General features: G+C 66.1%; 51 protein-coding genes (2 of these 51 only partly in view). 17 read left to right on the forward strand and 34 right to left on the reverse strand.

The window, feature by feature from the left end; all coding sequences use genetic code 11:
- A protein-coding gene (locus tag ACFFJK_RS17680) for a DUF4142 domain-containing protein (RefSeq protein WP_379680871.1) crosses the window boundary here: on the reverse strand, positions 1-143 show its 5' portion. It extends 697 nt beyond the left edge of the window; the window shows 143 of its 840 coding nt (coding positions 1-143); its start codon is at positions 141-143; the stop codon falls past the left edge of the window.
- A gap of 256 nt (positions 144-399) precedes the next feature.
- On the opposite strand from ACFFJK_RS17680, the gene ACFFJK_RS17685 reads away from it, so the two are divergent.
- Complete coding sequence (locus ACFFJK_RS17685; protein WP_379680872.1) at positions 400-672, forward strand: hypothetical protein; 273 nt, start codon at positions 400-402, stop codon at positions 670-672.
- Positions 673-833: 161 nt separating this feature from the next.
- Here ACFFJK_RS17685 and ACFFJK_RS17690 read toward each other — a convergent pair whose 3' ends face one another.
- Positions 834-1,301, reverse strand: coding sequence for a GyrI-like domain-containing protein (locus tag ACFFJK_RS17690; RefSeq protein WP_379680874.1), 468 nt, complete (start codon positions 1,299-1,301; stop codon positions 834-836).
- Between the two features lie 278 nt (positions 1,302-1,579).
- Here ACFFJK_RS17690 and ACFFJK_RS17695 point away from each other — a divergent pair, with 278 nt between their 5' ends.
- Positions 1,580-2,203 carry a GIN domain-containing protein gene (locus ACFFJK_RS17695; protein ID WP_379680876.1) on the forward strand — a complete coding sequence of 208 codons (624 nt, stop codon included), beginning with the start codon at positions 1,580-1,582 and terminating at the stop codon, positions 2,201-2,203.
- A 21-nt stretch (positions 2,204-2,224) separates the two neighbouring features.
- Here ACFFJK_RS17695 and ACFFJK_RS17700 read toward each other — a convergent pair whose 3' ends face one another.
- From ACFFJK_RS17700 to ACFFJK_RS17750, 11 genes are all read right to left on the reverse strand, one after another.
- Positions 2,225-2,566, reverse strand: a complete 342-nt coding sequence (locus ACFFJK_RS17700; RefSeq protein ID WP_379680878.1) for a DUF4326 domain-containing protein — start codon at positions 2,564-2,566, stop codon at positions 2,225-2,227.
- A gap of 8 nt (positions 2,567-2,574) precedes the next feature.
- Positions 2,575-3,291: an arsenical resistance protein ArsH gene (arsH, locus tag ACFFJK_RS17705; RefSeq protein WP_379680879.1), complete on the reverse strand. Its 717-nt coding sequence runs from the start codon at positions 3,289-3,291 to the stop codon at positions 2,575-2,577.
- 14 nt (positions 3,292-3,305) lie between these two features.
- Positions 3,306-4,586 carry an arsenic transporter gene (locus ACFFJK_RS17710; RefSeq protein ID WP_379680881.1) on the reverse strand — a complete coding sequence of 427 codons (1,281 nt, stop codon included), beginning with the start codon at positions 4,584-4,586 and terminating at the stop codon, positions 3,306-3,308.
- Positions 4,587-4,602: 16 nt separating this feature from the next.
- Entirely contained in the window at positions 4,603-5,085 is a 483-nt protein-coding gene (locus ACFFJK_RS17715; protein ID WP_379680883.1) for an arsenate reductase ArsC, read from the reverse strand.
- A gap of 21 nt (positions 5,086-5,106) precedes the next feature.
- Positions 5,107-5,436, reverse strand: a complete 330-nt coding sequence (locus ACFFJK_RS17720; protein WP_379681053.1) for an ArsR/SmtB family transcription factor — start codon at positions 5,434-5,436, stop codon at positions 5,107-5,109.
- A 140-nt stretch (positions 5,437-5,576) separates the two neighbouring features.
- Positions 5,577-6,776: a hybrid sensor histidine kinase/response regulator gene (locus tag ACFFJK_RS17725; RefSeq protein ID WP_379680884.1), complete on the reverse strand. Its 1,200-nt coding sequence runs from the start codon at positions 6,774-6,776 to the stop codon at positions 5,577-5,579.
- 48 nt (positions 6,777-6,824) lie between these two features.
- On the reverse strand, positions 6,825-7,763 hold the full coding sequence (locus ACFFJK_RS17730) for a cache domain-containing protein (RefSeq protein WP_379680886.1): 939 nt from the start codon (positions 7,761-7,763) through the stop codon (positions 6,825-6,827).
- Between the two features lie 114 nt (positions 7,764-7,877).
- Positions 7,878-9,092 carry an MFS transporter gene (locus ACFFJK_RS17735; RefSeq protein WP_379680888.1) on the reverse strand — a complete coding sequence of 405 codons (1,215 nt, stop codon included), beginning with the start codon at positions 9,090-9,092 and terminating at the stop codon, positions 7,878-7,880.
- A 104-nt stretch (positions 9,093-9,196) separates the two neighbouring features.
- Positions 9,197-10,459 (reverse strand): DUF2264 domain-containing protein, encoded by a 1,263-nt coding sequence (locus ACFFJK_RS17740; RefSeq protein ID WP_379680889.1) that lies wholly within the window; start codon positions 10,457-10,459, stop codon positions 9,197-9,199.
- A gap of 13 nt (positions 10,460-10,472) precedes the next feature.
- Positions 10,473-11,648 (reverse strand): glycoside hydrolase family 88/105 protein, encoded by a 1,176-nt coding sequence (locus ACFFJK_RS17745; protein WP_379680890.1) that lies wholly within the window; start codon positions 11,646-11,648, stop codon positions 10,473-10,475.
- On the reverse strand, positions 11,630-12,985 hold the full coding sequence (locus ACFFJK_RS17750; protein ID WP_379680892.1) for a BNR repeat-containing protein: 1,356 nt from the start codon (positions 12,983-12,985) through the stop codon (positions 11,630-11,632). Before ACFFJK_RS17750 ends, ACFFJK_RS17745 begins: the two co-directional genes overlap by 19 nt.
- 167 nt (positions 12,986-13,152) lie before the next feature.
- Between ACFFJK_RS17750 and ACFFJK_RS17755 the strand changes: the two genes are divergently transcribed.
- Positions 13,153-15,501 (forward strand): beta-galactosidase, encoded by a 2,349-nt coding sequence (locus tag ACFFJK_RS17755; RefSeq protein WP_379680894.1) that lies wholly within the window; start codon positions 13,153-13,155, stop codon positions 15,499-15,501.
- Positions 15,502-15,507: 6 nt separating this feature from the next.
- Here the strand turns inward: ACFFJK_RS17755 and ACFFJK_RS17760 are convergent, their stop codons facing one another.
- The 5 genes from ACFFJK_RS17760 to ACFFJK_RS17780 form a co-directional block, all read right to left on the reverse strand.
- Positions 15,508-16,287 carry an enoyl-CoA hydratase gene (locus ACFFJK_RS17760; protein ID WP_379680895.1) on the reverse strand — a complete coding sequence of 260 codons (780 nt, stop codon included), beginning with the start codon at positions 16,285-16,287 and terminating at the stop codon, positions 15,508-15,510.
- Between the two features lie 112 nt (positions 16,288-16,399).
- Positions 16,400-17,596, reverse strand: a complete 1,197-nt coding sequence (locus ACFFJK_RS17765; protein WP_379680896.1) for an acetyl-CoA C-acyltransferase — start codon at positions 17,594-17,596, stop codon at positions 16,400-16,402.
- A 38-nt stretch (positions 17,597-17,634) separates the two neighbouring features.
- The gene (locus ACFFJK_RS17770; RefSeq protein WP_379680897.1) at positions 17,635-20,031 is read right to left on the reverse strand and encodes a 3-hydroxyacyl-CoA dehydrogenase/enoyl-CoA hydratase family protein; all 2,397 of its coding nucleotides are present in this window, start codon (positions 20,029-20,031) and stop codon (positions 17,635-17,637) included.
- 128 nt (positions 20,032-20,159) lie between these two features.
- The gene (locus tag ACFFJK_RS17775) at positions 20,160-21,950 is read right to left on the reverse strand and encodes an acyl-CoA dehydrogenase C-terminal domain-containing protein (protein ID WP_379680899.1); all 1,791 of its coding nucleotides are present in this window, start codon (positions 21,948-21,950) and stop codon (positions 20,160-20,162) included.
- 53 nt (positions 21,951-22,003) lie between these two features.
- Complete coding sequence (locus tag ACFFJK_RS17780) at positions 22,004-22,621, reverse strand: TetR/AcrR family transcriptional regulator (RefSeq protein ID WP_379680900.1); 618 nt, start codon at positions 22,619-22,621, stop codon at positions 22,004-22,006.
- Between the two features lie 564 nt (positions 22,622-23,185).
- On the opposite strand from ACFFJK_RS17780, the gene ACFFJK_RS17785 reads away from it, so the two are divergent.
- The 6 genes from ACFFJK_RS17785 (at position 23,186) to ACFFJK_RS17810 (ending at position 31,134) form a co-directional block, all read left to right on the forward strand.
- On the forward strand, positions 23,186-24,310 hold the full coding sequence (locus ACFFJK_RS17785; RefSeq protein WP_379680901.1) for an efflux RND transporter periplasmic adaptor subunit: 1,125 nt from the start codon (positions 23,186-23,188) through the stop codon (positions 24,308-24,310).
- A 45-nt stretch (positions 24,311-24,355) separates the two neighbouring features.
- The gene (locus tag ACFFJK_RS17790; protein ID WP_379680902.1) at positions 24,356-25,120 is read left to right on the forward strand and encodes an ABC transporter ATP-binding protein; all 765 of its coding nucleotides are present in this window, start codon (positions 24,356-24,358) and stop codon (positions 25,118-25,120) included.
- Complete coding sequence (locus ACFFJK_RS17795; RefSeq protein WP_379680903.1) at positions 25,117-27,540, forward strand: ADOP family duplicated permease; 2,424 nt, start codon at positions 25,117-25,119, stop codon at positions 27,538-27,540. The genes ACFFJK_RS17790 and ACFFJK_RS17795 overlap by 4 nt, the downstream gene beginning before the upstream one ends.
- A gap of 61 nt (positions 27,541-27,601) precedes the next feature.
- Positions 27,602-28,999: a sigma-54-dependent transcriptional regulator gene (locus tag ACFFJK_RS17800; protein ID WP_379680905.1), complete on the forward strand. Its 1,398-nt coding sequence runs from the start codon at positions 27,602-27,604 to the stop codon at positions 28,997-28,999.
- Positions 28,983-30,353 (forward strand): sensor histidine kinase, encoded by a 1,371-nt coding sequence (locus tag ACFFJK_RS17805; protein WP_379680906.1) that lies wholly within the window; start codon positions 28,983-28,985, stop codon positions 30,351-30,353. Before ACFFJK_RS17800 ends, ACFFJK_RS17805 begins: the two co-directional genes overlap by 17 nt.
- A 67-nt stretch (positions 30,354-30,420) precedes the next feature.
- Positions 30,421-31,134, forward strand: a complete 714-nt coding sequence (locus ACFFJK_RS17810) for a cupin domain-containing protein (protein WP_379680907.1) — start codon at positions 30,421-30,423, stop codon at positions 31,132-31,134.
- On the opposite strand, the gene ACFFJK_RS17815 is transcribed toward ACFFJK_RS17810, so the two are convergent.
- From ACFFJK_RS17815 to ubiE, 13 genes are all read right to left on the reverse strand, one after another.
- The gene (locus ACFFJK_RS17815; RefSeq protein WP_379680909.1) at positions 31,100-32,344 is read right to left on the reverse strand and encodes a DUF819 family protein; all 1,245 of its coding nucleotides are present in this window, start codon (positions 32,342-32,344) and stop codon (positions 31,100-31,102) included. The genes ACFFJK_RS17810 and ACFFJK_RS17815 overlap by 35 nt on opposite strands.
- A 208-nt stretch (positions 32,345-32,552) precedes the next feature.
- Positions 32,553-32,936 carry an Hsp15 family ribosome-associated heat shock protein gene (locus ACFFJK_RS17820; protein ID WP_379680910.1) on the reverse strand — a complete coding sequence of 128 codons (384 nt, stop codon included), beginning with the start codon at positions 32,934-32,936 and terminating at the stop codon, positions 32,553-32,555.
- Between the two features lie 24 nt (positions 32,937-32,960).
- Positions 32,961-34,121 (reverse strand): cardiolipin synthase ClsB, encoded by a 1,161-nt coding sequence (gene clsB, locus ACFFJK_RS17825; RefSeq protein ID WP_379680911.1) that lies wholly within the window; start codon positions 34,119-34,121, stop codon positions 32,961-32,963.
- A 7-nt stretch (positions 34,122-34,128) separates the two neighbouring features.
- Positions 34,129-34,938: an endonuclease/exonuclease/phosphatase family protein gene (locus tag ACFFJK_RS17830; protein WP_379680913.1), complete on the reverse strand. Its 810-nt coding sequence runs from the start codon at positions 34,936-34,938 to the stop codon at positions 34,129-34,131.
- A gap of 58 nt (positions 34,939-34,996) precedes the next feature.
- Complete coding sequence (nudB, locus tag ACFFJK_RS17835; protein ID WP_379680915.1) at positions 34,997-35,449, reverse strand: dihydroneopterin triphosphate diphosphatase; 453 nt, start codon at positions 35,447-35,449, stop codon at positions 34,997-34,999.
- A 92-nt stretch (positions 35,450-35,541) separates the two neighbouring features.
- The gene (gene aspS / locus ACFFJK_RS17840) at positions 35,542-37,335 is read right to left on the reverse strand and encodes an aspartate--tRNA ligase (protein ID WP_379680916.1); all 1,794 of its coding nucleotides are present in this window, start codon (positions 37,333-37,335) and stop codon (positions 35,542-35,544) included.
- 99 nt (positions 37,336-37,434) lie between these two features.
- Positions 37,435-38,022, reverse strand: coding sequence for a DUF502 domain-containing protein (locus ACFFJK_RS17845; protein WP_379680917.1), 588 nt, complete (start codon positions 38,020-38,022; stop codon positions 37,435-37,437).
- 74 nt (positions 38,023-38,096) lie between these two features.
- Entirely contained in the window at positions 38,097-38,429 is a 333-nt protein-coding gene (locus tag ACFFJK_RS17850) for an FmdB family zinc ribbon protein (RefSeq protein WP_379681055.1), read from the reverse strand.
- Between the two features lie 328 nt (positions 38,430-38,757).
- Positions 38,758-39,390, reverse strand: coding sequence for a methyltransferase (locus ACFFJK_RS17855; protein WP_379680919.1), 633 nt, complete (start codon positions 39,388-39,390; stop codon positions 38,758-38,760).
- Positions 39,380-40,966: a ubiquinone biosynthesis regulatory protein kinase UbiB gene (gene ubiB, locus ACFFJK_RS17860; RefSeq protein WP_379680921.1), complete on the reverse strand. Its 1,587-nt coding sequence runs from the start codon at positions 40,964-40,966 to the stop codon at positions 39,380-39,382. Before ubiB ends, ACFFJK_RS17855 begins: the two co-directional genes overlap by 11 nt.
- On the reverse strand, positions 40,966-41,610 hold the full coding sequence (locus ACFFJK_RS17865; protein WP_379680922.1) for a ubiquinone biosynthesis accessory factor UbiJ: 645 nt from the start codon (positions 41,608-41,610) through the stop codon (positions 40,966-40,968). Before ACFFJK_RS17865 ends, ubiB begins: the two co-directional genes overlap by 1 nt.
- 191 nt (positions 41,611-41,801) lie before the next feature.
- Positions 41,802-42,797, reverse strand: coding sequence for a Tim44 domain-containing protein (locus ACFFJK_RS17870; protein WP_379680924.1), 996 nt, complete (start codon positions 42,795-42,797; stop codon positions 41,802-41,804).
- 20 nt (positions 42,798-42,817) lie between these two features.
- On the reverse strand, positions 42,818-43,552 hold the full coding sequence (gene ubiE, locus ACFFJK_RS17875; RefSeq protein WP_379680925.1) for a bifunctional demethylmenaquinone methyltransferase/2-methoxy-6-polyprenyl-1,4-benzoquinol methylase UbiE: 735 nt from the start codon (positions 43,550-43,552) through the stop codon (positions 42,818-42,820).
- A 176-nt stretch (positions 43,553-43,728) separates the two neighbouring features.
- On the opposite strand from ubiE, the gene ACFFJK_RS17880 reads away from it, so the two are divergent.
- From ACFFJK_RS17880 to ACFFJK_RS17915, 8 genes are all read left to right on the forward strand, one after another.
- Positions 43,729-46,017 carry a hybrid sensor histidine kinase/response regulator gene (locus ACFFJK_RS17880; protein ID WP_379680926.1) on the forward strand — a complete coding sequence of 763 codons (2,289 nt, stop codon included), beginning with the start codon at positions 43,729-43,731 and terminating at the stop codon, positions 46,015-46,017.
- A 301-nt stretch (positions 46,018-46,318) separates the two neighbouring features.
- Entirely contained in the window at positions 46,319-47,608 is a 1,290-nt protein-coding gene (locus ACFFJK_RS17885; RefSeq protein WP_512700285.1) for a sigma-54 dependent transcriptional regulator, read from the forward strand.
- 321 nt (positions 47,609-47,929) lie between these two features.
- Positions 47,930-50,029, forward strand: a complete 2,100-nt coding sequence (locus tag ACFFJK_RS17890; protein WP_379680928.1) for a hypothetical protein — start codon at positions 47,930-47,932, stop codon at positions 50,027-50,029.
- A gap of 61 nt (positions 50,030-50,090) precedes the next feature.
- Positions 50,091-50,483: a hypothetical protein gene (locus ACFFJK_RS17895; RefSeq protein ID WP_379680929.1), complete on the forward strand. Its 393-nt coding sequence runs from the start codon at positions 50,091-50,093 to the stop codon at positions 50,481-50,483.
- Positions 50,484-50,496: 13 nt separating this feature from the next.
- Complete coding sequence (locus ACFFJK_RS17900) at positions 50,497-51,180, forward strand: C39 family peptidase (protein ID WP_379680930.1); 684 nt, start codon at positions 50,497-50,499, stop codon at positions 51,178-51,180.
- Positions 51,181-51,191: 11 nt separating this feature from the next.
- A complete protein-coding gene (locus ACFFJK_RS17905) occupies positions 51,192-51,710 on the forward strand; it encodes a hypothetical protein (RefSeq protein WP_379680931.1) in 519 nt (172 codons plus the stop codon).
- A 37-nt stretch (positions 51,711-51,747) separates the two neighbouring features.
- A complete protein-coding gene (locus ACFFJK_RS17910) occupies positions 51,748-53,178 on the forward strand; it encodes a PspA/IM30 family protein (protein ID WP_379680932.1) in 1,431 nt (476 codons plus the stop codon).
- 194 nt (positions 53,179-53,372) lie between these two features.
- A complete protein-coding gene (locus ACFFJK_RS17915) occupies positions 53,373-53,579 on the forward strand; it encodes a cold-shock protein (RefSeq protein WP_379681056.1) in 207 nt (68 codons plus the stop codon).
- Positions 53,580-53,703: 124 nt separating this feature from the next.
- Here the strand turns inward: ACFFJK_RS17915 and ACFFJK_RS17920 are convergent, their stop codons facing one another.
- The 3 genes in view from ACFFJK_RS17920 to ACFFJK_RS17930 are tightly spaced (each overlapping or abutting the next) and all read right to left on the reverse strand, a layout consistent with a single transcriptional unit that may run on beyond the window.
- Positions 53,704-54,120, reverse strand: a complete 417-nt coding sequence (locus ACFFJK_RS17920) for a gamma-butyrobetaine hydroxylase family protein (protein ID WP_379680933.1) — start codon at positions 54,118-54,120, stop codon at positions 53,704-53,706.
- A complete protein-coding gene (locus tag ACFFJK_RS17925) occupies positions 54,099-54,566 on the reverse strand; it encodes an HIT family protein (RefSeq protein ID WP_379680935.1) in 468 nt (155 codons plus the stop codon). Before ACFFJK_RS17925 ends, ACFFJK_RS17920 begins: the two co-directional genes overlap by 22 nt.
- Positions 54,563-56,662 carry the 3' portion of a DUF3683 domain-containing protein gene (locus tag ACFFJK_RS17930; protein ID WP_379680936.1) on the reverse strand. The gene runs 1,920 nt beyond the window's last position, so 2,100 of the gene's 4,020 nt are visible here — the last part of the coding sequence; the start codon falls outside the window, past its right edge; the stop codon is at positions 54,563-54,565. The genes ACFFJK_RS17925 and ACFFJK_RS17930 overlap by 4 nt, the downstream gene beginning before the upstream one ends.

Consider the following 56,662-nt stretch of genomic DNA (forward strand, 5'->3'; position numbering starts at 1 on the left):
TTGGGGTTGCCGGTGGCGCTCTGGTTGGTCATCGACTGGGCGCTCTGGCCGGAGGTGGTTTGCGCCTGCACGCCGAATGCGCTGAACATGGCGGCCACTGCGGTAACTGCGAGCAATTTCTTGACGACCTGATTCTTCTGCATGATCTTCTCCTGTTGGAATGGTTGGGCTGCCGTTGCGGGCATGCCGCATGGCGTCTCCTGTCATGGTGACATCGCGTCATGTCGAGCAATTCCGAGTGTAGCGCCGGGTTTTACGGAACAGCGCGCGGTAGCCTTACCGCAATTTCCGGTTACTCCATGAGCGCGCCAGGAGGGGGCGCGAGGTCGTCCCGTGCGCTACGTACGGCCGGGCGGCGTATAGTGAAGACACGGGCCAGGGTGGCCGCGCGAGGTCATCATGAAATCCGAAACATCTCCCCACAGCACATGGCATGGATTGCCGCTCAGCCCGGCGCAAAACCGGGAAGTGCTCAACTACATCGGGCGTTGCGAGCGTGCCGGGGCCGACTGGGATACGCCGGAACTGCACGCCATGCTGGACGACATGCTGCATCCTCCCGAACTGGAGCCGGAGGGCGACGACGATATCGCCGGCTGCACCGAGAGCGCACGCTTCACCGCAAGCCACGAGGAGCCGGGCGACACGCTGCCCGAGGATGGGCGGCGGTAAGGCCACCGGCCGCGCACATCGTGACGCGTCGCGTCACTGCGCCGTCACATTCGGCAGGCAGAATGCAGGTGCTCCTTGGGAAGGGACGCTGGCGGCGCGAGCCGCCCTACCGGCGCCGGCGGTCGGGAAATATACCGGCACCAATTCATAGCAGTTGATTGCTACAGCAGCGGGATCAGGATGTCGTAGGCGTTGTCAGGACGGTTGCCGTCGTGCAGCGTCGGCGTGTAGCGGCGATCATAGCGCTCGATGCGCCAGCCCTCCTCGTCCTGCACCATGCCCAGCTGCTCGATGGCGGCAAAACCGGTCAGGTAAGTCGCCTGCACGCGCGTCATCGGCCCGCGGTGCGTCAGCATCGCGTAGCGGCGTTCCGGGATGCGGATACCGATCATGCCCGGCGGCAGGTTGTTCAGGTCGGCGACCTCGGCGGCGACGCACTCGATGTGCACCCCCTCCTTTTCTTGCAGGCGCACGCCGTAGCGCAGCCCGTTGGTCTCGCCCAGTTCGTGCTCGCGTTCGAGGAAAGCGCTCCAGATGTCCGGCATGTCCGCTTCCAGAACCGAAAACGGACCTGCGAGCGGCAGTCCGGCGAGCTTCATTTCAGGCAGGGTAACGGTAGAGATGTGCATGGTATAGGTATGCAAAGGGACGAGGAATTATAGCCTTAACTCTTAGACAATATTGGCATGCACGCAATCGTGCGCGATCATTTGTCGCGATATGTGATCAATTTGATTGCAATACCGTCGAAAGTCGTATTGACGCAGATCAGCGTAAAGACAGGGCCTGCCGTCCTGGCCTTGGCTCGCAACAGCCTGCCCCCCGTTTTTTGCAGTTCGTCGCAAACGGCCCCTGCGGCACAACCTGGCTCCCTACAATGGATTCATACCACTTACCGGAGACCACCATGCAACGCCTGATCCTTGCCGCCGTCCTGTCCGTCGTTTCCTTGTCTGCCCATGCCGATGAGCAGGTGCGCAGTGTTACGCCGTTCAAGGGCATTGCCGTCCACGGTCCGGTCAGCCTCACGGTGGAAGTGGGCAAGTCGTACTCGCTGAAAGTCTACGGCGACCCGCGCTTCATCGACCGCGTCACCAGCGAAGTCGTGAACGGCGAACTGCGCCTGGGCATGAAGGAGGGCAAGCGCAATATCATCGACAACGACGACCACGTAGTCGTCACCCTGCCGGAGCTGCAGACCTTCACTGGCGAGGGTGCCGGCCTGATGCGGCTGAACAAGGTGCGCGGCGAGCGCCTCGACGTCAACTACCGCGGCGCCGGCCGCCTGGTCATCGACGGCCAGGTGCGCGAACTGCGCCTGCGCGCCCAGGGCGTCGGTGAAATCGACACCAGGGCTCTGGTCGCCCAGGAAGCCGACGTCAGCTTCGAAGGCATCGGTTCGGTCAACATCCATGCCAAGGACAAGCTCAACGCCAACGTGAAGGGCATGGGCAATCTGACCTACCATGGCAACCCGCGCGTGGTAAACAAATCGGTGTCGGGCATCGGCAGCGTGGTCGCCGCCAAATAAGCGTCCTGCCGGGTACGGCGTTCAGCGGTTGGCGATGTCGAGCAGTACTTCCGCGTGACAGGGACCGTCGAGCGGGTACCAGCAGGCCAGGTTCTTGCCGCGCAAGGCGGACCGCGCCTCCTCGGCCAGGCGCTGGCCGGCGGGATCTTCCAGCACCCAGCGCCGGTAGGCGGCCACCGCCGCGGCCACGCTGGGCATGGCGATATACGTTCCGCCACCGCGCGTGGTCACCGGTGTGCCCGGCGGCGCCTCGGGCACGACGGAAAAGGGGTTTCCCCAACGGCCGGGGCGCGCCACCGATACCGTGTCAGGCGGCAGCTTCCAGCCTTTCTTCCTGCTCAGTTGGACACGCACGGGTTCCATCGGCACTCCTACAGCTTTGCGATCTGCGCGTCGATCTTGCGCAATGCCCGCTCGCTGCGCTCGCTGTAGCGGTCGGTGAGATAGTCGGTCCGGCCACGCATCAGCAGCGTGAACTTGAACAGCTCTTCCATCACGTCCACCACGCGGTCGTAATAGCTCGATGGCCGCATCCGGCCCTCGTCGTCGAATTCCTTGTATGCCATCGGCACCGACGACTGGTTCGGGATGGTGAACATGCGCATCCAGCGTCCCAGCAGGCGCATCGTGTTGACCACGTTGAAGGATTGCGAGCCGCCACACACCTGCATCAGTGCCAGCGTGCGGCCCTGGCTCGGGCGCAGCGCACCCTGCTCCAGCGGGATCCAGTCGATCTGGTTCTTCATCACCGCGGTGATCGCGCCGTGGCGCTCGGGGCTGCACCATACCTGCCCTTCGGACCACAGGCACAGCTCGCGCAGCTCCACCACCTTCGGGTGGGTCTCGGGCACGCTGCCCACCATCGGCAAGGCCGATGGATCGAAGATCTTCACGTCGGCGCCGAAGTGCTCGAGGATGCGCGCCGCCTCGTAGGTCAGGAAGCGGCTGAACGAGCGCTCGCGCAGCGAGCCGTACAGCAGCAGGATGCGCGGCGGATGACGCATGTCGCCCACCTGCGCCAGCTTGTCCATGCTGGGCAGGTCGAGCTGGTCGGGATGGATGTTGGGCAGGCCGGGAATGGTGGTCATGGTCGTGTCTTTCGTCAGCTCAGGCGCAGCGCCAGCGCCGCAAGCGTAATGAACAGGATCGGCAGCGTCAGCACGATGCCGACACGGAAATAATACCCCCACGAGATCCGCACGCCCTTGCTTGCCAGGACGTGCAGCCACAGCAGCGTGGCCAGGCTGCCGATCGGCGTGATCTTCGGACCGAGGTCGCTGCCGATCACGTTCGCGTAGATCATCGCCTCGCGCACCGCGCCCTGCGCCGAAGTGGCGTCGATCGACAGCGCCCCCACCAGCACCGTCGGCATGTTGTTCATGACCGAGGACAGGACCGCCGTGATGAAGCCGGTGCCCAGGGCAGCCCCCCACACGCCGTGCGCCGCGCACCGGTCCAGCAGCGCGGTCAGGTAGGCCGTCAACCCGGCATTGCGCAGGCCGTACACGACCAGGTACATCCCGAGCGAGAACACCACCACCTGCCAGGGCGCGCCGCGCAGCACCTCGCGCGTCGAGATCCGGTGCCCGCGCGCGGCGACGGCCAGCAGCACCAGCGCGCCGGCGGCGGCCACCGCGCTGATCGGGATGCCGGCGTCGTCGAGCCAGAAGAAGCCCGCCAGCAGCATCGCCAGCACCCACCAGCCGGCAATGAAGGTCGCGCGGTCATGGATCGCCTCGACGGGCCGGCGCAGCTGGGCGAGGTCGTAGCCGGCCGGGATATCCCTGCCGAAGAACCAGACCAGCGCCGCCAGGGTGGCGGCCACCGACACCAGGTTGACCGGCACCATCACGGACGCATAGCGCGCGAAGCCGATGCCGAAATAGTCGGCCGAGACGATGTTCACCAGGTTCGACACCACCAGCGGCAGGCTCGCGGTGTCGGCGATGAAGCCGGCCGCCATCACGAAGGCCAGCGTGGCTTGCGGCGGAAAGCGCAGCGCCGCCAGCATGGCGATGACGATCGGCGTCAGAATCAGCGCGGCGCCGTCATTGGCGAACAGCGCGGCCACCGCGGCGCCGAGCAGCACCAGCAGCACGAACAGGCGGCGCCCGTTGCCGCGCCCCCAGCGCGCCACGTGCAGCGCGGCCCATTCGAAGAAGCCGGCCTTGTCCAGCAGCAGGCTGATGACGATGACGGCGACGAAGGCGCCGGTGGCGTTCCACACGATGCCCCAGACGACAGGGATATCGCCCGGCTGGATGACGCCGGCCAGCAGCGCGACGAGCGCGCCGAGCGAAGCGCTCCAGCCGATGCCGAGGCCGCGCGGCTGCCAGATGACGAGGATGAGGGTGGCCAGGAAGATCAGGAAGGCAAGCAGCACGCGGGATGTCTCCAGCTCAGGCAGGCAGCAGGCGACCGATGTCGTCCAGTGCCGCCTTGAAGCGGGCGTGGTCCTGCGCCAGTTCATCCAACGGCAGCGCGAGGAAGGATTCGATGCGCGCGCGCAGGATGGCGTAAGCCTGCTCGAAGGCTGCCGTGATCTCCTCTTCCGTGCCCTGCACGTGGCTTGGATCGTCCACGCCCCAGTGCGTCCGCAGCACGGGGCCGAGGTAGGCCGGGCAGGTCTCGCCGGCCGCGCTGGCGCAGACCGTGACGACGACGTCCGGCGTCGCCGGCAGATCAAGCCAGGACTTGCTGTGATACCCCTGCGTCGGGATGCCCTTTTGCGCGAGCAGCTGCACGGCGCGGGCGTTCAGGCGGCCGGTCGGCTGGCTGCCGGCGCTGGTCGCCTTCCAGCCCGCCGGCGCCAGGTGGTTGAAGACCGCTTCGCTGATGAGCGAGCGGCAGGAATTGCCGGTGCAGAGAAACAGGATGTTCATGTATCGTGGATTCAAAAAAAATCAGGTGGCGGCGCCGCAAGCGGGCACGCAGTCCGGCGTGCAGGGATTGCCGCCGCAGCAGTTTTCAAGCAGGTAGGCGAGCAGCCCGTTCATCGTGCCGAACCGCGCCGCGTAGATGATGAAGCGGCCTTCCTGGCGCGACGCGATCAGGCCGGCGTGGCTCAGTTCCTTCAGGTGGAAGGACAATGAAGAGGCCGGGATGCCGAGCGCCTCGGCGATCTTGCTGGCTGCCAGTCCGGTGGGGCCGGCCTGCACCAGTAGACGGAAGGTGGCCAGGCGCGATTCCTGGGCCAGGGCAGCCAGCGCGGCGATGGCCGCCCTGGTCTCCATCGGTGCTTCTTTTGTCATTTCCATATCTGTCGAATTATAACCGGCCAGCGGCAACCCTTCGAAGATTATCGAAATAATTTGACAGGATGATGACAAACCGGCAGCGCCGCAGCACGTCGGCGCCGGTCGCTTGCAGACGCTCAGGCGCCGAGCAGCTCCATGAGCTCGTCGAACTTCAGCGGCTTGACGAGGTGCTCGTCGAAGCCGGCAGCAAGCGCATGTTTGCGGTCGGCTTCCTGGCCGTAGCCGGTCAGCGCGATCAGGCGCATGTGCGCAAGCAGCGGCTCGCGCCGCAGCTGCGCGGCGACCTGGTAGCCATCCATGCCCGGCAACCCGATGTCGACGATGGCCAGGTCGGGCCGTTCGCGCCGCGCCAGCGCGATGCCGTCGCCGCCATTGTCCGCTTCCAGCACGCGGTAGCCGCTTGTTGCGAGCTGCGCCGCCAGCATCTGGCGCGCATCGATGTTGTCCTCGATGAGCAGGATGGTCGATGTGGCGCGTGCGCCCTGCCCGCGCGCGGCCGACGCGGGTGCGGCGGCCGCGACCGGCGCCTGGCTGTCCAGCAGCGGCAGTCGCAAGGTGAACGTGCTGCCCCGGCCGCTGCCTTCGCTCTCGGCGCCAATCGTCCCGCCGTGCAGCGCCACCAGGCTGCGCACCAGCGACAGGCCGATACCGAGGCCTCCTTGCGAGCGGTCGAGCGACACCTTGCCCTGCACGAAGATGTCGAACAGCTGCGGCATCAGTTCGGGCGCGATCCCGACCCCGGTGTCGCGTACCGCGAGCACGGCCTCCTCGCCGCTGTTGGCAAGGGTGATGTCGATCGTCCCGCCGGGCGGCGTGTACTTGAGCGCATTGGTCACGAGATTGCCCACCACCTGCTCGATGCGCGTGCGGTCGGCCAGCACCCAGGCCGGCTCCAGCCGGCAGCTCAGCTGGTGCTCGACCTTGCCGGCGATGCGCAGCGCATCGACCGTCGACTCCACCACCGCCGCCAGGTCCACCGGACGCAGGTCCAGCTTCACCTTGCCGCGCGCCAGGCGCGCCAGGTCGAGCAGGTCGTCGACGATGCGCGTCAGGTGCTTGCCCTGGCGGACCAGGATGTCCTGCGCCTGGTGCTTGAGGGCCGGGTTGGCAGGGTCCATGCGCAGCAGCTGGGCGGCGCCGACGATGCCGCTGAGCGGATTGCGCAACTCGTGGCTCAGCATGGCGAGGAACTCGTCGCGGATCCGCACCTGCTGCTCGGCGAGCACGCGCGCGTCCTGCTCGCGTTCCAGCAGCAAGGTCCGTTCGGCCTGCGCCTCGGCCAGCTTGTGCGCGGCCTCGTCGATCGAGCGGTGCAATTCCCTGACCTCGGCAATGCTGGTGGCAGGCGCGGCCGGCAGCCCGCCCTAGCCCAGCATGGTGGCGGCGTTCGCGGCGCCGCGGATCGAGGCCACCAGCCGCCGCGCGAAGAAGACCGCGGCAAGCGCTGCGCACAGCAGCGCCACCAGCATGCCGGCCGCCGCCAGTTTCACCGCGCGCTGTGCGGCGCCTTCGATTTCGGCGGCCGGCACCGAGACCGCGACCAGCCAGCCGGACATCGGCGAGCGGGTGAACGCAAAGTAGGCATCCACGCCGGCGAGCGTCCTGGCCCGGATGATGCCCCGGGTCTTGCCCTGCGCCGCCCGCAGCAGTTCCGGTTTGCCCATCTGGCCGATCCGGCCGGGTTCGCGCGTGCGGGCGATGAAACGGCCATTGCGGTCGATGACGGCAAGCGACCAGCTGGCGGGCGTCGCGCGCTGCGAAATCAGTTCGGTGAAGTACTCCGTGCCGAACACCGAGGCCAGCACGTAGCGCCGCCCGCCTTCCAGCGGCACGGGTATGTTGATGGTGGTGACCGGCACCCGTTGCACGGCGCCGGTGATCAGGCCAGAGACGACGGTCTGCTGGGTCTCGATGACGCGCTGGGTGCGCACGCGCACGTAATCGGGCGGCGGCGGCAAAGGGTCGCCCAGCGGGATCACGGTATTGATGAGCTGCTGGCCGTTCGGGTCGAACAGGATGGTGCGTCCGGTCTTGCCGCGGTCGGCGCTGCGCGCGTGCCGGTAGAAGGCCTGCATGTCCCCGTGCGCCAGGTGCGGCGAATGGGCCAGCACGCGCAGGGCCGCTTCCGCGCTGCTCAGTTCCCGGTCCACCAGCAGCGCCGTCGCGCTGACCGTTTCCTCCAGCGCCTGCAGGGCGGCTTCGCGCTCCGAGCGTAACAGGGTCTGCAGCGCGACGGCCGCAAACAGGGAGATCGGCAGGATGATGGCGCCGACCATGATCAGGAGGTATGCCCGGATCTTCATTCGACAGGATGGTGCGGCAAGGTAAACGGGAACGCAGCGGCATCGATACCGCTGCGATCCTGCATTATGCACGCGAAGCCGGCGGCGCCGGCGCACAATGCTGCCCTCCGGGAACTAAGTGCTTGTCCCGGCGCGTGGCGAATCGACCCGGGGCAGCAGCACGGCCAGGACGCCCAGCAGCGGCAGATACGACGCCATCCGGTACACGGTGTCGATGCCGGCCGTGTCGGCCATCGCCCCCATCGCCGCCGCGCCGATACCGCTGATACCGAACATCAGCCCGAAGAACAGCCCGGCGATCATGCCCACCTTGCCCGGCACCAGCTCCTGCGCGAACACCACGATGGCGGAAAAGGCGGACGACATCACCAGCCCGATGACCACCGACAGCACCGCGGTCCAGAACAAATTCGCGTACGGCAGCATGAGCGCGAACGGCGCCGCGCCCAGGATCGAGAACCAGATGACGCGCTTGCGGCCGATGCGGTCGCCGATCGGGCCGCCCGCGAAGGTGCCGGCAGCCACCGCCGCCAGGAACAGGAACAAATACATCTGCGCCGCTTCCACCGACACCTGGAACTTCTCGATCAGGTAGAAGGTGTAGTAGCTCGACAGGCTGGACATGTAGATGTACTTCGAGAACACCAGCAGCGCCAGCACGCTCAAGGCCCACAGCACGCGCCCGCGCGACAGGCCCGGCCCGGCATGGACGGCGATCTTCCTGGTCACGCTGCGCAGGTGGCCCGCATACCAGCGGCTCACGAAAACCAGCACCGCCACCGCCAGCAGCACCAGCACCGTCAGCCAGGCAATCCGTCCTTGCCCGCTGCCGACGATGATGGCGGCGGCCAGCAGCGGCCCGAAGGCCGAGCCGAGGTTGCCGCCCACCTGGAACAGCGACTGCGCAAAACCGAAGCGCCCGCCCGAGGCCAGCCGCGCCACGCGCGAGGCTTCCGGGTGGAAGGTGGACGAGCCGATGCCGATCAGGCCCGCCGCCAGCAGCAGCATGGCGAAGCTGTGCGCCGTCGCCAGCAGCACCACGCCGCCCAGGGTCACGCACATCCCGAGCGGCAGCAGGAAGGCGATCGGGCGCTTGTCGGTATACAGGCCGATCAGGGGCTGCAGCAGCGAGGCGGTGCACTGGAAGGTCAGCGTGATCAGGCCGATCTGCGTGAAGCTGAGCGCGAATTCGTCCTTCAGCAGCGGGTAGATGGCGGGCAGGACCGCCTGCACGCAGTCGTTCAGCAGGTGGACGAAGGCGACGGAGAACAGGATCTGCATCACCGCGGCTGGTGGTGCAGCGGAGGCTTGCGAAGGTGGCGTGGACATGGAACGGAGCGCAGTGGAAGCCTTGCCAGTGTACTATGCGCGGCCAAAACGCGTGGCCAGCCGGCACTGCGCGACCGGCCCCGGCCGCAGCACCCGGGTGCCTGTCAGTAATTCACCGCGTAGTCCTTCGGGAAGCTGCGGCCGCTGAACGCCTTCTTCTGGGTCCAGTCCTGCGCCGGTGCGGTCCAGAACGCGTCGCCGGCGGGCAGTCCCAGGGCCAGCAGGCCGGTCGAGGCGATGTACATGCTGCCGTTGTTCGAGTACGAATCCCCCAGCCCGGGCTGGTGGCCGCGAAAACCGATGGTCAGGAAGCCGTCCGCCGTGAAGTTGCCGGGCGCATCCCAGATGGCCTTGTGCACCGCATGCAGCGCCGCGCGCACCTGCCCTTCGGGCAGCGAGGCCGGCAACTGCTTGCGCCAGGCCAGCAGCGCCAGCGGCTGGAAGGCGGCGGTACGGTAGGTGAGCGAACGGCCGATCGGCGGGAAGCTGCCGTCCGGTCCGACGAAGCGCTCGAGGTGTTCGCAGTAACGTTGGGCGCGCCTGGTCGCCTGCGCCAGCAGTTCCTGGGGCTTGGCTTGCCAGAACCTTCCTTTCTTTTCAACCAGTACGTCGAGCACTTCCAGCAGCATCGGGTAGATGACGTAGGAGTTGTAATAGTCGAAATGGAAATCCTTGCCGTCCTTGATCCAGCCGTCGCCGGCGTACCACTCGTTGATCTTGCGGATCGCCCCGTTCATGCGCATCGGGTCGTACTCTTCGCCGATCGACAGCAGCCAGGCTTCGTTCATGGCGGCGAACAGCAACCAGTTGGTGTCCGGAGGCTCGACCCGGCGCAGGCCCTTGATTTCCGCAATGATGCGTGTCTTGGTCGCCGCGTCGAGCGGCTCCCACAGGACGGTGGGCGCGCGCAGGAGGGCATTGGTGAAATAGGCGGAATCGACCAGCGCCTGGCCTTGCCCGCGCCATGTCAGGTAGTCAGGGCTGTGCGGATCGACCGCGTTGACATAGCTTTGCAGCGCCATCTCCCGCAGGCGCTGGCGCAAGCGGCCTTCCGGGGTGTCGTCCACCGGCAGGGCCAGCCAGGGCGCGATGCCCGCCATGAGCCGGCCGAAGCACTCGAGGTAGGCAACCGACTGCCTGCGGCCATCCCAGGTCGGGCTGAGCTCGAGCGCAAACTTCTTTTTCAGCTCCCCTTTCGCCATCAGCGTCAGGACCGGCTCGGCCATCCGCTGCAGCAGGCGCAGCATGTAGGCGCGCTCGCCTTGCGCCGCTACGTCCGGCGCGGCGCCAAGAGCCTGGCCGGCAACGAGCATGCCGGGCACGGCCGGTCCGGCCGCCAGCGCCCGCATGAAGTGTCGTCGTTCCATGTCCTCTCTCCTGTTATCGGTCGGCCAGGCGCGCCATCTCGGCCGCGGCCAGCAGGACGGCCCCGACGCCGAAAGGCGTCGTCGAGTCCTGGTTCACCACTTGCCCCGGAATCGCGCGCTCGCCGATCGGCTGGACGTAGCCGACCTTCCCGTCCGGCTGCAGCGCGACGCCGGTGAGGTAGCGCCAGCCGCGCTGCGCCGCCGGCAGGTACCCGGCGCGCGGCAGCAGGCCGTTATTGACACCCCACAGCAGCCCATAGGTGAAGAAGGCGGTGCCGCTGGTCTCCGGGCCCGGGGCGTGGCCTGGGTCGAGGATGCTGCGGGTCCAGTAGCCCTCCGGCTGCTGGCTGCGCACCAGGGCTGCGGCCATCGCCTGGAAGCGCGCGACGTACTCGGCGCGATGCGGATCATCACTGGGCAGTTCCGCCAGCACCTTGGCCAGTCCCGCGAACACCCAGCCATCGCCACGCGCCCAGAAATCCTTCCTGCCGTTGACGGTCTTGTGCTTCGGGTAGACGTACTTGGCGTCGCGGTAGTACAGCTGTTCCTCCGGGTCGTACATGATGCTGTTCGCGTACTCGTAATACTCGTGCAGCTTCTCCAGGTACTGGCGGTTGCCGGTGATGTTGTACAGCTTCGTCATGACCGGCATCACCATGTACAGGCCGTCCGCCCACCACCAGTAATCCTTGTTGGGGGTGCTCATCTGGTATTCCATCACCTCGCGGGCGCGGGCGATCTTGCGCGGGTCCCGTGGTTCCTTGTCCATCTGGTACAGGTCCGCATAGGTCTGGAACGCGATCTGCCAGTCGCCGAACAGGACGTGTTCCTCGGTCTCGCCATAGTTGTACTTCCACCGGGCCTTGTCGGTCGACTTCGCGCCCATCCAGGCGTTATGCTCGGCCCACTCCTCGGAATAGCGCCGGTAGCGCTCGTTGCCGGTCACGCGGTAGGCTTCGATATTGCCGGTGTGGTAGGCCGCGACGTCCCAGAACGCCCACTGCTTCGCGGGGGTCCTGGCCTGCCAATAGGTGTTGACCTTGTCGATCACGGCAATCGCCTCGCTGCGCCTGGCACCGGCATCCGGCGCCGGCGTCGTCGCGCAGCCGCCCAGCAGGACGCCCAGCGCGACCAGCATGCCGGTGAAGTATTTTTTGGGGTGCATGTTGTTCATGGTTGGGAAGGGCATGTCGGTGTCCATTCCAGTACGCCGACTTTGGCCGGACCGGTGGGCAGGACGCCCTCGGCATCGGCCTGGTGGACGGTTTGCAGGTAGAGGTGCAGTTGGCCGGACTGGCGCCACAATTCGGTGTCGAAGCTCGGCTCCCACGCGCCCATCGGGCGGTCAAGCAGGTCGACCACCTGCCAGGGGCCATGGTGCAGGTCGGTCGTGCAGGCCACCGACACCTTGTGGCCGCGCTCTTCGTCGCGAAACACCAGCCAGGCCATGGGCGCCGTCCCGGCGCTCTCCACCAGGATTTGCGGACGGGCGATCGGAATTGCCTTGGTCCCCAGGCCGGACAGCGAAAATCCCGTGCGCCGGAAGCCGAGGTCGTGCGTCCGCCAGCTTTTACCGTCATGGACCACAACGCGGTACTGCGGGACGGCGCCCCCGGCGTCGCGCCAATAGCTCGCGATGACCGGGTTGCCATGGCGGTCGGCCGCCATCGCGGTCTGGTTGATCAGTTCACTGCACTGCGGAACGTGCGCCGCCACTTCCGCACTGCCTGCCGTGATCGGGAGTTGGTAGCGCTCGCCGGTGCTGCGCTCCCAGGTCCGGCCGCCATCGCGCGAGCGGGCATACGCCAGGTCATGGTTGCTGGCGACGTCCGGGGACTCGCGCCATACCCAGGACAGGTGCAGCGTGCCGGCCGTGTCGACGAAGGCCTGCCAGTAGGCGTTGCGCCGCCCTTCCCCGTTCAGGAGATTGTCCTGCAGCCGCTGCCAGGTCCGGCTTGCCGGGTCGTAGCGGTTGATGACCAGGTTGCCGCGCCCGGAGCCGCCGTCGCGGTAGAGGAACAGGAGGTCGCCCTGCGGCATGCGGTAGAACTCCGGGTAGGACACGGACCGCTCGCCGCGCCCCGTCATCGCTTCCTGCGGGCCCAGGCTCAAGGCGCCGGGCGCCGTGCCGCGGGCGTAACGCAAGGGGCCGTTGTGGTGGTCCCAGGCCACATGCAGGGTGCCTTCGCCGTCGACCATGATGCTGATGCTGTTGTGCGCGTCCCTGGCATTACCCAAGTACTGCGTGGGCGCCAGTTGCCAATCCCGGGCGCCAAGCCGGCGCTTGCCCAGCACCACCCTGCCGGCGCCATCGTAGAAGGCGATGTATTGGCTGCCTTCATGCGTGACGAGCGAGTTCTTGCGGAACACCACGGCATTGACGGAATTCGCCGCCCAGCCGTCCGCCACCTCGACGATGCGCACGTCCGCCTGTTGCCGGGGAAGCCCTGCGCATGCACACAGCATGAAGGCGCAGGCGAGCGCCCCGGCGATCGGCCAGGGTCCTGCCGGGCGATTCCTGCTCATGACGTCTCCACCTCGCCGTGCCTCCGCGATTCATGCAAATGTGGCTACATTACTATGCAAGTGGCCGCCGTCGGAATCAACCTGTTGAGCATTGTGCAGGAGGCCCTGCTCCGGCTTGCCGAGTTCCTCTACCATGAACAGCACGAGACTCTTGATCAGGACCTGCCATGCCCCTTCATCCATCGCGCCGCAGCTTCCTCGGCGCCGCTGCCGGAACGGCCCTCGCACTGAACATCCCGAGGGCCGCGGCCGCCGCGCCCCGCTTCGCCGTCGGCGAGAAGGATTTCCTGCTCGACGGGAAGCCCCTGCAGATCCGCTGCGGCGAGATGCACTTCGCCCGGGTGCCGCGCGAATACTGGGGTCACCGCCTGAAGGCGATCAAGGCGATGGGTCTGAATACGGTCTGCGCCTACCTGTTCTGGAACTACCACGAGTGGCGCGAGGGCCAGTACCGGTGGGACGGACAGCGCGACGCCGCCGAATTCTGCAGGCTGGCGCAGGCCGAAGGCCTGTGGGTCATCCTGCGCCCGGGCCCTTACGCCTGCGCCGAATGGGAAATGGGCGGCCTGCCGTGGTGGCTGCTCAAGCACCCCGGCGACAACTTCTTGCGCAGCCGCGCCCCGGCTTTCGTGCAGCCGGCGCGACGCTGGCTGCACGAGGTCGGGCGGGTGCTGGCGCCGCTGCAGGTAACGCAGGGCGGACCGATCCTGATGGTGCAGGTCGAGAACGAGTACGGCTTTTTCGGCGACGACCGCGACTACATGCGGTCCATGCGCCAAGCCGTGCTCGATGCGCGCTTCGACGTCCCGCTATTCCAGTGCAACCCGACCAATGCGGTCGCCAAGACCCATATCCCGGAACTGCTGTCGGTGGCGAACTTCGGCAGCGACCCGGAACGCGGCTTCAAGGCGCTGGAAAGCGTGCAGCAAGGGCCCTTGATGTGCGGCGAATATTATTCCGGCTGGTTCGACACCTGGGGCACGCCGCACAAGCGCGGCGACAATGCCCGCGCCATCCGCGATATCGACGTCATGCTGAAGGCGAACGGCTCGTTCAGCCTGTACATGGCGCATGGCGGCACCACCTTCGGCCTGTGGGCCGGTTGCGACCGTCCGTTCCGTCCCGATACGACGAGCTACGACTACGACGCCCCGATCAGCGAGGCCGGGTGGCTCGGCGAGAAATTCCGTAGCTACCGCGAATGCCTGAGCCGGCACCTGGCGCCCGGCGAGACCCTGCCTGCCGCGCCGGCGCACTTGCCGGTGATGGCCGTTCCCGCCTTCGCGCTGCGCGAAACCGCCCCCGTGTTCGGGAACCTGCCGGAAGCGGTGATCCGGGATGCGTCGCCGCGCAACATCGAACAGTACGACATCAGCCGCGGCCTGGTCGCCTACAGCATCGTGCTGCCGCCCGGCCCGGCGGGCAAGCTGGAAGCCGCGAATGCGCGCGACCTGGCCTGGGTCTTTGCCGGCGGGCGACTGGCCGGCACGATGGATACGCGCCACCGCCGCTTCAGCGTCGACCTGCCCGCGCGCACCCAGCCAACAAACGTGGAAATCCTGCTGTACACGATCGCGCGCGTCAACTTCGGCGTCGAGATCCATGACCGCAAGGGGCTGCAGGGCCCGGTGATGTTCCGCACCAAGGATGGCGCCGCCGAGGAGCTGACCGGCTGGGACATCCGCGCCATCGATTTCGGTGCCGACGGCGACTTGCCGCCATTGCGCTGGCAGGCCAAGCGCGTCGCCGGCCCGGCTTTCTGGCGCGGCAGCTTCGAGGTTCAAGCGCAGGCGGACACCTTCCTCGACATGTCGAGCTGGGGCCAGGGCATCGTCTGGATCAATGGCCGCTGCCTGGGCCGCTACTGGTCGATCGGCCCTACCCAGACCATGTACCTGCCGGGTCCCTGGATCAAAGCCGGCCGCAACGAAGTCATCGTGCTCGACCTCACCGGGCCGCGCGCCAGCCGCATCGAAGGCCGCACCACGCCCATTCTGGATGCGCTGCATCCTGAGCGGGATCTCGCGCGTCCGGCCAGCAATGCGCGGCCGCGCCTGGCCGGCCTGGCGCCGGTGCACAGTGGGGAGTTTGCGAGCGGGCCTGCCACCCAGGAGGTGAAATTCGAACAACCGGCACGCGGACGCCAGCTCTGTCTCGAAGCGGTCGATACCTTCGACGGCAAGCCGCATGCGGCCGTGGGCGAACTCGCGCTGCTCAACCAGGACGGCAAGCCTATGAACCAGAGCGCCTGGACGATCGCCTACGCCAGCAGCGAGGAGGCGCACAAGGAAGACGGCGGCGCCCTGAATGCCATCAACGGCCAGAATAGCGATTACTGGCATACGGCCTACAGCAAAGGGGTTCCGCCGGGACCGGCGCGGCTGGTCATCGACCTTGGTGCGACCGTTGATATCGCGGGTCTACGCTACACGCCGCGCCAGGGTCCGGACACCGTAACGGGGCGGATCCGGCGCTATCGCGTGTACGTGGGGGACAGGCTGGTGCAGCAGGGGTAAGGCGGATCAGTCGAACTTCGAGAAGTCCGGCTTGCGCTTTTCAAAAAAGGCCGTAACCGCTTCCTTGGCTTCCGGCGCCAGCAGCATGGCGGCGAAGCGTTCGTTCTCGGCGGCGATGGCCGCTTCGATGCTTTCAACGCGCGGACGCTTCATCAGCGCTTTCGTCGTGCGGATCGAGGCGGCCGGCAGGGCCACCAGCTTGGCGGCCTGCTGTTCAGCGAAGGCGCACAGTTCCGCCGCGGGCAGCACCTTCGTGATCAGCCCCATTTCAAACGCTTCCTGGGCGCCGAAGGCTTCGCCCAGCAGCAGTTTTTCGGCCGCGCGCGGGTAGCCGCTAAGCTGCGGCAGCAGCAGCGAGGAGCCGAATTCCGGGCACAGGCCGAGCTGGGTGAAAGGCACCGAGAACTTGGCATTGTCGGCGCAATAGACCAGGTCGCAGTGCATCAGCATGGTGGTGCCGATGCCGATGGCGGCGCCGGCGACTGCCGCGACCACCGGCTTGGTCGAGCCGTGCAGGGCGCGCATGAACTGGAACACCGGGCGGGCTTCGCTTGGTACGCCCGGCACCGGGGCGGAATTCTTCATGAAGTCGTCGAGGTCGTTCCCGGCGGTGAAGATTTCCGGTTTGCCGGCGATGAGGATGGCGCGTACGGCGCTGTCCTGCTCGGCGTCGAGCAGCGCGTCGGCCATCGATTGGTACATCGCGGCGGTGATGGCGTTCTTGCGCTCGAGGCGGTTGAATTCGATGGCCAGGAGGCCGTTGGCCTTGTTGATCAGCATGTCCATGTTTCAGGGTCTCCGAATATTCTTGGGCTGGTTGGACGCGTGGGCGGGGGACCCGCCCACCCTACAAAGGCAAGCGCATCCTCCCGCCCACGCGGTGGCTACTACCTGATGCTTATACGCGCTCGATGATACCGGCCGCGCCCATGCCGGCGCCGACGCACATCGTCACCATGCCGTACTTCAGGTTGTTGCGGCGCAGCGCGTGCACGACGGTCGCGGCGCGGATGGCGCCGGTGGCGCCCAGCGGGTGGCCCAGCGCAATCGCGCCGCCCATCGGGTTGACCTTCGACATGTCCAGGCCCAGGTCGCGCGCCACGGCCAGCGCCTGTGCGGCAAAAGCCTCGTTCAGCTCGATCCAGTCCAGCTGGTCCTGGGTGATGCCGGCGGCGGCGCAGGCGACCGGAATCGCGGCCTTCGGGCCAATGCCCATGATCTCCGGCGGCACGCCGCGCACGGCGAACGAGGAGAACTTGGCCAGCGGGGTCAGGTTGTGCTCCTTCAGGATTTTCTCGCTGACGACGATCAGCGCACCGGCGCCGTCCGACATCTGCGACGAGGTCGCGGCGGTGACGGTGCCCTTGGCGGCGAATACCGGCTTGAGCTTGGCCATCGATTCGATCGACGCGTCGGCGCGCGGGCCTTCGTCCATGTCCACGGTGCGGCGCGAGACCTTGATCTCGCCGGTTTTCAGGTCCGGCGTGCGGGTGACGATTTCGACCGGGGTGATCTCGTCCTTGAAGAAGCCGGCCTGCTGCGCGGCGATGGCGCGGCGGTGCGATTCCAGGCCGAAGGCGTCCTGGTCTTCGCGCGACACCTTCCACTGCTCGGCCACCTTCTCGGCGGTCAGGCCCATGCCGTAGGCCAGGCCCACGTTCTCGTCCTTGAACGTCTCCATATTAATGGAGGGGTGGTGGCCCATCATCGGGACCATCGACATCGATTCGACGCCGCCGGCGATCATCACGTCGGCTTCGCCGACGCGGATGCGGTCGGCCGCCATCGCCAGGGCGGTGATGCCCGAGGCGCAGTAGCGGTTGACGGTCACGCCGCCCACGGTGTTCGGCAGGCCGGCCAGCACCACCGCGTTGCGGGCGATGTTGAAGCCCTGCTCCGCTTCCGGGAACGAGCAGCCGACGATGGCGTCGACGATCAGGGCCGGGTCCAGGTTCGGCACGGCGGCCATGGCGCCACGAATGGCGTGCACCAGCAGGTCGTCCGGGCGGGTCTTGTTGAACATGCCGCGCGGTGCCTTGCCGATGGGGGTACGGGTCGCTGCGACGATGTATGCGTCTTGAAGTTGTTTGCTCATGATTATTCGTCCTGTTCTGTCGGCGCGAAGTGGCCCGATTAGTTACGCACCGGCTTACCGTTTTGCATCATGCCCATGATGCGTTCCTGGGTCTTCGGATTGCTCAGCAGCGCGATGAAGGCCTTGCGTTCCATGTCGAGCAGCCACTGCTCGGACACAACGCTGCCCTGGTCGATGTCGCCGCCGGTCACGATCTCGGCGATGGTGTCGCCCAGGTGGTAGTCGTAGGCCGAGATGAAGCCGCCGTCACGCATGTTGACCAGCTGGCCGCGGATCGTCGCCCAGCCGTAGCGGCCGGTGACAGTCACAGGGCGGCGCGCCGGGGCGCGGTAGCCGGCGTCGAACATGGCGCGCGCGGTGGTCTTCGCCACGTGCAGCAGTTCGTACGGGTTGAAGACGATGATGTCGTCTTCCTTCAGGTAGCCCATCGCCTTCGCTTCCAGGGCCGACTTCGACACCTGCGCGGTGGCCGCGTTGGTAAAGCCGGTCTTCAGGAATTGCAGGATGTCGTTGCCTTTCGCTTCGGTGAAGGCGCGCACGGCCGCTTCCTTCAGGCCGCCGCCGGCCGGCACCAGGCCGACGCCGACTTCGACCAGGCCGATGTAGGACTCGATCGAGGCCACGCGCTTGGACGCGTGCAGCGCCAGTTCGCAGCCGCCGCCCAGCGCCAGGCCCGCCACGGCAGCCACCACCGGGATGTTCGAGTACTTCATCTGCATGAAGGTGTCCTGCAGCTCGCGCACCATCGGCTCCATCGCCTTGGCGCCGCCCATCATGAAGGCCGGCAGGGCCGACTGCAGGTCGGCGCCGGCCGAGAAGGCGCCGCCTTCTGCCGCGTCGGTGTTCCAGATGACCAGGCCCTTGAAGTTTTTCTCTGCTTCGGCCAGGCCGCGCTGGATGCCGCGCACCACGCCTTCGCCGATGACGTGCATCTTGGTCTTGAGCGAGATGATGAGGACATCATCGCCCGAGTGCCACAGACGCACCGACTCGTCCTCGAACACGGTGGTGCCGAAGGTCTTCGGGTCGACCGTGGTCGAGCCGACCACCGGCGCGCGGAACTGCTGGCGCTGGTACACCGGCAGGTCGGACACCGGAACATACGCGTTCTTCGAGACCGAGTACGAACCTTCGGCGGTGTGCACGCCCTTCTCGGCGACCGGGCCTTCGAACACCCAGCTTGGGAGCGGTGCGTCGCACAGGGCCTTGCCTGCATCGATGTCTTCCTTCACCCACTGGGCGATCTGGGTCCAGCCGGCGGCCTGCCAGGTCTCGAACGGGCCGACGCTCCAGCCGAAGCCCCAGCGCATCGCGAAGTCGACGTCGCGTGCGTTGTCGGCAATGGTGTCGAGGTGGAAGGCGATGTAGTGGAAGGCGTCGCGGAAGATCGCCCACAGGAACTGCGCCTGCGGGTTGGTCGATTCGCGCATGGCCTTGAACTTCTTGACCGGGTCCTTCTCTTTCAGGATGCGGCCGACGATGTCGGCGGCCTTGGCGCCGCCCGGCACGTATTCGCCGGTGGCGAAGTCGAGGCGCTGGATCTCCTTGCCGACCTTCTTGTAGAAACCACCGCCGGTCTTCTGGCCCAGCGCGCCCTTCTCGATCAGCTTGGCCAGCACGTCCGGGGTCTTGTACAGGCTGAAGAACGGGTCATCCTGCAGGGTGTCCTGCATGGTCTTGATCACGTGGCCCATCGTGTCCAGGCCCACGACGTCGGCGGTACGGAAGGTGCCGGATTTGGCGCGGCCTAATTTTGCGCCGGTCAGGTCGTCGACCACGTCCACCGACAGGCCGAATTTTTCGGCTTCGTGGATGGTGGCCAGCATGCCGAAGATGCCGACGCGGTTGGCGATGAAGTTCGGGGTGTCTTTCGCGCGCACCACGCCCTTGCCCAGGGTCGAGGTCAGGAAGGTTTCCAGCTGGTCCAGGATCTCTGGACGGGTGGCGGTGGTCGGGATCAGTTCGACCAGGTGCATGTAGCGCGGCGGATTGAAGAAGTGCACGCCGCAGAAGCGCGACTTGAGCTCGTCGTCGAAACCTTCTGCCAGCTTGTTGATCGACAGGCCCGAGGTGTTCGAAGCAAAAATGGCATTGGCGCCGATGTGCGGGGCGACCTTCTTGTACAGGTCGTGCTTCCAGTCCATGCGCTCGGCGATGGCTTCGATGATCAGGTCGCAGCCTGCCAGCAGCTCGAGGTTGTCCTCGTAGTTGGCCACTTCGATCAGGGCCGCGTCGTCCTTGTTGCCCAGCGGGGCCGGCGACAGCTTTTTGAGGTTTTCGATGGCCTTCAGGACGATGCCATTCTTGTTCCCTTCCTTGGCAGGCAGGTCGAACAGCACGACCGGCACCTTGGCGTTCACGCAGTGCGCAGCGATCTGCGCGCCCATCACGCCGGCGCCCAGCACGGCGACTTTCTTGACGATGAAATTAGTCATCTCTTATTCCTTGGTTAGCGTCGTTCCCGCGAAGGCGGGAACCCAATTTTTGTATGCGCTATCGAAACGCTTGCAACATTGGTTCCCCGCCTGCGCGGGGATGACGGTGGTAAATCGACGTGATGTACTTAGAACAGGTCTGCGTCCAGCGCCAGCAGGTTCGATGCGCCCGAGCGTGCCTGGCGGATCAGCATGGCGGTTTCCGGGTACAGGCGCGCGAAGTAGAAGCGTGCGGTGTGCAGCTTCGCCTCGTAGAACTTGTCACCCGAATCCTGCTTGGCCAGCGCGATCTTCGCCATCTGCGCGAAGAAGTAGCTGAACACCAGGTGGCCCACGACGCGCAGGTACGGCACGGCCGCCGCGCCCACTTCGTCCTGGTTCTGGAAGGCCTTCATGCCGATTTCCATGGTCAGCTTGCTGACCTTCTCGCCCAGCTCGCCCAGCGGGGTCACGAACTCGGACATCGACTCGTCCAGGCCGTTCTCTTCCACGAAGGCCTTGATCTTCTCGCCGAAGGCGCGCAGCTTGGTGCCGTTGTCCATCAGGATCTTGCGGCCCAGCAGGTCCAGCGACTGCACGGTGTTGGTGCCTTCGTAGATCATGTTAATGCGGGCGTCGCGCACGTACTGCTCCATGCCCCACTCGCTGATGTAGCCGTGGCCGCCGTACACCTGCATCGCTTCCGAGGTCGCGATCCAGCCGTTGTCGGTGATGAAGGCTTTCACGATCGGGGTCAAGAGCGCGACTTCGCCGGCCGCTTCCTTGCGCACCGCTTCGTCCGGGTGGTTCAGCTCGCGGTCGATCTGCAGCGCGATGTACGAGGTCAGCGCGCGCGCGCCTTCGGCGAATGCCTTGGCGGTCAGCAGCATGCGGCGCACGTCCGGGTGCACGATGATCGGGTCGGCCGGCTTGCTCGGATCCTTCGGGCCCGACAGCGAACGCATCTGGATGCGTTCCTTGGCATAGACCAGCGCGTTCTGGTACGCGACTTCGGTCAGGCCCAGCGACTGCATGCCCACGCCCAGGCGGGCGGCGTTCATGAACACGAACATCGCCTGCAGGCCCTTGTGCGGCTGGCCGATCAGGGTGCCGATGGCGCCGTCCAGGTTCATCTGGCAGGTCGAGTTGGCGTGGATGCCCATCTTTTCTTCGATAGCGCCGCAGGCGATGCCGTTGCGCTCGCCGAGCGAGCCGTCGGCATTGACCTTGAACTTCGGCACCAGGAACAGCGAGATGCCCTTCGAGCCTTCCGGTGCGTCCGGCAGGCGCGCCAGCACCAGGTGGACGATGTTCTCGGCCATGTCGTGTTCGCCGGCCGAGATGAAGATCTTGGAACCGGTGATGCTGTAGGTGCCGTCGGCTTGCGGCTCGGCCTTGGTGCGCAGCAGGCCCAGGTCGGTGCCGCAGTGCGCTTCGGTCAGGCACATGGTGCCGGTCCATTCGCCCGAGACCAGCTTCGGCAGGAACAGCTTCTTCTGCTCGTCGGTGCCGTGCTCCTTCAGGCACTCGTAGGCGCCGTGCGACAGGCCCGGGTACATGGTCCATGCCTGGTTCGACGAGTTCAGCATCTCGTAGAACGAATTGTTCAGGGTGACCGGCAGGCCCTGGCCGCCGTATTCCGGATCGCAGGCCAGCGCGGCCCAGCCGCCTTCCACGTACTGCTGGTAGGCTTCCTTGAAGCCCTTCGGCGTGGTGACGGCCTTGGTGGCGGCGTCGAAATGGCAGCCTTCGCGGTCGCCGCTATGGTTCAGCGGGAACAGCACTTCCTGCGTGAACTTCGCACCTTCAGCCAATACCTGGTTGATGATGTCGGCGTCGATTTCCTGGTAAGCAGGCAGGTTCTTGAACTCTTCGCTGACGTTGAGGAATTCGTGCAGAACGAACTGCATATCCCGGATTGGCGCGACGTACTGACCCATGGTTTTCTCCTGAACGAAGGTAAAAGTGTGTTTGTTGACTGCCGGCGCAAGGCTTACTGCGCCGGCGTGCCTTTCGGCATATCCGGATTGCGGTAATTCTCGATCAGCCGCTGGAAACCGCGGCGTGCGCGCTCGACCGCGCCTGGCATGCGCAGGAAACGTGCGTCGTGGTGCAGGGCCAGGATCAGCCCATACGTTTCATACACCAGCTGCTCGGCGTCGGTATCCGGACGCAGGTGGCCGACCTCGATTGCCTGGCGCGCGCTGCGCAGCAGCGCGCCCTGCCAGGCCTGCACCATCTTGACCAGCTCCTCGCGGATCGGGCCCGGACGGTCGTCGTACTCGACGGCGCCGCTGATGTAGATGCAGCCCGACGCGATCTCGACCGACACGCGCGCAAGCCAGCGGTCGAACATCGACTGCAGGCGCGGCAGGCCGCGCGGCTCGCGCACGCTCGGGAAGAACACTTCCTGCTCGAAGCGGTGGTGGTACAGCTTGATCACCTCCAGCTGCAGGTCTTCGCGCGAACCGAAATGCGCGAACACGCCCGATTTGCTCATGTTCATCCGGTCGGCCAGCAGGCCGATGGTCAGGCCTTCCAGGCCGTCGCGGCTGGACAGCTCGAGCGCCACGTCCAGGATCGCTGCCCGCGTGAGTTCGCCCTTGCGCATGAATTTTGCTGAAGTAGTAATGACTGCCCCTGAATCGAAAAAATCCGAACGCTCGTACTATTATCTACTAGGGTTGAAATGTCAAACGGGAACTTAGAGGCGAGATTCTATTGATGCAAAACAACGGCACGCAGGGAAAACCTGCCTGCATGAAGTCCGGGCGCGGACAACGTTGTCGCAGATGTAAAGGTACCGCATTTTGCGCATGCGTGGTGTACACGGATGGGTACGTGCGCGCATGCGGCGCGTTGGGCTCACTGGGCTCACTGGGCCCAATGGGCTCACCGGCTTGTCCGAATCCGTACGAAACGTGGGCAAGTCGTCCGAAAACGGCTCGCCGCGTCGTTCCGGATGCGCCGAACAACACGTTTTTCTGCTTGCATTGCCTTATTGCCGCCGAAAAGAGATTGGCACAGTAATTGCTGAATGGGAGGCATGGACATCACGAACCCCTCTCTCAAAATACAGAAGCGCCGCCGTCTCAAGCTGACGCTGGCGGGAGGCGCGACAGCGGTTGCCGCCTGTTGCCTCTTTCTCTGGTGGATTGGCCCTGCCTTGCCGGAGGTGGAACGCACCAGCCTGTGGATCGGCCAGGTCACGCGTGGCGACATGCTGCAGGAGATCCGCGCCAGCGGAACGCTGGTGCCGCGCTCCAGCCGCTGGCTGGCTGCCGCCAGCCCGGCACAGGTCCAGGAAATCCTGGTCTGGCCCGGCTCTACGGTGCAGCCGGATACAGTCCTGATACGTCTTGGCAATCCTGAGATCGAGGAAAACCTCCGCTCCGCCAGGGCGCAGGTGGCCGCTGCCGAGGCCGAGGTGGCCAGCAAGCGCGCCGAGCTGAACTCGCAGCTGCTGAGCGTACGAACCGGCCTCGCCCAGGCCGAGGCCGACTATGCCATGGCGCAAGTAAAATCCGAGGCAGACACCAGGGCAGTCCAGTTGCAGGTGATTCCACGCGTGCAGTACGAGCAGGGGCAGATCGCGTTTGCACAACAGAAGAAACGTCTGGACATCGAGAAGGAGCGGCTCGAGGGCTTTGCCGCCAGCGTGAAAGCGCAGATGGCTTCGGTGGAAGCCCGGTTGCAACAGCAGCGTAGTACATTGTTGCTGCGTCAACGCCAGGCCGGCGCGCTCGAGGTCAGGGCAGGCATTGCCGGGGTCTTGCAGGAAGTGGCTGTCCAGGAGGGGACGCAAGTGACTGTGGGCGCCAACCTGGCACGCGTGGCACGCCAGGATGTGTTGATCGCCCGCTTGCAGGTATCGGAACTGCAGGCCAAGGATGTCGCCGTCGGGATGCCGGCGCTCGTCGACACCCACAACGGCAAGATCGAAGGCAAGGTCGATCGGATCGATCCGGCAGTACGCAACGGCAGCGTCCAGGTCGACGTGGCCCTGGCCGGTGAACTGCCCCCGGGCGCCAGGCCGGATCTCTCGGTCGACGGACGCATCCGGGTAGCCCTGCACCGCGGCGTACTGTCGGTGGGACGCCCGCCGTTGGCGCAGCCCAACCGCCATCTGAGCCTGCTCCGGCTCGATCCGGACGGCAAAACTGCGTCGCGCGTCCAGGTACGTGCCGGCGCGGTTTCCGTGGACCGGGTCCAGGTGCTCGAGGGCTTGCAGCAGGACGACCAGGTCATCCTTTCCGACACCAGCCGGTGGGCCGGCCACGAACGCATCCGCCTGCAATGAACGCGGCCGCACAAACAACAACATCCAAAACCGGGGACAAAAACAATGAATACCAGCGAACCAGTCATCACCCTGCGCGGCATCGGCAAGGTGTTCCAGACCGACGAAGTCGAAACCCATGCACTGCATGACGTGAATCTCGACATCCACCGGGGCGAGTACGTCTCGATTTCCGGGCCATCCGGCTGCGGCAAGACGACCTTGCTGTCGATCCTGGGCCTGCTCGACACGGCGTCGTCCGGCAATTACGTGCTGAACGGCCACGACGTTTCGGCGCTGGGCGCCACGGCACGCGCACGCGTGCGCAATGCGGAGATCGGCTTCATCTTCCAGGCCTTCAATTTGATCGGCGACCTGACCGTGCAGGAAAACGTGGAACTGCCGCTGAGCTTTCGCCACGACCTGGGCGCTGCCCAGCGCCGCGCCCGGGCGCACGAAGCCCTGGAACGCGTCGGCATGGCGCACCGCATGCGCCACTACCCCTCGCAACTGTCCGGCGGACAGCAGCAACGTGTCGCGGTGGCGCGTGCGCTTGCCGGCCGGCCGGCCATCCTGTTGGCTGACGAACCGACCGGCAATCTCGATTCACGCAACGGCGAAGCGGTCATCGCCATGCTGGACGAACTCCACAAGGGCGGCGCCACGATCTGCGTGGTCACGCATGATGTGCGTTACGCCGAACTGGCCCAGCGCAAGATTCGCCTGTTCGACGGACGCATGGTCGATGAAGAAACCTTCCATCGCATGCGCCGCGAAGACGAACAACGGCTGGATGCATTGATCGGCATGCAAGGCGGGGTTGCAGCATGACGGTCTGGCTTGGCGAAATCTGGCATGCCTGGCGTGCCAACCTGCGCAAACCGGGCTTCCTGGCCCTGGCGTCCGTCGTGCTGGCACTGGGCGTGGGCGCCATGGCGGCCGTGCTGACCCTGATCGGCGACGTCCTGCTCCAGCCATTGCCCTATGCCGAGCCGGCACGCCTGGTCGCGGTGGGGCCGATGCCGAAAACCGAGGTGCGTATGATCTCTCCCGAGCAGTATCGCCACTTGCGGGGCCTGGCGGCGCTGCGTTCGATGGCGCTGTACGCGGCGCATTCGCCCACCATGAACGTGGTGAGCAACGGCACCCCCGAAGTGGTCGCGGCGCTGCGTGGCGACCGCCACCTGCTGCCCACGCTGGGCATCGACACGGCATTGGGACGCAATTTCAGCGCGGAGGAAGACAGTCCCAACGGACCGCGCGCGGTGATTCTCGGCTACCGCTTCTGGCAACAGCGTTTCGAGGGCAGGCCGGATGTCATCGGCAGCACCCTGCGTGCCGAAGGTGCCGCCTATACCATCGTCGGCGTGCTGCCGGAGGACTTCCGGAATCCCGGCGTCAAAGGCGACATCATGCTTCCCGCGGCCCTGCCCGAAGACAGCGACGAGGGCAGGAACTACCGGCTGGTCGCGCGCCTCGCCGATGGGATCACGCCGGCCGAAGCAAGCGCACAAATCCACGCCCGGCTGCATGCGCTGTACGAAGCCAGGAACGACACAGACTGGCTCAATGTCGCGTTTGTCGCACGGGATTTGCAGGACACCCTGCAGACCCGGGACCGGCAAGTACTCATGATGTTCCTCGGCAGCGCCGCCCTGCTGCTCCTGATTGCCGTGGTCAACCTGGTCAACCTGATGCTGCTGCGCGCGCTGGCACGCTCCCACGACACGGCGGTACGCAGCGCCCTCGGCGCGCCAAGGCTGCGCCTGGCGTTGCCGTCGCTGGCAGAGGGCCTGCTGGTCGGGATCTGCGGCGCACTGCTGGGCATGGGACTGGCTACGGCGGGAATCGCCCTGCTGCGCGGCGTCATGCCTGCGCAATGGCTGGCCAACGGCGGGCTGCAGATGGGCTGGGCCTCCTGGTTGCTCGCTTTGCTGCTGAGTGTGGCCGGCGCCCTGCTGGCCACGCTGCCCGGCCTGCTGCGCGGGCACGGGCCGGGGGCCATCGACACGCTGCGCGAGGGCGGCCGCTCGGGCATCGGACGCCATGGCGGACGTCTCGGCCGCATGCTGGTTGTCGTGCAGGTCGCCATGGCGACCGCGCTGCTGTCGTGCGCCGGGCTGTTCCTGCATACCCTGCATGACTTGTCCAAGGTGCCACTCGGGTTCTCGAGCCGGGGCATCCTGACCTTCGAGCTGTCACCGGTCGCGGCCACTTACCCGGACACGGCATCGGTGCACGCCATGGCGCAGCGGTTGGTGGAGCGGCTGCAACTGCTGCCGGGCGTGGCGCAGGCGAGCGCAACGACGAACCTCCCGGCAGGCGGTCCTTTGGGACGCTTCATGGTGGGAGACCTGCGCCAGCCGGCAGGCGCCGAATTTGCTGCCGAATACCGCGGCATCGAACCCGGCTTCTTCGACCTGTTCGGCATCCGCATGCTGGACGGGCGTGCGTTCGGCCGCAGCGACGTGGCAGGCGGCGAACCGGTGGCCATCGTCAACCGCGCGCTGGCCGAGGCACAGTACGGCGGCCAGGCACTGGGCAAGAAGATCCAGCGCGGAGAAGGCGCCAGTCTGTGGACGGCGCGCATCGTCGGTGTCGTCGCCGACACCCGCCAATTCGGCCCTGCCGGTGCGGCGCCCGAGATGGTGTACCTGCCGCTGGCCCAGGTGCAGGACGAGGTGATGCTGGCATTTCGCCGCCTGGAACCGCTGCGCTTCGCATTGAAGGTCAACGGTGCCCCCGATGCATACCGCGACCGTGTGATCAAGGCAGTGGCCGAAGTCGCCCCGGAGCAGCCGATCAGCGGTATGCACGCGATGGACGACGTCGTACGCGACACCACGGCCGATTTGCGGATCAACCTGATGCTGGTCGGTGTCTTCGCCGTGCTGGCGCTCCTGCTCGCCGCCTCGGGCCTGTATGCGGTCATGGCGGTGTCGGTGGCGGCCCGCGAGCGCGAGTTCGCCGTGCGCCTCGCGCTCGGCTCCTCCCCTGCCCGGCTGCTGCGACTGGTCGTTCGCTCCGGGATGGCCCAGATTGTCGTCGGCCTGGCCTGCGGCGTGGGACTCGCCATCGCCCTGCCCCGGGTCTTTTCCACAGTGGCGACAACGCTCGGCACCAGCGCACCCGACCCCGTATCCCTGGCCGGCGTGTGCGCGACCCTGGCTGCGGCAGGTCTGCTGGCCTGCCTGCCGGCCGCCTGGAAAGCGGCGCGCGTGCAGCCCATGCGCGCCCTGCGCGGCGAATAGCACTGCCAGCCGTTTGTGAGAAAATTGAAATTGAGCATTACATTGTTGAAAGAACACCCGGATGACACCTCCAAGCCGCCCTGCTGTCTTGCTGGCAGATGATCAGAGAGAGGTGCGGGAAGCCCTGCGCCTCTTGCTCAAGTCGGAAGGCATCGCGAGCGAGAACGCGGCCAGTCCCGGCGAGGCGCTGGAGTGCCTCCGGCGGCATGAATTCTCCTGCGCCCTGATCGACTGCAATTTCAGCCGTGGCGCAAGCTCGGGCGATGAAGGGATGGATCTGCTCAGGAAAATCAAGCAGGCCAGCCCGGACTTGCCGGTGGTCGTGATGACGGCATGGGGCAATATCCCGTTGACGGTAGAGGCGATGCGCCACGGCGCCGCCGACTTCATCGAAAAACCCTGGGAAAACGCGCGCGTGCTGCAGGTCTTGCGCGCACAGATCGCCTTAAGCGAAGGAGCGCGCCGCCAGCGCCGGCTCGAGGCGGAAAACGCGCTGTTACGCGGCGCCGCAGGCAACCCGGAGATCATCGCCGAATCACCCGCCATGCACAAGGTGATGATGCTGGTCGAGCGCATCGCGGCGAGCGACGCCAATGTCCTGGTCCTGGGCGAGAACGGTACCGGCAAGGGCGCAGTGGCACAGCTGTTGCACGATCGCTCCGCGCGCGCCACGCGTTCGCTCGTCAAGGTCAACATGGGCGGCATCTCCGAAACCGTGTTCGAATCGGAGATGTTCGGCCACGCCCGCGGCGCCTTCACCGATGCCAGGACCGAGCGCGTGGGCCGCTTCGAACTGGCCGACGGGGGCACGCTGTTCCTCGACGAGGTGGGCAATCTCCCGCTCTCCCAGCAACCGAAGCTGCTGCGCGTGCTGGAAGACGGCGAGTTCGAGCGGCTCGGCTCGTCGCGCACCCAGCGCGTCGACGTACGCCTGATCGCGGCGACCAATGCGGACCTGGCGCAGGAAGTCGACGCAGGCCGCTTTCGCCGCGACCTCCTCTATCGCCTCAATACGCTGGAAATCCGCCTGCCGCCGCTGCGGGAACGGTCGCAGGACATCCTGCCGCTGGCCCGGGCATTCCTGGCGCGCCATGCGGCACGCTATCGCCGCGATGGCCTGCGACTGTCGCCTGCGGCCGAACGGGCCTTGCTGGCCTGGCATTGGCCCGGCAATGTCCGCGAGTTGCAGCACCTGATGGAAAGGGCCGTCCTGCTGAGCGACCACGAGCAGGTCGACGCCGATGTGCTCGGCCTGGCCGGCAGCGCCAGGGCGGCGCACGGCATCGAAGACATGACACTGGAGCAGGCCGAGGCCTGGCTGGTGCAGCGGGCCCTGAAACGCCACCGCGGCAATGCCCAGCAGGCGGCCGACATGCTCGGCATCACCCGCCAATCGCTGTACCGGCGCCTCGAAAAGCATGACCTGCGTCCGGAAGACGACGATGCCAGGGACAGCTGAATCCGTGCAGGACGGCCGGCAAGGACTGCGCAGGCTGGAACGGACCGTCCTCCTTGGCGCCCTGGCGACGACCTTGCCGGGCCTGGTCTGCGGCGGGGTGACGGTCTGGGCGCACCGGCTCGGGGAGCCAGCGCTTTGGGCGATCTGGATCAGCGGCGCAATCGTCACCGGACTGCTGGTGCGCTGGCAATACCGGCGCCTGATGTTCCCGTTGCATACCTTGCTTGGCCTGCTGGAAGCCCTGCGCGAGGGCGACTACAGCCTGCGCGGCGCATCGACCAGCGTCCTGCGCGAAGTGATGTACGACTTCAACGCGCTGGCCGACCGCCTGCAGCGCGAACGCTTGCAATTCGAAGAAGCGACGCACCTGCTCGGCAAGACCCTGTCGGCACTCGACAGCGCCGTCTTCACCTTCGACGACAGGCAGCGCCTGCGCCTGGCCAATCCGGCCGGACACCGCCTGCTTGGCGCCGAAGAGAAACGCCTGTTTCACATGTGTGCCGCCGAGCTGGGGCTGGACCAATGGTTGAGCGGTTCGCCCGTGCGCGTGCTGAGCCATGCCTTCCCCGGGAAAACCGGCAGGTTCGAAGTGCGCCATACCTTGCTGCGCAGCGGCGGGCATCGCGGCCACCTGCTGGTCATTAACGACCTGGGCCGGGTATTGCGCGAAGAAGAGCGCCTGGCCTGGCAGCGTTTGCTGCGCGTACTGGGACATGAAGTCAACAATTCCCTCGCGCCCATCAGTTCGATGGCGGGCACCTTGTCGACGCTGGTCAGGCGCGAGCCGCTGCCGCCCGACTGGCGCGAGGACTTCGACGGTGCACTGGATGTCATTGCGGACCGGGCCGCTTCACTCGGCAGGTTCCTCGCCAGTTGCAGCCGGCTGGCGCAACTGCCGCCGCCGAACATGCGCCACCTGGACCTGTACGAACTGGCCGACCGGCTGGTACGCCTGGAGCAGCGCCTGCCGATACGGTGCGAGAGCACCGAGCACATGTTGTTGCGGGCCGATCCCGACCAGCTTGCGCAGGCACTGATCAACCTGCTGCATAATGCCGTCGAGGCGGCGCAAACGACCGGGGGCGGCGTCCGGCTGCGCTGGCGCCGCACCGCGACGCGCCTGGTCATCGAAGTGGAAGACGATGGACCCGGGCCACCGGAAACCAAGAACCTCTTCACGCCCTTCTTTACCACCAAGGCGGCAGGGGCGGGTATCGGGCTGGCGCTGGCCCGGCATATCGCCGAGGCCCATGAGGGCGGACTGACCCTCACCGCCCGTCCGGATGCGCAAGGCGCGCTGGCGTGCCTGTGGCTTCCGCTGGCAACGCAAACCATGCCCGAGGAGGCACTGTAACGGGCCGCCCGACAAGTCGTTATCATGGGAGGCCGCACCTGCCCTCCCTGTCCACTTCGGAAGCGCCATGCTCATCAACGCAGATTTCTCCCGTCCCGTCGTCGTCACGCCCGACCAATACCAGTGGGTGGCTTCGCCCCAGGGCGGCGTCGAGCGCGTCATGCTGGACCGGATCGGCGCCGAGCAGGCCCGTGCGACCAGCCTGGTGCGCTACGCGCCGGATTCGCACTTCCCTGCGCACGCGCATCCGGGCGGCGAAGAGATCCTGGTCCTGTCCGGCACCTTTTCGGACGAAAGCGCCGATTTTCCCGCAGGCTGGTACCTGCGTAATCCGCCGGATTCGACGCATCAGCCCTTCAGCCGCGAAGGCGCCCTCATCTTCGTCAAGCTGCGGCAGATGGCAGCAAGCGACAAGCGCCGCGTGCGGATCGACACGCGCGATCCGTCCTGCTGGCAGCGCCACGGGCAAGGCGCTGTCTGTCCGCTGTTCTCGAGCCCCGATGAACAGGTCTGCCTGCAGCGGTTGGTGCCGGGCCAGGCCATCCTCGACGATGGGCCAGGCGGGGCCGAGCTGCTCGTTCTCGACGGGGCGATCGTCGCAGCCGGCCGGCGCTACGAACGCGGCACCTGGATCAGGCTGCCCGCCGGCGCCTGTCCCGGGTTCACGGCAGCCCCCTCGGGGGTGACGTTCTATCTCAAGACGGGCCACCTGGCCGGCACCGCGCAGGAAGCCGGCCAGGCCGGCCTCAGGTCGCCAGCGCCCGCAACATCAGGCCGGTGATATAGGCGGCATAGGTGCCGAGCGCATAGCCGAGCACCGCCAGCAGCACGCCGACCGGCGCCAGCGAAGGATGGAAGGCGGTGGCCACCACCGGCGCCGAAGCCGCGCCGCCGACGTTGGCCTGCGAGCCGACTGCCATGAAGAACAGCGGCGCGCGGATCAGCTTGGCCACCAGCAGCATCAGGCCGCCGTGCACGCAGATCCAGATCACGCCCAGCACGAACAGCCATGGGCGGTCGAGCAGCGCGTTCAGGTCCATCTGCATGCCGATGGTGGCGACCAGGAAGTACAGCATGGCCGAGCCGATGGTGGAGGCACCGGCGCCTTCCAGGCTGCGCGCCTTCGTAAAACTGAGCAGCAGGCCGAAGGTGGTGGCGAACACCACGATCCAGAAGAAGGACGAGGTCAGGCTGTAGTCCCTCAGGCGCCACTCCTGTGGCAGGCTGTTGATCCACTCGATCATCGGCCCCGTGAGTGCATGCGACAGGCCGGTGACGGCCAGGCCGACCGCCAGGATCACCATCACGTCGGTCAGGGTCGGCATGCGCGCATGCTGGGCCTGGTAGGTCTCGATGCGCGTCTTCAGGGCATTGATGGCGCTCAGGTCGGCCCCGGTCCAGCGATCGAAGGCCTGGGAACGGCTGGCCAGGAACAGCACCACGGCCATCCAGACGTTGGCCACCAGCACGTCAACCGCGACAAACTGGCCGAACACGTTGGCGTTGACCTCGAACACTTCTTTCATGGCCGCCTGGTTGGCGCCGCCGCCGATCCAGGCGCCCGTAATGGTGGTCATGCCGCGCCAGGTCTCGCCCGCCACCGTCTCGGGGTGGATCACGCGCATGATCTCGAACGAGGCCACAGCGCCCAGCATGATGCCGGCGGTGCCGGTCAGGAACATGATGATCGCCTTCGGGCCGAGCCGCACGATGGCGCCGAAATCGATGGCAATGCAAAGCAGTACCAGCGCACTCGGGAGCAGGTAGTCGCGCGCCATCGGATACAGCTTCGACAGGCTACCGTCGATGACACCCAGGGTGTTCAGGATGGCCGGCAGCAGGTAGCACAGCAGCAAGGCCGGCACATAGGTATAGAATTTCTTCCAGAAGCCATCGGGCCGCGAGGCGGTCCAGAAGACGAGGCCCAGGATCGTTGCGAGGAGGCCGAGCACGACGGCATCGTTGGTGACGAGGGGAACAGCAGTCTGCATGGAGATCGGATGAAGAGGTTGGCGGAGGCCGCGAACCTGCTGCGCGCATCGACATGCGCTTCAGCGATCCTTGCGGCCGGGAAAAGGGCATTCTACATTCCCGGAGGCAAAGAAGGCGAAACTGTGGCGCCAGGAGAAACTGCGTGCCTATCCACGGCTGTTGAACGCGCGGTCGGCAAGCCGGCCACCCTACCGTCGCGCACTATGACTATTCCTCGCCGATGCGGGTGATCGCGCGGCGGTCGCGCTTGGTCGGACGCCCCTTGATGTCCATGCTCGGCTCCGGGAACAGCCGGCGCGCCGTCTTGTCGTTCTCGCGCTTGGCGATGCTCTCGTCGGTCTCGAAATAGAGGGTGCGTGCCACCGGCGCCGGACCGCGCTTGTCCGAGATGGCCGCCACGATCACTTCCCAGCGGTCCGAGCCGTTGTCGATGACAAGTTTGTCGTTCACCTTGACGTTGCGCGCCGGCTTGATCGGTTCGCCGTCGATGCGCACGCGGCCGCGGTCAATCGCGTCGGTCGCCATCGAGCGTGTTTTAAAAAAGCGTGCGGCCCACAGCCATTTGTCGATGCGTACGTTGTTGTCTTCCATGTCGTGTCGTTTCCTTGCTTGCTGTCATGCGTAGCCGATCGCGAAGATCCGCATCACCAGTTTATACATCATGTACGCCAATCCATAGCTCGCACGCCGAATCCAGCCGATATGCTTGAACTCCTCGGCACGGATCGGCACGCCATCGGCGATGCCGTGCTCGATGTGGGCCCGCAAGGTGGCGGCAAACTTCTGGTCGAGCACCACGACATTGGCTTCCTGGTTCAGGAACAGCGACAGGCCGTCGCAGTTGCTCGAGCCGACCGTCGCCCAGTCGTCGTCGACCACCGCCACCTTGGCGTGCAGCTGGGTCTTGCGGTACTCGACCACGTTGATGCCGTCGGCCAGCAGCTTGGGGTAGAAGGAGTGCGCGACCATGTCCTGGATGCGGAACTCCCCGACCCCGATCAGGAGCGTCACCCGCACCCCGCGCCGCGCCGCATGGGCCAGCGCCTTGCGGAACTTGCGCCCGGGCGCGAAGTACGGCGTGGCCAGCAGCACGCTCTCGCGCGCCCGGCCGAGCGCCTGCAGGTAGGCGCGCTGGATCGTGCTGCGGTTGCGCAGGTTGTCGCGCACGACGAAAGCGGCGCGCGCCGGGTTCTGGCAGGACATCGGAGGCTGCCTGCGCATGTCGCGAAACAGGGCAATGCGCTGGCGCAGCCGCATGTGGCCGGCACGCAACCACTGCCCCTGCGCCTCGTCGTGGATCTGCGTCACCAGCGGGCCGCGTACCTGCACCGTGAAATCCCAGCGCGGCGCCGGCAGGCGATGGTGGTCCGCATGGTCGCAGTGCCAGTCGTCGTTGATGTTGATGCCGCCGACAAAGGCGACGGCGCGATCGACGACCACGATCTTGCGATGCGAACGCGCGATGCCGCGCCTGCACCAGGGATTGAAGACGCGGTACTGCACGCCGGTCTCGGAAAATGCTTCGCCCAGGCGGGCGCAGGGGCGGTGCTCGGTGCCGATCCAGTCCACCAGCACCCGCACTTTCACGCCGCGCTGCGCGGCGCGGATCAAGGCGTCGCGGATGGTATGGCCGGTGTCGTCCTCGGCAAAGATGTAGGTCTCGAACAGGACCTCGTATTGCGCCGCGTCGAGCGCGGCCACCAGCGCCGGGAAGAACGCGGTGCCGCTCTCCAGCAGGGTGACGTCGTTGTTGTCTATAAAGGTGACGGAGCGCATGGGCGCTCTACGTCAGTTGGAGTTCGGCCACGATCGGTGCGTGGTCGGAGAGCTTGGCCCACAGCGCCCCGTGCATCACCTGGGCGTTGTCCACCTTGAAGCCGCGCACGTAGATGCGGTCGAGGCGGAACCAGGGCAGCACCGCTGGGAAGGTGCGCGCCGGCGCCAGGCGCGGCTTGCGGCCGGCCCAGCTGCGCACCATGTCGCCCAGCGGCGACTTCGGTCCCAGTTCGTCGAACACTTCGACCACGCCCAGCTCGTTGCGCAGGCGGTCGCTCAGGGTGTTGCGCCAGTCGTTGAAGTCGCCGGCGATGATCACCGGCTCGCCGTCGGACGAGGCCTTGACGGCCTCGATCAGCGCCGCCGTCTGGCGCCCGCGGCTGCCCTCGAACAGGCCCAGGTGCACGACATAGCAGTGGACCCTGCCGGCCTGCGTGTTGAGCACGCAATGCAGGATGCCTCGCTGCTCGTAGGCGTGGTCGGAGACGTCGTGGTTGTGCGAATTCTCGATCGGGAAGGCGCTCAGCAGCGCATTGCCGTGGTGGCCGTGGTCGTACACGGCGTTCATGCCGTAGGCGCTGTGGTGCTTCTCGCCCTTGAAATAATCGTACTGGGCCGTCTCGGGCCAGTGCCGGTGCGCCAGGTCTTCCCTGCCGTAGCGCGCCTGGAAGCGGTCGTGCCGGCCCTGCACTTCCTGGAGAAAGACGACATCGGCATTGAATTCGGCGATCGCTTTCTTCAGCGCGATCACACGCGGCTGGCTGCGCAGCGACGAGACGCCCTTGTGAATGTTGTAGGTAGCCACACGAATCTTCATGGGAACATTCTAACAACAACCCGGGATGGCCCTTCCTGAACCGGCCCCAATCGTGCGCTTAGCGTGAAATGTGCCTTGGCAATTGCAGGATGGCTTCGGCGTTCGAGGACGAGAAACAGCGGTCCGCGGCTTCCAGGTAAGGCAGCCAGGCGTATTGCGTGTGCTCGCGCGGGCTCAGGAGGATGGGGATGTCGCGCGGGACGCAGACCGAGAACACGTGCTCGGTATTGTGGGTGACGCCGGGCGCATAGCGGTGGCGCCAGACGGGGTAGATCTCGTAGATGTTGGACAGCCCCCAGTCGCGCAGGCGGATATCTTCTCCGTCGGCCACGATGCCGGTTTCCTCGAACAGTTCGCGGGCGGCGGTCTGGATCAAGGGTTCGTCGTGGGCGTCGAGCGAGCCGGTGACGGATTGCCAGAAACCCGGGCGGTCGGCGCGTTCGATCAAGAGCACCTCCATGTCGGAGGTATGGATGACGACCAGGACGGATTCGGGGATTTTGTGGGGCATGAGGGCAGATAAAACAAACGCGGGCAAAACCGGCGATCGGTCATGCCCGCGTTGGTTGAACGCGCGGTCGGCATAGCCGACCACCCTACGGTTCAAGCAACCTTCGGTTCGTTACGCAGGCGGATGTGCAGTTCCTTGAGCTGCTTCTCGTCGACTTCCGACGGCGCGTTGGTGAGCAGGTCCTGCGCGCGCTGGGTCTTCGGGAAGGCGATCACGTCGCGGATCGACTCGGAGCCGGTCATCAGGGTGATCAGGCGGTCCAGGCCGAAGGCCAGGCCACCGTGCGGCGGCGCGCCGTACTGCAGGGCGTCGAGCAGGAAGCCGAACTTCAGCTGCGCTTCTTCGGCGTCGATCTTCAGGGCGCGGAACACCTTGCTCTGCACGTCTTCGCGGTGGATACGGATCGAGCCGCCGCCCAGTTCCCAGCCGTTCAGGACCATGTCGTAGGCCTTGGCGACGCAGGCGCCCGGGTTCGATTCCAGCATGTCCTCGTGGCCGTCCTTCGGCGCGGTGAACGGGTGGTGGGTGGCGTTCCAGCGGTCGCCGTCTTCGTCGTACTCGAACATCGGGAAGTCGACCACCCACAGCGGCGCCCACACGTCGTCGAACAGGCCGGCCTTCTTGCCGAATTCCGAATGGCCGATCTTCACGCGCAGCGCGCCCATGGCGTCGTTGACGACCTTGGCCTTGTCCGCGCCGAAGAAGATCAGGTCGCCGTCTTCGGCGCCCGTCAGTTCCAGGATCTGCGCCAGGACTTCGTCGGAGATGTTCTTGACGATCGGCGACTGCAGGCCGTCACGGCCCTTGGCCTTCTCGTTGACCTTGATGTAGGCCAGGCCCTTGGCGCCGTAGATGGCGACGAACTGGGTGTACGCGTCGATTTCCGAACGCGGCATCGAACCGCCCTGCGGCACGCGCAGGCCGACCACGCGGCCGCCGGCCATGTTGGCGGCGCTGTTGAAGACTTTGAACTCGACCGACTTCATCAGTTCGGTCAGTTCGGTGAACTGCAGTTTCACGCGCATGTCCGGCTTGTCCGAACCGTAGGAGCCCATGGCGGTGGCGAAGTCCATCACCGGGAACGGGTTCGGCAGGTCGATGCCGGCCGCGTTCTTGAACACGACGCGCATCATGTCCTCGAACAGGTCACGGATTTCCTGCTCGGTCAGGAACGAGGTTTCGCAGTCGATTTGCGTGAATTCCGGCTGGCGGTCGGCGCGCAGGTCTTCGTCGCGGAAGCACTTGGTGATCTGGTAGTAACGGTCGAAGTTGGCGACCATCAGCAGCTGCTTGAACAGCTGCGGCGACTGCGGCAGCGCGAAGAAGTTGCCCGGGTTCACGCGCGACGGCACCAGGTAGTCGCGTGCGCCTTCCGGGGTCGACTTGGTCAGCATCGGGGTTTCGATGTCGATGAAGCCCAGGTTGTCGAGGTACTTGCGCACTTCCATCGACACCTTGTAGCGCAGGCGCAGGTTGTGCTGCATCTGCTGGCGGCGCAGGTCGAGCACGCGGTGGGTCAGGCGGGTGGTTTCCGACAGGTTGTCGTCGTCCAGCTGGAACGGCACCGGCACCGACGCGTTCAGCACTTCCAGGCCGGTCGTGTTGATCTCGATCTTGCCCGACTTCAGGTTGGCGTTGGCGGTGCCTTCCAGGCGATTCACCACGGTACCGGTGATGCGCAAGCAGTACTCGTTGCGCACGTGTTCCGCGGCCTTGAACACCTCGGCGTTATCCGGGTGGCAGACCACCTGCACCAGGCCTTCGCGGTCGCGCAGGTCGATGAAGATCACGCCGCCGTGGTCGCGGCGACGGTGCACCCAGCCGCACAGGCTGACGGTTTGGCCCAGCAGTTCCTCAGTGACGAGGCCGCAGTAGTGAGTACGCATGGAGGACATAGTTTTCGTTCCAGGTTGGTTGATTCGTGAAGGCGCCGTCGCCTGCGACGGCCCCATGTTCTTTGCTTGCTGCGCTTGTTCAGCTGTTCTTTATTCGGGAGCGACGACGCCCATCGAGACGATGTGCTTGAGCGCCGCGTCGACCGACATGTTCAGTTCCACGACCTTGCTGCGTTCCATCATCAGGAAGAAGCCCGAGGTCGGGTTCGGGGTGGTCGGCACATACACGCTCACGTAGTCGCCCACCAGGTGGTTCTTCACATCCCCGCCCGGCGCGCCGGTGAGGAAAGCGATGGTATAGGAATCCGCGTGCGGGTACGGGATCAGCACGGGGGTGCGGAACGCGTTGCCAGAGGACGAGAACAGCGTGTCCGATACCTGCTTGACGCTGCCGTACAGCGAGCTGACCACCGGGATACGCTTCATGATGCGATCGCCCAGGCGCACGATGTAGCCGCCGACCAGGTTGTTGGTCAGCAAGCCAGTGAGGAACACGATGGCCAGCGTCAGGACCGCGCCGACGCCTGGCACGTCCATGCCGAACAGCTCGCGCGGTTGCCAGGCTGCCGGCACGAACAGCAGCGACTGGTCGAGGGTGCTGATGATCAGCATCAGCACCCAGGCCGTGATCACCAGGGGCACCAGGACCAGCAAACCGGTGAGGAAGTATTTACGCATCGGGCTCTCTTGTTCTTGTTCGGCTGCGGCCGTTGCCGGCCGCCTGCTTGGTTACTGCTACTGCTTGTCTAATTTCAAGTACCGCTCTTGTCGCTGCTGGCCGGGGCCGGCGTGCTGGCGGCGGCGCTGGCGCTGGCGCCAGCGCTGTCGCCGGTCGCGGCTGCAGCCGGGGCCGCAGCGGAACCCGACCCGTTGCCCGACGCGGTACCCGTCGCCGGCGGCGTGCCGCCGCGGAAGTCGGTGACATACCAGCCCGTGCCCTTGAGCTGGAAGCCGGCAGCGGTGACTTGCTTTTTGAAGGCTTCCTTGCCACAGGAGGGGCACGCGGTCAGGACCGGGTCAGAAATTTTTTGCAGTACATCTTTGGTAAAACCGCATTCATCGCAGCGGTAAGCGTAAATCGGCATGTGGCACTCCGCAAAAATCTTCAAAAACCCTGAATTATAAAGCTTTTACGCCCGAAGTTGCCCGGTTTGCCCTTGTCGGCCGGGCTGGTGCGGGTAGCCGGCACGCGCGAGGTGTTGTTTTTCGTCATCGCGCACGAATGTTTCGTTTGCTCAAGCACAGTGCCAAGTGATTAAATAGCATCTTTCTTGAAGACATGTTGGCAGTAGAGCAAACTCTGCTGCCCCAAGTTAAGAAGAAACAGAAGATTTTGCGCGGTGCTGCACCGCCGCTGGTCCGTAAAAGAACGCTGTACTTCCGAAGCCCGCGCATGCGGGCTTTTCTTTTGGCTCAGCGCTTCTGCCAGACCATCCAGCGTTCCTTGCCGGCAAAGATGGGAATCGAATCATGGACCGGCGCATCTTCGATGCAATCGAAATACGGCGCCATCAGCGCGTCCAGGGCCTCCCTCTCGATCCCGAACGGCGGACCTTTTACCGTTTGGTCAAAAAAGAAGAACCCGGCCACCCGACCGCCGGGCGCCAGCAACCCGGCCCAGCGGGCCGCGATCTTCGGCCACATGGCGGGCGGCATCGCGCACAGGAAGGCGCATTCATGGATGAGCTCGAGCGGGCGCTGCGGCTGCCAGGCGAAGAAATCGGCCTGCACCACCCTCTCCGCCCACTGCCCCGCCTGCGCCTTGCCGCGCGCGACGGCTTGAGGCGCGAAGTCGATCGCCGTGGCGTCCCAGCCGGCATCAAGAAGGAAGACGAGTTCGTAGGCGCTGCCGCAGCCGGGAATCAGGGTTGCCAGCGGACCCGGGCTGCGCGCCACGAAGTCGCGCAGCGCCTGCGGCACGCCGCCGCGATCCCAGGGCGTGAACGCTTTTTCAAAACGTTCGTCCCAGAATTGCGGACTGAGCGGATCGCGGCTGGCGAAAGCGGGTGCCGCTGCGGGCGCCCCGGCCGGCGTTTCAGGCGCCATAGAACCAGCCGACCGCTGCGATGCCGACCGCGCTGGCGAGCAGGACAATGACGGTCAGCGTTCCCAGCCAGCGATTGGTGCGGCGCTGCTCGAGCAGCACCATGGCCAGCAGGTCGGTCTGCGATATCGGCTGGCCGTTGTGGGTGGCTGTGACGCTGGAATGCGCCTGGCGCTCGAGCGTCTGGTGCAGCAGGCGCGGCAGCTGCGGGAAGATATGGGCGTAGCGCGGCGCCTCGGCGTGCAGGCGCTCGACCAGGCCCCGCCAGCCCATCTGCTCGCCCATCCAGCGCTCGAGGTGGGGCCGGGCCGTCTTCCACAGGTCGAGTTCCGGATCGAGCTGGCGGCCAAGGCCTTCGATGTTCAGCAGGGTCTTCTGCAGCAGCACGAGCTGGGGCTGCACCTCGACATTGAAGCGGCGCGAGGTCTGGAACAGGCGCAGCAGGATCTGGCCGAACGAGATGTCCTTCAACGGGCGGTCGAAGATCGGTTCGCAGCAGGCGCGCACCGCCGACTCCAGCTCGTCCACGCGGGTGTCGCGCGGCGCCCAGCCCGATTCGATGTGGGCCTCGGCCACGCGCTTGTAGTCGCGCCGGAAGAAGGCCAGGAAATTCTGCGACAGGTAATCCTTGTCGAAATCGTTGAGGGTGCCGACGATGCCGAAGTCGAGCGCGATGTAGCGGCCAAAGGTTTCCTTCTCCACCGACACCAGGATGTTACCTGGATGCATGTCAGCGTGGAAAAAGCCATCACGGAACACTTGGGTGAAAAAAATTTCCACGCCATCGCTGGACAGTTTCTTGAGGTCTACGCCCTCGGCGGCCAGGCGGTCGATCTGCGATACCGGGATGCCGCGCATGCGCTCCATCACGATGACGCTGCTGGAACAGTAATCCCAGAACATCTCCGGCACCATGAGCAAGTCCGAATTGGCGAAGTTGCGGCGCAACTGGCTGGCGTTGGCCGCTTCGCGCATCAGGTCGAGTTCGTCGTGCAGGTACTTGTCGAATTCGGCGACCACTTCGCGCGGCTTCAAGCGGCGGCTCTCGGCCCACACCTTCTCGATTAGCGCGGCCGCCATGTCCATCAGCGCCAGGTCTTCGTCGATGGTCTTTTTCATGCCCGGACGCAGCACTTTGACGGCAACCTCGGTGCCGTTCTTCAGCGTGGCGAAGTGCACCTGAGCAATCGAGGCCGAGGCGACGGGCACGCGGTCGAAGCTGGCGAACAGGGCGTCCGGATGGGCGCCGAGCGCCTCGGTGATCTGGGCGATGGCCAGGTCGGAATCGAAAGGCGGGACCCGGTCCTGCAGCAGCGACAGCTCATCGGCAATATCCTGCGGCATCAGGTCGCGCCGGGTCGACAGCACCTGGCCGAACTTGATGAAGATCGGCCCCAGTTCTTCCAGCGCCTGGCGCAGGCGGATGGCGCGCGGCGAGGTGATGCGGCGCCAGAAGAACAGGGTGCTCATGAAGCGCGCGGTGCGGGGCGCATGCAGGCTTGTCACCGCGATTTCGTCGAGACCGTATTTGGTCGCGACGGCAAGGATTTTCAGCAGGCGCAGGAATTTCAGAATCATCAGCTATCCGGGGTCAATATCACGCGCGTGGGCGTCGGGGGCACGGCCTGCGCCAGCCGCTGTTCCAGTCTTGCAATGCGCTTGGCGGTGCGCTCGACATCATCGCGCAGCTTCACCACGTCGGCCGCGAAGGCGTCGACGGTCGAGGGCCGCACCAGCACCGGCCGTTCCTCGAGCAGGAACTCGGCCACGTTCTCGGCCAGGCGGCGGCCGGCGCCGAGCGCACCTTCGGCCGCGCCGCGCGTACCCTGCACCAGCCGGCGCGCACCGAGCGGGCCGACAACGCGCTCCAGGTCGTACTCGGCATCCCAGCGCAGGCCCTTCGACAGCGAAGAGATGGTATTGGCGAATTCGGCGTCGCCTTCGATCTTCACGTACGAGAAGGCGCGGTCGCGGTTCTGCAGGATCAGCGGCAGGTCGGTCAGCTTGACGCGGATGGTCACGTTCGCGGGGCCCTCGCCCGAGCCCGCCTCGAGCATGCCGTCGCGCGCCACACGCACGCGCAGGCTCAGGTGGCCGGTGTCGATGCAGGCTTCCTTGCCGGCGTGCAGGGCAAGCGCATCCCGCGCCCAGGCTTCCTGGGCCAGCAGGTGGTTGATCGTGGCGACGGCGGGCGTTGCCAGCATGGCATTACTCGGGAACATAGACTATGAGCGCAAAAATGAAAAAACCGCCCGGTGGTGAGTCGGGCGGTTCGATCTTACCAGTTTGCCGGGCAGGAGCCCGGCAGCACGGAACATTATCAGAAAATAATTATTTAAGAAGCTCGAGAAAACGTCGCGCGCCGGCAGTCGGTGGAACAATGCAACGCGCAACAGCTTGATCGAGCGTCCCCTCAGGCCACTTGCTGGATACCGGCCAGCACCCAGCCGCCCTGGCCGGACAGCGGCTTGGACATGTTCCAGACTTCGACGAAAGGCTCGCCCGGCTCGTTCGGCGCGGTACGGATGATGCCGTTGAACTGCACGCTGGCCAGGTAGTCGGTGGCCGTGGTCTCGATGCCCAGCACCTGGCCTTCGATCGTCACCACGTCGGTGAAGTCGGCGGCGCCGCCGCGTTCCTGGATCTGCATCTTCAGCTCGGCGAACACTTCCGGCGTGGTGAATTCGCGCAGGTCGTTGGTATCGCCGCGGTCCCAGGCTGCCTGCATGCGGATGAACGAGGCTTTCGCGTGGCGCAGGAAGGCTTCCTGGTCGAAGTCGGCCGGCACGCCCCACTGGTGATGGGCGCCGCCGGTGGCGCCGCCAGCGAATGCCGCGCCGCCCTTGTTCAGGGAAACGCCGTCCTGGGCTTGCGCACCCTGGAACGCCGCCGGCTGGCGCAGGCCCGAGCCGATCTCCGGGGTCGCTACCGCGCCCGGGGTGGCGGTGGCCGGCTGCGGGTTGGCGTAGCCGCCACCGAAGGCCGGGTTGGCCGGGGTGTCCTTGCGACGGAACATGCGCACGATGAACAGCACGGCCAGTGCCAGCAGGCCGATCATCAGGATCGCCGAGATCGCGCTTGCCAGCGCGCCACCGATGCCGAGGTGCGACAGCAGCGCGCCCAGGCCGAGGCCCAGCAGGGCGCCCCCCAGGATGCCCTTCCACATGCTCGGCTTCGCCGCTGCGGCGGCCGCGCCGGCGGCGCCGGCACCGGCTGCGGCTGGCGCGGCGGCAGGCGCGCGCTGCTGCTGGAGACCCGGAGTCGGCGCCGGTGCCGGCTGCTGCATCTGCTGGACCGGTTGCGACTGGCGCCCGATCGAGCGCTTGCCGCCCATCGGACGGGCAGTTGCTTCCGCAATCATCGACGCGGCCGTCACCGCCAGCACCATCGTAGCCACAAATTTTTTCATCGCTTGTTCCTCTATTCTTCCTACATTTTAATACCAGTGTGCAATGCCGCCACACCCGCCGTCAGGTTGTAATACTGCACCCGCTCCAGTCCCGCATCAATCATCATCGTCTTCAACGTGTCCTGGTCCGGATGCATCCGAATCGATTCGGCCAGGTAACGGTAACTCTCTGCATCGCCGGCAATCTTCTGTCCCAGCCACGGCAGCACCGAGAACGAATACAGGTCGTACGGCTTTTGCAGCGGCGCGATGACCTTGGAAAATTCCAGCACCAGCAGCTTGCCGCCCGGCTTCAGGACGCGGCGCATTTCCGCCAGCGCCTGGTCCTTGTGCGTCATGTTGCGCAGGCCGAAGGCCACGCTGACGCGATCGAAATAATTGTCCGGGAACGGCAGTTTCTCGGCGTCGCACAACAAAGTTGGGGTCACCAGTCCGTTATTCAATAGGCGGTCGCGGCCCACGCGCAGCATCGATTCGTTGATGTCGGTGAGCCAGACCTCGCCGGTGCGGCCCGCCTGCTTCGCGAAGGCCTTGGCCAGGTCGCCGGTGCCGCCGGCAATGTCGAGCACCTTGAAGCCGGGGCGCACGCCCGCCTGCGCGATCGTAAACATCTTCCAGGCACGGTGCAGGCCGGCCGACATCAGGTCGTTCATGACGTCGTATTTCGATGCGACCGAATGGAAGACCTTGGCGACTTCCTGGACCTTCTGGTCCTCGGCGACGGTCTTGTAGCCGAAGTGGGTGGTATTGGTCATATGTGCATGCCGGATGAACTTGCCGCATTATACAAGCTGAGCGGGCGAGGCCGCGCCGCGCGCCGTCGGGCCGCAAGGAAGCGCGAAGGCGCGCACGGTTGAGCCAGAATTGGTTGTAAGAAGTTGCCCCTTTGTATAATCCCCGGTCCGCCATCCGCGGATTTCCTGCCGACCCCATGCGTATTCGTACCCGCCTCCTGATCCTGGTGCTTGCGATCCTGGTGCCGTCCTTCATTGCGGCGGCGCTGGCGGTGTCCTATGTCTATCATGAGGAGCAGAAGTCCCAGGCCCGGAGCATCAGTGAGTCGACCCGCGCCTTTGCCTTGCTGGTGGACAACGAACTGCAGACGCACGCCGGCATCCTGCGCACGCTGGCCGGTTCGCCCGCGCTGCAACGGGGCGACCTGAAAGCCTTCTATGAACACGCGCGCCAGATGGCGCCCACTCGCGAGACCGTGATCGTGCTGGCCGAACCGGACGGCCGGCAACTCATCAATACCCGCCTGCCGCTCGGCGCGCCGCTGCCGACCAGGCGTTCAGGCAACACGGACGAACTGATCCCCCGCCTCGGGCCCGACCGCATCCTGGTATCCAACCTGTTCATGGCGCCGGTCGGCAAGCGCCCCGACTTCGCGATCCAGGTACCGGTCAAGATCGAAGGAAAGATCCGCTACTTCGTCATGATGGGCCTGAACGCGTCCCTGCTCCAGCCCCTGCTGGCGCGCCAGCATTTCCGCGACGAATGGATCGTCAGCATCGTCGACCGGGATGGCGTGATGCTGGCGCGCTCGCGCCAGCCCGAGCAATTCGTCGGCAAGCCGATGCGCGCCCGCAGCCGCAAGATCATCAACGCGGCCGACGAAGGCGTGTACGCCAGCCGGACCCTCGACGGCATCGACGTGCGCGCCTTCTTCAGCACGGTGCCGGTCTCGGAATGGAAGATCCTGGTCAGCATCCCGAACAGCGAGATCCGGCGCGTGCCGCTGCAGGCGGCCGCCATGCTGGGAGGACTGATGGCGGCATTGCTGGCGGCCGGCGTGCTGGCCGCGCGCCGCCTGGCGACGCGCGCCATCGTGCCGATCGAGTACCTGGGCCGCAGCGCCGACGAACTCCGCCAGGGCAAGGAACCCGCCTACCGGCCGCAGGGTATCGTCGAGATCGACAACGTGGCACTGCGCATGGCCGAAGCCGGCCGCCAGATCCGCCAGTCGCAGCAGGAACTGGAACGGCGCGTGGCCGAGGCGGTGGCCGCGACCGAACGGGTGCAGGGCGCACTGCTCAAGTCGCAGAAGCTCGAGGCGCTGGGGCGCCTGACCGGCGGCATCGCCCATGAATTCAACAACCTGCTGCAGACCCTGACGACCGCGCTGCAGCTGGCCGCGTTCCACGCAGGGGACGACAAGATGCGCGGCCTCATCCAGACCTGCAAGAAGACCGTGCAGCGCGCCACCGCCCTCACCGGCCAGCTCGGCTCGTTCGGGCGCGTGCAGGAAGCGCGCCAGGAAACAGTGGACGCCTGCCACCAGCTGCGCAGCGCCCGCCAGCTGATGGCGGGCGCGCTGCGCGACGACATCGTGCTGCAGATCGAATGCGACGAGCCGGCCTGGCCGGTGACGGTCGAGCCGCTGCAGTTCGACCTGGCCCTGCTGAACCTGGCGATCAATGCGCGCGATGCGATGCCGCAGGGCGGGCTGCTGCGCATCGAAGCGCGCAATATCGCGGTGGATGCAGCGGCCGATGCCGCCCTGGCGCAGCCGCCGGGCCAGCATGCGGCCGGGGCGCTTCAGGCAGGTGCGCTTCCGCCTGGCGACTATGTGCGCGTGAGCGTGATCGACAACGGCTGCGGCATGACGCCCGAGGTCCTGGCGCGCGCGCTCGACCCCTTCTACACCACCAAGGGCCAGGGCCGGGGCACCGGCCTGGGCCTGCCGCAGGCCTACGCCTTCGCGTCCCAGTCGCAGGGCCTGCTGGTGCTCGACAGCGCGCCCGGCAAGGGCACGCGCGTCGACCTGTACCTGCCGCGCGCACGGCAGGCCGCACCCGCACCCGCCCAGGGGGCGCCCGTAGGGGGCGCCGGCGCATTGCCGCGCGCACGCGGCACCGTGCTGTTCGTCGAAGACGACCCGCTGGTGCGCGAAGCGGTGTCGCACGCGCTGGCGGAATCCGGCTTCGAGGTGCTGGCCGCCGACAACGGCGAACACGCCGTCGCCCTGCTCGACGGCGGCGCCCGGCCGGCCGTGGTGTTTTCCGACATCGTCATGCCGGGCACGGTGAGCGGCATCGACCTGGCCCGCATCGTGCGCCAGCGCTACCCTTCCCTGCCGGTGGTACTGGCCACCGGCTACACCGAACGCCAGGCCTGCCTGCCCGGCGTACAGGTGCTCGCCAAACCGTATCCGATCGAAAAACTGGTGGCGCTGTTGGCCGGTGCCGCGCAAGATGGCGTCCATACGGAAATGCGCTAAAGCATTGATTCCTACGGGAATTTTTTCTGCACTAATTAACAACTCAACAATTCCCGTGCGCCGGACGGTGGCCTTTTCTGGTTAAATCGCAGTCAACGATGTCGGATCAGTCCGGCATACGCCGCGGGCCGCCGCCTTCAGCCGCGCAGTCGAGAACCCTTGCGCGCGCCCGCACTCCGGCCGATCACGATCGCCGCCTGTAGTACCAGCAAACGCCTGTAGTACCAGCAAACGAATAACAACGAGGTTCACAGTGCCGGTCAAGCGACTGTTATGCATAGCGAATGAAGGAAGCGCAGGCGTGCGTTCCGCCTGCGGGGAATTGCGGGGCTGGGATGTGTGCACGGTCGACAGCATCGCGGCCGCGCGCAAGGTGCTCGCCCAGCAGCACTATCCGGTCGGGCTCCTGCTCGACGGCGACGGCAGCCTCGAACACGACGACACCGAACGCTTCCTGCAGCAGCACCACCACATCCGCTGGATCGGCGTGTTCGGCCCGGAACTGCTGGACCGGCCGCAACTGCGTCGTGCCGTTGCCACCCACCTGTGCGATTTCCATACGCGCCCCGTCGACACGGTGCGCCTGCACCATGCGCTCGGCCACGCGCACGGCATGGCGATGCTGGCCAAATCCACGCCGCCGCACCAGCGCCAGGGAGGCGGCCGCCATATCGACGGCCAGTCGGTGGCGATCCGGCGCCTGCGCGCCCATATCGACAAGATCGCCGCGGTCGACGCGCCGGTCCTGATTTCCGGCGAAAGTGGCAGCGGCAAGGAACTGGCGGCGAAGGAAATCCACGCGCAGTCGCCGCGCGTCGCCGGTCCCTTCATTGCGATCAATTGCGCGGCCATTCCGCCGTCCCTGATCCACTCCGAGCTGTTCGGCTACGAGCGCGGCGCCTTCACCGGCGCGGCCAGGGACAAGCCGGGCCTGATCGAAGCTGCGTCCGGCGGCAGCATCTTTCTCGACGAAATCGGCGACCTCCCGCTCGACCTGCAGGCCAGCCTGCTGCGCTTCCTGCAGGAACGCACGATCTACCGGGTCGGCGGCACCCGCACGGTCGCCGTCGATGCGCGCGTGATCACCGCCACCCATGTCGACCTGCCCAAGGCCGTCGCTGACGGGCGCTTCCGCGAAGACCTGTACTACCGCCTCAGCGTGTTCCCGATCCGCGTGCCGCCGCTGCGCGAGCGCAAGGACGACCTGCCGCTCCTGACCGACATCATTTTCAGCAAATTTGCGGACGAAAAAAGCCCGCAGCTCAAGGGCGTCAGCAAGCAGGCGCTGCGCGCCATGGCGCAGCACGATTGGCCCGGCAATATCCGCGAACTGATCAACCGGATGCGGCGCGCCATGGTGCTGGCAGAGAACCGGCTCATCATGCCGGAAGACCTCGAACTGCCCGGTGGCGACGACGCCATCATCCTGCGCGACGGCGCCCTCGACAATACGCGCGGCAGCGCCGAGCGTACCGCCATCTGGAACACCCTTGCCCGTTGCGGCAACAACATCAGCCAGGCCGCGCGCGACCTCGGTGTCTCGCGCATGACGCTGTACCGGCTGATGGCCAAGCACTCGATCGCGCCCTGAGCGCACCCGCCTTCCCTCCTGTCCCGAGCTCCGCCGTCCGCCCCGCCGCGGGCGGCGGCGCTACCCGTTTTGCGCGTTACACCTTGAGACAGTCCCGTGACAATGCCGTGACACCTGTCACAACCCTGAGACAGTTTTCGGCGAAGTTATTGAACCAACTCATCAAGTTGGTCCTACAAACTTTCTCGAAATAAAAATCCTCAAATTAATCAAAGGCTTGCAGCGAAAAAGCTGGCTGGCACGCTAACTGCTACTACGAGGGTGGACCGGCGTCATGGCGACACCGGGCATCTCAACAGTGATACCAAAGGGGAGTAACAGATGAAGCGCACTATCCTGGCGACCGCAATCGCCCTGTCATTCGGTATGGCCCACGCACAGAATTCGAACACCGTGGACCGCGTTCGCGGCGACAACACCCAGACGACGACCATCGACCGTTCCAACAACAGCACCGACAGCAGCGACCGTTCGGACAACAGCACCCGCACCAACACCAACACCAATACCACGACGAACACCGACAGCAGCGATCGCTCGGACAACAGCAGCCGTACCAACACGAACACCAACACCAACACGAACACGGACAGCAGCGACCGTTCGGACAACAGCAGCCGCACCAACACGAACACCACCACGAATACCTCCACCAACACCGACAGCAGCGACAACTCGGACAACAGCTCGCGTGACTCCTCCGGCCAGAACCGCAGCTCGGGCAACGCTTCCGCCAGCGCTGCAGGCGCAGCCAGCGCCAACAACATGGGCACCGCGACCTCGAACGTGTCGAATTCCTTCAACACCTCGACCGCCAACGCCACCAGCACCCTGACCGGCAACGTCAACGGCAACAACATCAACAACATCGGCAACTCGGCCATGAACAGCGGCAGCGCCAACGGCGCCACCGGCACCGGCGCCATGGGCGGCGCGGCGGCCGGCGGCGCGGCCGGCGGCGCCAACGGCGCAGCAGGCGGCGACGCCACGGGCGCAGCCGGCGCGGCCGGCGGTGCAGGTGCTTCCGGCATGAGCGGCGCGGCATCGAGCGGCGCGGCCACGGTCGGCAACGCCGCCGGCGGCAACGGCGCAGCAGGCGGCAACACCGGCAACGCCACCAGCGGCATGGGCGGTTCGGGTGCCGCAGGCGGCGCCGGCGGCGCCGGCGCAGGCGGCAACTTCGGCGGCAACGGCGCTGCCGGCGGCGCGGGCGGCTTCGGCGGCGGCTCGACCGCTACCGGCGGCATGGGCGGCGGCTCGGGCGCCACCGGCGGCCTGGGCGGCGCATCGGGCGCCACCGGCGGCTTCGGCGGCGCAGGCGCAGCAGGTGGCGATGCTGCCGGCGGCATGGGCGGCGGCGCGACCGGCGGCATGGGCGGCAGCACCGGCGCCCTGGACGGCGGCAACGGCGGCAACAACGGCGCAGCCACTGCCGGCAACGGCGGCATGGGCGGCGCAGGCGGCTCGGCGGCCGGCTCGACCCAGCACGCTTCGGCCGGCGCGACCGGTGGTGCAGCCATGAACGGCGACAACACCGCGACCTCGGGCGCCGGCGGCATGCCGGGCTCGGGTGAAACCGGCGGCGCAGGTGGCGCCGGCGGCGCGGCTGGCACCACCAGCGGCGCGATCACGGCCGGCGCGAGCAACGCGGACGGCACCGCCAACACCGGTGGCGACGCGACCTCGGGCGCGGGCGGCGCAGGCGCAGCAGGCGGCCAGGCAACCGGCGGCACCGGCGGCGCGGGCGCAGCCCTGAGCGGCACCGGTGGCGCAGGCGCCTCGGGCACGGGCGGCGCCGGTGCTTCGGGCACCGCCGGCGAAGGCGGCATGGGCGGTGCTGGCGCTGCCGGCACCTCGACCGGCGGCAACGGCGCAGCAGGCACCTCGACCGGCGGCGCAGGCGCATCGGGCACCTCGACCGCTGGTTCGGGCGCAGCCGGCGGTGAAGGCGGCATGGGCGGCGCAGGTGGCGCAGGCGGCGACGGCGCTGCCGGCGGCATGGGCGGCAACGGCGCAGCCAGCGGCTCGGCTTCGAACACCGCCGGCAACGGCGCAGCCGGCGGCAACGGCACCAACGGTGACGCAAGCACCGCTGGCGGCACCTCGGGCGCAGCGACCGGCGGCAATGGCGGCGAAGGCGGTGCTGGCGGCTCGACCACCGCAGGCAACGGCGGCATGGGCGGCACCAACACCGCGGGCATGGCAACCGGCGGCAACGGCGGCAACGGCACCGGCGGCAACGGCGGCACCCAGAACGTGACCACCGGCGCCTTCGACATGTCGAACTCGATGTCGAACATCGCCCAGTCGGCAGCCGGCATCTCGGTGATCAGCCAGAACAACGGCTTCTCCTCGCTGATCCAGCAGAGCGTCAACGTGCAGTCGAACATGGCTGTGGGCACCGGCAGCACCGGCCAGTAAGGCGGCAACGACCGCTGCGCGGCATCCGCCGCGCAGCGGTTTTTCCATGAGGGGAGAAACGATGAAACCTGTGAACCGATTCTTGCTGGCGGCGCTGGTCGCGCTCCCGCTGGCGGTCCAGGCCGAACCGGCAAAACTGCCGGTCAAGGTCAGTTTCCTGTCCGAGGTGCATGTGGCGCCGCAGGTGGGCAATGGAGCGCGCGGCGACGCCTGGGGCGAGGCTGCGGCGCCCGAGCGCCTGGCCGGCACCACCGGCAAGGACGATGCGATCCGCAACGAGGCTACCTTGGGTGGTACGGTAGGCAACAACACCGCCGTCAACACGGTGAGCGGCAACAACGTCATCGACAGCGGCTCGTTCGCGAATGCTCAGGGCTTGCCGATGGTGATCCAGAACAGCGGATCGAACGTACTGATCCAGAACGCGACCGTCATCAACCTGCGTCTGCAATAGACATGAAGCCTCTATGAACAAGCATGTTGCCCTCAGCGCCGTCCTGGGCGGCCTGTTGCTGGCATCCGGGTGCCCGGCGGCGGCGATCGAGCTGGCCGTCGGGCAGCGCGTCACCGTGCCGGTCTCCAGTCTCAAGGACATCAAGTTCCGCAACACCACCCGCCAGCAGTTCGACTTCAGTTGCGGTTCGGCGGCCGTCGCCACCCTGCTGACCTACCACTACGGCACACCGGTCACCGAGAAGGCCGTGTTCGACTACATGTACGCCAACGGCGACAAGGCCAAGATCCATCAACAGGGCTTCTCGATGCTCGACATGAAGCGCTACCTGGCCTCGGAAGGCTTCGTCGGCGACGGCTTCCAGCAGCCGCTCGACAAGCTGCTGGAGGCGAAGCTGCCGGCGATCGTCCTGATCTCGGACCGCGGCTACAACCATTTCGTCGTGATCAAGGGCGCCGAGGACGGACGCATCCTGCTCGGCGACCCGTCCTTCGGCACCCGCTCGGTCACGCGCGAGCGCTTCATGGAGCTGTGGGTCAACAAGCTGCTGTTCGTGGTGCACAAATACCCGGGCAAGACCGTGGCCTTCAACGGTACCGACGACTGGCGCGCCGCGCCGCGCGCCCCGCTGGGCACCGGCATCAACCAGGCACAGTACAGCCAGAGCCTGCCGAAATTCGGCCCTGGCGACTTTTGAAAGGATTCACCATGCAGCGGCTCAAACATGCATGCCGGGCTTTGCTGGCAATGCTGCTGGCGGCAGCCTGCGGCGCTGCCCTCGCCCAGCAGGCGGCAAGGGACATTGGCGCCGACGAGTGGGCGCCGGTCGATGCCGCCACCCTGGACGGCATGCGCGGCGGTTTCGAGACGCCGGGCGGGCTCAGCCTGTCGCTCGGGATCGAGCGCGTCATTTCGGTCAACGGCGAAGTGTTGTCGCGCACCAATGTCGCGCTCGCCGACATGGCGACCATGAACGCCGACCAGCTGCTGCAGGCACGGGAAATGTTCGGCAACGCCCAGCTGATCCAGCTGGGCGGGAACAATTTCGCCGCGCCCGACCTCGGGCTCGGCAGTGGCGGGACCTTCATCCAGAACGCGCTGAACGACCAGACCATCCATGCCCAGACGACGATCACCTCGACCGTCAACAGCATGGCGCTGATCAAGGACCTTAATTTTCACTCGACTATCCGCGATGCAATCGTGCGCTCGGCAGGAAGCCTGTAACATTGCAATATTATTAATTTTGTAGATGGAGAAATGGATGGGCAAACATGTCGCGCGCCTCGGGGCCGCCGGACTGGCGGCCATGCTGCTGGCCCCGGTCGTGCATGCGCAGCAGCCACCGGCTGCCGACCAGGAGCGGAGCAGCGAGCTGGCTACCCTGAAGGCCGAACTGGCAGCGCAACGCGCGCTGGTGGACAAGCTGATGCGGGAACTGCAGGCCCAGCAATCCAAGATCGAGCGCATCGAGGAAAAGCGCGACGGCACTGGCCCGGCGCTGGCCGACCTGGCACTGCCGCCGCGCGCGGACGAGCTGCTGCTGAGCGAGCAACGCGGCACCGGCGGCCAGAACGGCACCGTGCCGACCAATGTTCCGGCCCCCGCCAACAACCGTCCGCCCCCGACACCGGTCCCGGCCCAGCCCGCGCCGCGCACTGCCGCCACCCAGGCGCCGGCCCAACCCCAGCAGAACACGGCACAGAACACCGCGACCCGCAACGAGCGCGACCAGCGTCCGCCCGAAGTGGCGCCGCTGTTCGAGGCCCCCGGCGTGCTCACGCCGCGCGGCAAAGTCATCTTCGAGCCCTCGCTGCAGTTCGGCTACTCGTCGAGCAACCGCGTTGCCCTGGTCGGCTACACCGTGATCCCGGCGCTCCTGATCGGCCTGGTGGACGTGCGCGAGATCAAGCGCAATACCTTCACCGGCGCCCTCACCGCCCGCACCGGCCTGAACAACCGGATGGAAGTCGAGGTCAAGCTGCCCTACGTATACCGCTCGGACGCCACCGTCAGCCGCGAGATCTTCACCGGCACCGCCGCCGAGCGCGTGTTCGACACCAGCGGCAAGGGCATCGGCGACGTCGAGATCGCCGGCCGCTACCAGCTCAACGATGGCGGCCCGGACAAGCCCTATTACATCGGCGGCCTGCGCTACAAATCGCGCACCGGCCGCGACCCGTTCGAGGTCGTGACCGACTGCCAGACCCGCTGCGTCGGCGAGAACGTCACTGGTACCGGCCTGCCGCTGTCGCTGCCCACCGGCTCGGGTTTCCATTCGCTGCAGGGCAGCCTGACCTGGCTGTTCCCCTCGGACCCGGCGGTCTTCTTCGGCAACATCAGCTACCTGCACAACTTCAAGCGCAGCAACGTGGAGCGCCTGGTACGCAACGGCATCCGCGAGCCGCTGGGCGAGCTGGAGCCGGGCAGCATCATCGGCTTCAACTTCGGCATGGGCCTGGCGCTGAACGACAAGGCTTCGCTGAGCCTGGGCTACGACCACAATACGGTGGCGCGCCTGCGCCAGAACGGCAGGCCGGTCCCGGGCGCGGTGCGCACCCAGCTCGGCACCCTGCTGCTGGGCTACTCGTACCGCTTCAATGAAAAGCGTTCGCTGAGCGTCGCCGTCGGCGCCGGTGTGACGCGCGACACCCCGGACGTCTCGCTGACGGTCAGGATGCCGTTCACCTTTTGACGGAATCGCCGCAAGCGCCCGGGAGACGGTGTTGACGGTGAAAAAAGACGGTGCGCACGATTGAAAAATCGTGCTTCCGTTTTAAAAATTGTCTCTATAATCAGATTTGCAATGTTGAGCGCGCCATCGGTCAGAATGTCCCTGGTATCGCTTACAGGGCAAATAACACAGATAAACTTAATGAGGGAATCAACATGGCGACTGGCACTGTAAAGTGGTTTAACGATGCAAAAGGTTTCGGCTTCATCACCCCGGACGGCGGTGGCGAAGACGTCTTTGCACACTTCTCGGCCATCAATGCAAACGGCTTCAAGTCGCTGCAGGAAAACCAGCGCGTGACCTTCGAAATCACTGCCGGCCCGAAGGGCAAGCAGGCTTCGAACATCCAGGCGCAACAGTAAGACCCGCGGCCCGCACGCGCGGGCAACGCAAAGCAAAAGAGCACGTCCGCGGACGTGCTCTTTGTTTTTGTAGAGTGGGCGGGAAATTAGTCCACTGGACGAATTTCCCCCGTCCACCTACGGATTAATGGTGGTGCCCGCAGCCCGACTTCGGCGCCGCGCCCGGCAGCTCGGTACCCGGCTCGCGCCCGCTGTCGCCGGCGAATCCCGCCGCCTGCAGGCGGTCCAGGTACTGCTGCCACAGCGCCCCCTGCTCGCTGCCCAGCTTGTACAGGTAATCCCAGGTAAAAATGCCGCTCGCATGGCCGTCGTCGAACAGCGGCTTGACCGCATAGTTCCCGACCGGCTCGATGCCGGTGATGCCGACTTCGCGCTTGCCGACCTGCAGCACTTCCTGCCCCGGGCCGTGGCCCTTCACTTCGGCCGAGGGCGAATACACGCGCATCAGCTCGAACGGGATCGAGAAGGCGCTGCCGTCGTCGAAGGCGATTTCCAGCACGCGCGATTTCTGGCGCACGGTCAGGTCGGTTGGGTTGGGCATGCTTGCTCCTCTTGTTGGAACTGGTTGAAACGGCGGACGATCGCGTCCGCGAGTTGCGGCAGCAGCGCGCGGCGCGCGGCGAGCGTGGCCTCGTCGGCCTGGCGGCTGGCTTGCGCCCATACCGGCGCCGGGAAGTGCGCATCGTCCGCGTAGCGCGGAATCACGTGCCAGTGCAGGTGCGGCACCACGTTGCCCAGGCTCGCCACGTTGACCTTTAACGGCTGCATGACCTCGCGCACGGCCAGCTCGAGCTGGTGCACGGCCTCGTTGACCAGCAGGCGGTCCTCACGCGACAGGTCGCTCATCTCGCGCACATGGTCGCGCCAGATCACGCGGCAGAAGCCCGGGTAGTTCGCGTCCTCGACGATGATGACGCTGAACTTCGGTCCGGCCCAGACGGCCGGCACGGACAGGTCGCACAGCTCGCAGCCCGCTACGTTCGTCATACCAGCACCCTTTCGATCCCGCCGTTGTTGGCACGCGCCACGTAGTCCGGCATCCAGTTCTCGCCCAGCAGGTGCTTGGCCATCTCCACCACGATGTAGTCGGCGGTGGTGCCGGCGTCATGGTTGTAGCGCGACAGGCCCTGCAGGCAGGATGGGCAGCTGGTCAGGATCTTCACGTCGCCCTTGAAGCCGTCGTCGCGCAGTTTATCCGCCCCCTTCTCCATCTCGCCCTGCTTGCGCGAACGGACCTGGGTCGCGATGTCCGGGCGGCTGATGGCGAAGGTCCCCGACTCGCCGCAGCAGCGGTCGTTCTTTTCGATCTTGACGTTGTCGACGGTCGAGACCAGCGCATTGACGGTCTTGAGCGAATCCTGCATCTTCATCGGCGTGTGGCAGGGGTCGTGGTACATGTAGCGGGTGCCGCTGACGCCTTCGAGCTTGACGCCCTTTTCCATCAGGTATTCGTGGATGTCGATGAGGCGGCAGCCCGGGAAAATCTTGTCGAACTCGTAGTTCGCCAGCGAGTCGTAGCAGGTGCCGCACGACACCACGACCGTCTTGATATCGAGGTAGTTCAGCGTGTTGGCCATGCGGTGGAACAGCACGCGGTTGTCCGTCACCATCTTGTCGGCTTTGTCATACTGTCCGGCGCCCCGTTGGGGGTAGCCGCAGCACAAATAGCCCGGCGGCAGCACGGTCTGCACGCCCACTTCCCACAGCATCGCCTGGGTCGCCAGGCCCACCTGCGAGAACAGGCGCTCCGAACCACAGCCCGGGAAGTAGAAAACCGCTTCGGTGTCCGCGTTGGTCTTCTTCGGGTTGCGGATGATCGGGATGACCTTGTCGTCCTCGATGTCGAGCAACGCGCGCGCCGTCTTCTTCGGCAGGTTGCCCGGCATCTTCTTGTTGATGAAGTGGATCACCTGTTCGCGCACCGGCGCCTTGCCGGTGGTCGGGGGCGGCGCCTCCACCTGCGGCTTGGCCAGGCCGCGCAGCAGCTGGTTGCCCATGCGCTGGGCCTTGTAGCCCAGGTCCACCATCGCCTTGCGGGTCAGGTTGATGGTGGTCGGGTCGGTCGCGTTCAGGAAGAACATGGCGGCGCGGTTGGCCGGCTTGAAGCTGCGCTTGTCCATCTTGCGCAGCAGGTTACGCATGTTCATCGAGACGTCGCCGAAGTCGATATTGACCGGGCATGGCGTAACGCACTTGTGGCACACGGTGCAGTGGTCGGACACGTCCTCGAACTCTTCCCAGTGGCGGATCGACACGCCGCGGCGGGTCTGTTCTTCGTAGAGGAAAGCTTCGATCAGGGCGGACGTCGACAGGATCTTGTCGCGTGGCGAGTACAGCAGGTTCGACTGCGGCACGTGCGTCGTGCAGACCGGCTTGCACTTGCCGCAACGCAGGCAGTCCTTGATGCTGTTGGCGATCTCGCCGATGTCGCTCTGCTGCATGATGAGCGATTCGTGGCCCATCAGGCCGAACGAAGGCGTATAGGCATTGCGCAGGTCGGCCGATACCGCCGTCGTGTTGAGCAGCTTGCCCTTGTTGAAGCGGCCTTCCGGATCGACGCGTTCCTTGTAATCGCGGAATTCGCGGATCTCTTCGTCGGTGAGGAACTCGAGCTTGGTGATGCCGATGCCGTGTTCGCCCGAGATCACGCCGTCCAGCGAACGGGCCAGCTTCATGATGCGCTCGACCGCCGCATGCGCATCCTGCAGCATCGCGTAGTCGTCCGAGTTCACCGGCAGGTTCGTATGGACGTTGCCGTCGCCGGCGTGCATGTGCAGGGCCACGAACACGCGCGAGCGCAGCACGCGCTTGTGGATCGCGGTGCACTCGTCGAGGATGCATTTGTACGCCGCACCGTTGAAGATCTGGCGCAGCGGCGCGCGCAGCTCCCCTTTCCACGACACGCGGATGGTATGGTCCTGCACCACGTCGAACAGCGTCGCATCCGGCTGGCGGCCGATGCGCAGGTCGAGCGTTTGCGACAACTGGTCCAGGCCGAGTTCGTCGAGCTTGCCGCGCACATCGGCCAGGCGTGCGTCGAGGTTGGCCAGGATGAAGCCCCAGCGCGCCTGTACCTGCTCCAC

The sequence above is a fragment of the Massilia consociata genome (assembly GCF_042432755.1).
Classification (GTDB): domain Bacteria; phylum Pseudomonadota; class Gammaproteobacteria; order Burkholderiales; family Burkholderiaceae_D; genus Telluria; species Telluria consociata.

Bases quoted from the DNA above. Each gene is read 5' to 3' on its own strand.
- ACFFJK_RS17735 (WP_379680888.1), bottom strand. From the start codon at position 9,092: ATGTCCACGCCACCTTCGCAAGCCTCCGCTGCACCACCAGCCGCGGTG.
- ACFFJK_RS17900 (WP_379680930.1), top strand. From the start codon at position 50,497: ATGAACAAGCATGTTGCCCTCAGCGCCGTCCTGGGCGGCCTGTTGCTG.
- ACFFJK_RS17795 (WP_379680903.1), top strand. From the start codon at position 25,117: ATGACGGTCTGGCTTGGCGAAATCTGGCATGCCTGGCGTGCCAACCTG.
- ubiE (WP_379680925.1), bottom strand. From the start codon at position 43,552: ATGACCAATACCACCCACTTCGGCTACAAGACCGTCGCCGAGGACCAG.
- arsH (WP_379680879.1), bottom strand. From the start codon at position 3,291: ATGACCACCATTCCCGGCCTGCCCAACATCCATCCCGACCAGCTCGAC.
- ACFFJK_RS17695 (WP_379680876.1), top strand. From the start codon at position 1,580: ATGCAACGCCTGATCCTTGCCGCCGTCCTGTCCGTCGTTTCCTTGTCT.
- ACFFJK_RS17810 (WP_379680907.1), top strand. From the start codon at position 30,421: ATGCTCATCAACGCAGATTTCTCCCGTCCCGTCGTCGTCACGCCCGAC.
- ACFFJK_RS17880 (WP_379680926.1), top strand. From the start codon at position 43,729: ATGCGTATTCGTACCCGCCTCCTGATCCTGGTGCTTGCGATCCTGGTG.
- ACFFJK_RS17855 (WP_379680919.1), bottom strand. From the start codon at position 39,390: ATGGCGCCTGAAACGCCGGCCGGGGCGCCCGCAGCGGCACCCGCTTTC.
- ACFFJK_RS17780 (WP_379680900.1), bottom strand. From the start codon at position 22,621: ATGCGCAAGGGCGAACTCACGCGGGCAGCGATCCTGGACGTGGCGCTC.
- ACFFJK_RS17685 (WP_379680872.1), top strand. From the start codon at position 400: ATGAAATCCGAAACATCTCCCCACAGCACATGGCATGGATTGCCGCTC.
- aspS (WP_379680916.1), bottom strand. From the start codon at position 37,335: ATGCGTACTCACTACTGCGGCCTCGTCACTGAGGAACTGCTGGGCCAA.
- ACFFJK_RS17745 (WP_379680890.1), bottom strand. From the start codon at position 11,648: ATGCCCTTCCCAACCATGAACAACATGCACCCCAAAAAATACTTCACC.
- ACFFJK_RS17890 (WP_379680928.1), top strand. From the start codon at position 47,930: ATGAAGCGCACTATCCTGGCGACCGCAATCGCCCTGTCATTCGGTATG.
- ACFFJK_RS17715 (WP_379680883.1), bottom strand. From the start codon at position 5,085: ATGAACATCCTGTTTCTCTGCACCGGCAATTCCTGCCGCTCGCTCATC.
- ACFFJK_RS17700 (WP_379680878.1), bottom strand. From the start codon at position 2,566: ATGGAACCCGTGCGTGTCCAACTGAGCAGGAAGAAAGGCTGGAAGCTG.
- ACFFJK_RS17750 (WP_379680892.1), bottom strand. From the start codon at position 12,985: ATGAGCAGGAATCGCCCGGCAGGACCCTGGCCGATCGCCGGGGCGCTC.
- ACFFJK_RS17755 (WP_379680894.1), top strand. From the start codon at position 13,153: ATGCCCCTTCATCCATCGCGCCGCAGCTTCCTCGGCGCCGCTGCCGGA.
- ACFFJK_RS17760 (WP_379680895.1), bottom strand. From the start codon at position 16,287: ATGGACATGCTGATCAACAAGGCCAACGGCCTCCTGGCCATCGAATTC.
- ACFFJK_RS17770 (WP_379680897.1), bottom strand. From the start codon at position 20,031: ATGACTAATTTCATCGTCAAGAAAGTCGCCGTGCTGGGCGCCGGCGTG.
- ACFFJK_RS17850 (WP_379681055.1), bottom strand. From the start codon at position 38,429: ATGCCGATTTACGCTTACCGCTGCGATGAATGCGGTTTTACCAAAGAT.
- ACFFJK_RS17720 (WP_379681053.1), bottom strand. From the start codon at position 5,436: ATGGAGACCAGGGCGGCCATCGCCGCGCTGGCTGCCCTGGCCCAGGAA.
- ACFFJK_RS17920 (WP_379680933.1), bottom strand. From the start codon at position 54,120: ATGCCCAACCCAACCGACCTGACCGTGCGCCAGAAATCGCGCGTGCTG.
- ACFFJK_RS17740 (WP_379680889.1), bottom strand. From the start codon at position 10,459: ATGGAACGACGACACTTCATGCGGGCGCTGGCGGCCGGACCGGCCGTG.
- ACFFJK_RS17805 (WP_379680906.1), top strand. From the start codon at position 28,983: ATGCCAGGGACAGCTGAATCCGTGCAGGACGGCCGGCAAGGACTGCGC.
- ubiB (WP_379680921.1), bottom strand. From the start codon at position 40,966: ATGATTCTGAAATTCCTGCGCCTGCTGAAAATCCTTGCCGTCGCGACC.
- ACFFJK_RS17690 (WP_379680874.1), bottom strand. From the start codon at position 1,301: ATGCACATCTCTACCGTTACCCTGCCTGAAATGAAGCTCGCCGGACTG.
- ACFFJK_RS17915 (WP_379681056.1), top strand. From the start codon at position 53,373: ATGGCGACTGGCACTGTAAAGTGGTTTAACGATGCAAAAGGTTTCGGC.
- ACFFJK_RS17775 (WP_379680899.1), bottom strand. From the start codon at position 21,950: ATGGGTCAGTACGTCGCGCCAATCCGGGATATGCAGTTCGTTCTGCAC.
- nudB (WP_379680915.1), bottom strand. From the start codon at position 35,449: ATGCCCCACAAAATCCCCGAATCCGTCCTGGTCGTCATCCATACCTCC.
- ACFFJK_RS17765 (WP_379680896.1), bottom strand. From the start codon at position 17,596: ATGAGCAAACAACTTCAAGACGCATACATCGTCGCAGCGACCCGTACC.
- ACFFJK_RS17820 (WP_379680910.1), bottom strand. From the start codon at position 32,936: ATGGAAGACAACAACGTACGCATCGACAAATGGCTGTGGGCCGCACGC.
- ACFFJK_RS17845 (WP_379680917.1), bottom strand. From the start codon at position 38,022: ATGCGTAAATACTTCCTCACCGGTTTGCTGGTCCTGGTGCCCCTGGTG.
- clsB (WP_379680911.1), bottom strand. From the start codon at position 34,121: ATGCGCTCCGTCACCTTTATAGACAACAACGACGTCACCCTGCTGGAG.
- ACFFJK_RS17925 (WP_379680935.1), bottom strand. From the start codon at position 54,566: ATGACGAACGTAGCGGGCTGCGAGCTGTGCGACCTGTCCGTGCCGGCC.
- ACFFJK_RS17895 (WP_379680929.1), top strand. From the start codon at position 50,091: ATGAAACCTGTGAACCGATTCTTGCTGGCGGCGCTGGTCGCGCTCCCG.
- ACFFJK_RS17830 (WP_379680913.1), bottom strand. From the start codon at position 34,938: ATGAAGATTCGTGTGGCTACCTACAACATTCACAAGGGCGTCTCGTCG.
- ACFFJK_RS17910 (WP_379680932.1), top strand. From the start codon at position 51,748: ATGGGCAAACATGTCGCGCGCCTCGGGGCCGCCGGACTGGCGGCCATG.
- ACFFJK_RS17730 (WP_379680886.1), bottom strand. From the start codon at position 7,763: ATGAAGATCCGGGCATACCTCCTGATCATGGTCGGCGCCATCATCCTG.
- ACFFJK_RS17905 (WP_379680931.1), top strand. From the start codon at position 51,192: ATGCAGCGGCTCAAACATGCATGCCGGGCTTTGCTGGCAATGCTGCTG.
- ACFFJK_RS17865 (WP_379680922.1), bottom strand. From the start codon at position 41,610: ATGTTCCCGAGTAATGCCATGCTGGCAACGCCCGCCGTCGCCACGATC.
- ACFFJK_RS17870 (WP_379680924.1), bottom strand. From the start codon at position 42,797: ATGAAAAAATTTGTGGCTACGATGGTGCTGGCGGTGACGGCCGCGTCG.
- ACFFJK_RS17790 (WP_379680902.1), top strand. From the start codon at position 24,356: ATGAATACCAGCGAACCAGTCATCACCCTGCGCGGCATCGGCAAGGTG.
- ACFFJK_RS17800 (WP_379680905.1), top strand. From the start codon at position 27,602: ATGACACCTCCAAGCCGCCCTGCTGTCTTGCTGGCAGATGATCAGAGA.
- ACFFJK_RS17815 (WP_379680909.1), bottom strand. From the start codon at position 32,344: ATGCAGACTGCTGTTCCCCTCGTCACCAACGATGCCGTCGTGCTCGGC.